The sequence below is a fragment of the Curtobacterium sp. ME12 genome, assembly GCF_903970855.1.
In the GTDB taxonomy this organism is placed as follows: Bacteria; Actinomycetota; Actinomycetes; order Actinomycetales; family Microbacteriaceae; genus Curtobacterium; species Curtobacterium poinsettiae_A.
In genome coordinates this window covers 1-57292 of the sequence record NZ_CAJCKD010000010.1, presented here as the reverse complement: position 1 = coordinate 57292, position 57292 = coordinate 1, and the positions used below count along the sequence as shown (strand labels likewise).

The 57292-nt window shown below is 71.4% G+C and carries 54 protein-coding genes and 1 tRNA gene (1 of these 55 cut by a window edge); 37 read left to right on the top strand and 18 right to left on the bottom strand.

Translation table 11 applies throughout. The annotated features are described in order from the left end of the window. Together nadE and H7A73_RS07155 are read left to right on the top strand one after the other, a co-directional pair. Positions 1-722: the 3' portion of an ammonia-dependent NAD(+) synthetase gene (gene nadE / locus H7A73_RS07160; protein WP_182065309.1), read on the top strand. The gene continues 106 nt to the left of window position 1, outside the view; the window shows 722 of its 828 coding nt (coding positions 107-828); its start codon lies off the left edge, out of view; it ends in the stop codon at positions 720-722. A 178-nt stretch (positions 723-900) separates the two neighbouring features. Next, the gene (locus H7A73_RS07155) at positions 901-2358 is read left to right on the top strand and encodes an SPFH domain-containing protein (RefSeq protein ID WP_182065308.1); all 1458 of its coding nucleotides are present in this window, start codon (positions 901-903) and stop codon (positions 2356-2358) included. A gap of 34 nt (positions 2359-2392) precedes the next feature. Here the strand turns inward: H7A73_RS07155 and H7A73_RS07150 are convergent, their stop codons facing one another. Together H7A73_RS07150 and H7A73_RS07145 are read right to left on the bottom strand one after the other, a co-directional pair. Further along, positions 2393-2782, bottom strand: a complete 390-nt coding sequence (locus tag H7A73_RS07150) for a hypothetical protein (protein WP_182065307.1) — start codon at positions 2780-2782, stop codon at positions 2393-2395. Positions 2783-2853: 71 nt separating this feature from the next. Beyond that, positions 2854-3804, bottom strand: coding sequence for a phosphotransferase family protein (locus H7A73_RS07145; protein ID WP_182065306.1), 951 nt, complete (start codon positions 3802-3804; stop codon positions 2854-2856). A 168-nt stretch (positions 3805-3972) separates the two neighbouring features. Here H7A73_RS07145 and H7A73_RS07140 point away from each other — a divergent pair, with 168 nt between their 5' ends. Further along, positions 3973-6033 carry an MDR family MFS transporter gene (locus H7A73_RS07140; RefSeq protein ID WP_182065305.1) on the top strand — a complete coding sequence of 687 codons (2061 nt, stop codon included), beginning with the start codon at positions 3973-3975 and terminating at the stop codon, positions 6031-6033. 77 nt (positions 6034-6110) lie between these two features. After that, positions 6111-6704: a TetR/AcrR family transcriptional regulator gene (locus H7A73_RS07135; RefSeq protein WP_182065304.1), complete on the top strand. Its 594-nt coding sequence runs from the start codon at positions 6111-6113 to the stop codon at positions 6702-6704. A 242-nt stretch (positions 6705-6946) separates the two neighbouring features. Here H7A73_RS07135 and H7A73_RS07130 read toward each other — a convergent pair whose 3' ends face one another. Continuing rightward, positions 6947-7222, bottom strand: a complete 276-nt coding sequence (locus H7A73_RS07130) for a GlsB/YeaQ/YmgE family stress response membrane protein (protein ID WP_182065303.1) — start codon at positions 7220-7222, stop codon at positions 6947-6949. Between the two features lie 103 nt (positions 7223-7325). Beyond that, complete coding sequence (locus H7A73_RS07125; protein WP_182065302.1) at positions 7326-7595, bottom strand: glutaredoxin family protein; 270 nt, start codon at positions 7593-7595, stop codon at positions 7326-7328. Between the two features lie 74 nt (positions 7596-7669). Here H7A73_RS07125 and H7A73_RS07120 point away from each other — a divergent pair, with 74 nt between their 5' ends. The 7 genes from H7A73_RS07120 to H7A73_RS07090 all read left to right on the top strand — a co-directional run bounded on the left by H7A73_RS07120 (position 7670) and on the right by H7A73_RS07090 (position 14845). Further along, complete coding sequence (locus H7A73_RS07120; RefSeq protein WP_182065301.1) at positions 7670-8635, top strand: PrsW family intramembrane metalloprotease; 966 nt, start codon at positions 7670-7672, stop codon at positions 8633-8635. 42 nt (positions 8636-8677) lie between these two features. Beyond that, entirely contained in the window at positions 8678-10369 is a 1692-nt protein-coding gene (locus H7A73_RS07115; protein WP_182065300.1) for an adenosylhomocysteinase, read from the top strand. Further along, positions 10366-11769, top strand: a complete 1404-nt coding sequence (locus H7A73_RS07110; RefSeq protein ID WP_182065299.1) for an amidohydrolase family protein — start codon at positions 10366-10368, stop codon at positions 11767-11769. Before H7A73_RS07115 ends, H7A73_RS07110 begins: the two co-directional genes overlap by 4 nt. Continuing rightward, positions 11766-12284: a cupin domain-containing protein gene (locus H7A73_RS07105; RefSeq protein WP_259362762.1), complete on the top strand. Its 519-nt coding sequence runs from the start codon at positions 11766-11768 to the stop codon at positions 12282-12284. The genes H7A73_RS07110 and H7A73_RS07105 overlap by 4 nt, the downstream gene beginning before the upstream one ends. 83 nt (positions 12285-12367) lie before the next feature. Further along, entirely contained in the window at positions 12368-13189 is an 822-nt protein-coding gene (locus H7A73_RS07100; RefSeq protein ID WP_182065298.1) for an ABC transporter substrate-binding protein, read from the top strand. A 4-nt stretch (positions 13190-13193) separates the two neighbouring features. Continuing rightward, positions 13194-14072 carry an amino acid ABC transporter permease gene (locus H7A73_RS07095; RefSeq protein ID WP_182065297.1) on the top strand — a complete coding sequence of 293 codons (879 nt, stop codon included), beginning with the start codon at positions 13194-13196 and terminating at the stop codon, positions 14070-14072. Further along, a complete protein-coding gene (locus H7A73_RS07090) occupies positions 14069-14845 on the top strand; it encodes an amino acid ABC transporter ATP-binding protein (RefSeq protein WP_182065296.1) in 777 nt (258 codons plus the stop codon). Before H7A73_RS07095 ends, H7A73_RS07090 begins: the two co-directional genes overlap by 4 nt. Here H7A73_RS07090 and H7A73_RS07085 read toward each other — a convergent pair. Then, positions 14842-15807, bottom strand: coding sequence for an NAD(P)H-quinone oxidoreductase (locus tag H7A73_RS07085; protein WP_182065295.1), 966 nt, complete (start codon positions 15805-15807; stop codon positions 14842-14844). The genes H7A73_RS07090 and H7A73_RS07085 overlap by 4 nt on opposite strands. 148 nt (positions 15808-15955) lie before the next feature. Here H7A73_RS07085 and H7A73_RS07080 point away from each other — a divergent pair, with 148 nt between their 5' ends. Both H7A73_RS07080 and H7A73_RS07075 read left to right on the top strand, forming a co-directional pair. Next, on the top strand, positions 15956-16363 hold the full coding sequence (locus H7A73_RS07080; RefSeq protein WP_071404030.1) for a hypothetical protein: 408 nt from the start codon (positions 15956-15958) through the stop codon (positions 16361-16363). Beyond that, entirely contained in the window at positions 16363-16851 is a 489-nt protein-coding gene (locus H7A73_RS07075; protein WP_182065294.1) for a hypothetical protein, read from the top strand. Before H7A73_RS07080 ends, H7A73_RS07075 begins: the two co-directional genes overlap by 1 nt. 93 nt (positions 16852-16944) lie before the next feature. Here H7A73_RS07075 and H7A73_RS07070 read toward each other — a convergent pair whose 3' ends face one another. The 4 genes from H7A73_RS07070 to H7A73_RS07055 form a co-directional block, all read right to left on the bottom strand. Further along, the gene (locus H7A73_RS07070; protein WP_182065293.1) at positions 16945-17823 is read right to left on the bottom strand and encodes an aldo/keto reductase; all 879 of its coding nucleotides are present in this window, start codon (positions 17821-17823) and stop codon (positions 16945-16947) included. A gap of 67 nt (positions 17824-17890) precedes the next feature. Continuing rightward, positions 17891-19138 (bottom strand): FAD-dependent oxidoreductase, encoded by a 1248-nt coding sequence (locus H7A73_RS07065; RefSeq protein WP_182065292.1) that lies wholly within the window; start codon positions 19136-19138, stop codon positions 17891-17893. 141 nt (positions 19139-19279) lie between these two features. Next, the gene (locus tag H7A73_RS07060; RefSeq protein WP_182065291.1) at positions 19280-19747 is read right to left on the bottom strand and encodes a DUF6264 family protein; all 468 of its coding nucleotides are present in this window, start codon (positions 19745-19747) and stop codon (positions 19280-19282) included. A gap of 10 nt (positions 19748-19757) precedes the next feature. Next, positions 19758-20630: an HpcH/HpaI aldolase/citrate lyase family protein gene (locus tag H7A73_RS07055; protein WP_182065290.1), complete on the bottom strand. Its 873-nt coding sequence runs from the start codon at positions 20628-20630 to the stop codon at positions 19758-19760. Between the two features lie 206 nt (positions 20631-20836). Here H7A73_RS07055 and H7A73_RS07050 point away from each other — a divergent pair, with 206 nt between their 5' ends. Then, positions 20837-24661, top strand: a complete 3825-nt coding sequence (locus tag H7A73_RS07050; protein ID WP_182065289.1) for an ATP-binding protein — start codon at positions 20837-20839, stop codon at positions 24659-24661. A 302-nt stretch (positions 24662-24963) separates the two neighbouring features. Further along, positions 24964-25548, top strand: coding sequence for a CDP-alcohol phosphatidyltransferase family protein (locus tag H7A73_RS07045; RefSeq protein WP_051596961.1), 585 nt, complete (start codon positions 24964-24966; stop codon positions 25546-25548). A 94-nt stretch (positions 25549-25642) separates the two neighbouring features. Here H7A73_RS07045 and mscL read toward each other — a convergent pair whose 3' ends face one another. The 3 genes from mscL to H7A73_RS07030 form a co-directional block, all read right to left on the bottom strand. Continuing rightward, the gene (gene mscL, locus H7A73_RS07040; protein WP_182065288.1) at positions 25643-26137 is read right to left on the bottom strand and encodes a large conductance mechanosensitive channel protein MscL; all 495 of its coding nucleotides are present in this window, start codon (positions 26135-26137) and stop codon (positions 25643-25645) included. A gap of 76 nt (positions 26138-26213) precedes the next feature. Then, on the bottom strand, positions 26214-26504 hold the full coding sequence (locus tag H7A73_RS07035; RefSeq protein ID WP_182065287.1) for an FmdB family zinc ribbon protein: 291 nt from the start codon (positions 26502-26504) through the stop codon (positions 26214-26216). A gap of 1 nt (position 26505) precedes the next feature. Further along, positions 26506-27090 carry a 5-formyltetrahydrofolate cyclo-ligase gene (locus tag H7A73_RS07030; RefSeq protein WP_071244110.1) on the bottom strand — a complete coding sequence of 195 codons (585 nt, stop codon included), beginning with the start codon at positions 27088-27090 and terminating at the stop codon, positions 26506-26508. A 114-nt stretch (positions 27091-27204) separates the two neighbouring features. Between H7A73_RS07030 and galU the strand changes: the two genes are divergently transcribed. The 5 genes from galU to H7A73_RS07005 all read left to right on the top strand — a co-directional run bounded on the left by galU (position 27205) and on the right by H7A73_RS07005 (position 31276). After that, entirely contained in the window at positions 27205-28095 is an 891-nt protein-coding gene (galU, locus tag H7A73_RS07025; protein ID WP_182065286.1) for a UTP--glucose-1-phosphate uridylyltransferase GalU, read from the top strand. Positions 28096-28183: 88 nt separating this feature from the next. Next, positions 28184-28843, top strand: a complete 660-nt coding sequence (locus tag H7A73_RS07020; RefSeq protein WP_182065285.1) for a GNAT family N-acetyltransferase — start codon at positions 28184-28186, stop codon at positions 28841-28843. A 118-nt stretch (positions 28844-28961) separates the two neighbouring features. Beyond that, positions 28962-30089, top strand: coding sequence for a hypothetical protein (locus tag H7A73_RS07015; protein ID WP_182065284.1), 1128 nt, complete (start codon positions 28962-28964; stop codon positions 30087-30089). A gap of 73 nt (positions 30090-30162) precedes the next feature. Next, positions 30163-30238, top strand: a tRNA-Ala gene (locus H7A73_RS07010). Between the two features lie 210 nt (positions 30239-30448). Then, positions 30449-31276 (top strand): hypothetical protein, encoded by an 828-nt coding sequence (locus H7A73_RS07005; protein WP_182065283.1) that lies wholly within the window; start codon positions 30449-30451, stop codon positions 31274-31276. A gap of 105 nt (positions 31277-31381) precedes the next feature. Here H7A73_RS07005 and H7A73_RS07000 read toward each other — a convergent pair whose 3' ends face one another. Next, positions 31382-31765 (bottom strand): hypothetical protein, encoded by a 384-nt coding sequence (locus H7A73_RS07000; RefSeq protein WP_182065282.1) that lies wholly within the window; start codon positions 31763-31765, stop codon positions 31382-31384. Between the two features lie 105 nt (positions 31766-31870). On the opposite strand from H7A73_RS07000, the gene H7A73_RS06995 reads away from it, so the two are divergent. Beyond that, positions 31871-32935 carry an amidase domain-containing protein gene (locus H7A73_RS06995; RefSeq protein ID WP_182065281.1) on the top strand — a complete coding sequence of 355 codons (1065 nt, stop codon included), beginning with the start codon at positions 31871-31873 and terminating at the stop codon, positions 32933-32935. A gap of 99 nt (positions 32936-33034) precedes the next feature. On the opposite strand, the gene H7A73_RS06990 is transcribed toward H7A73_RS06995, so the two are convergent. From H7A73_RS06990 to H7A73_RS06975, 4 genes are all read right to left on the bottom strand, one after another. Beyond that, positions 33035-34255 carry a hypothetical protein gene (locus H7A73_RS06990; RefSeq protein ID WP_182065280.1) on the bottom strand — a complete coding sequence of 407 codons (1221 nt, stop codon included), beginning with the start codon at positions 34253-34255 and terminating at the stop codon, positions 33035-33037. Between the two features lie 150 nt (positions 34256-34405). Beyond that, positions 34406-36274: a glycoside hydrolase family 2 protein gene (locus H7A73_RS06985; RefSeq protein WP_182065279.1), complete on the bottom strand. Its 1869-nt coding sequence runs from the start codon at positions 36272-36274 to the stop codon at positions 34406-34408. Positions 36275-36363: 89 nt separating this feature from the next. Continuing rightward, a complete protein-coding gene (locus H7A73_RS06980; RefSeq protein WP_182065278.1) occupies positions 36364-36819 on the bottom strand; it encodes a MaoC/PaaZ C-terminal domain-containing protein in 456 nt (151 codons plus the stop codon). Between the two features lie 20 nt (positions 36820-36839). Further along, positions 36840-38312, bottom strand: a complete 1473-nt coding sequence (locus tag H7A73_RS06975) for a CHAD domain-containing protein (protein WP_182065277.1) — start codon at positions 38310-38312, stop codon at positions 36840-36842. Between the two features lie 128 nt (positions 38313-38440). Here H7A73_RS06975 and H7A73_RS06970 point away from each other — a divergent pair, with 128 nt between their 5' ends. Continuing rightward, on the top strand, positions 38441-39802 hold the full coding sequence (locus tag H7A73_RS06970; protein ID WP_182065276.1) for a phosphotransferase: 1362 nt from the start codon (positions 38441-38443) through the stop codon (positions 39800-39802). A 75-nt stretch (positions 39803-39877) separates the two neighbouring features. Here the strand turns inward: H7A73_RS06970 and H7A73_RS06965 are convergent, their stop codons facing one another. Then, a complete protein-coding gene (locus tag H7A73_RS06965; RefSeq protein WP_182065275.1) occupies positions 39878-40234 on the bottom strand; it encodes a DUF1844 domain-containing protein in 357 nt (118 codons plus the stop codon). 285 nt (positions 40235-40519) lie between these two features. On the opposite strand from H7A73_RS06965, the gene infC reads away from it, so the two are divergent. From infC to tyrS, 15 genes are all read left to right on the top strand, one after another. After that, positions 40520-41194, top strand: coding sequence for a translation initiation factor IF-3 (gene infC / locus H7A73_RS06960; RefSeq protein WP_182065274.1), 675 nt, complete (start codon positions 40520-40522; stop codon positions 41192-41194). A gap of 60 nt (positions 41195-41254) precedes the next feature. Next, positions 41255-41449, top strand: coding sequence for a 50S ribosomal protein L35 (rpmI, locus tag H7A73_RS06955; protein WP_056120818.1), 195 nt, complete (start codon positions 41255-41257; stop codon positions 41447-41449). A 27-nt stretch (positions 41450-41476) separates the two neighbouring features. After that, on the top strand, positions 41477-41860 hold the full coding sequence (gene rplT / locus H7A73_RS06950; protein WP_017887975.1) for a 50S ribosomal protein L20: 384 nt from the start codon (positions 41477-41479) through the stop codon (positions 41858-41860). Positions 41861-41925: 65 nt separating this feature from the next. Next, positions 41926-42777 (top strand): TrmH family RNA methyltransferase, encoded by an 852-nt coding sequence (locus H7A73_RS06945; RefSeq protein WP_182065273.1) that lies wholly within the window; start codon positions 41926-41928, stop codon positions 42775-42777. Positions 42778-42869: 92 nt separating this feature from the next. Beyond that, entirely contained in the window at positions 42870-43910 is a 1041-nt protein-coding gene (gene pheS / locus H7A73_RS06940) for a phenylalanine--tRNA ligase subunit alpha (RefSeq protein WP_182065272.1), read from the top strand. Continuing rightward, entirely contained in the window at positions 43910-46402 is a 2493-nt protein-coding gene (pheT, locus tag H7A73_RS06935) for a phenylalanine--tRNA ligase subunit beta (RefSeq protein ID WP_182065271.1), read from the top strand. The genes pheS and pheT overlap by 1 nt, the downstream gene beginning before the upstream one ends. Before the next feature lie 77 nt (positions 46403-46479). Continuing rightward, positions 46480-47577, top strand: a complete 1098-nt coding sequence (locus H7A73_RS06930) for an N-acetyl-gamma-glutamyl-phosphate reductase (RefSeq protein ID WP_182065270.1) — start codon at positions 46480-46482, stop codon at positions 47575-47577. Continuing rightward, positions 47574-48773 (top strand): bifunctional glutamate N-acetyltransferase/amino-acid acetyltransferase ArgJ, encoded by a 1200-nt coding sequence (gene argJ, locus H7A73_RS06925; RefSeq protein ID WP_182065269.1) that lies wholly within the window; start codon positions 47574-47576, stop codon positions 48771-48773. The genes H7A73_RS06930 and argJ overlap by 4 nt, the downstream gene beginning before the upstream one ends. Then, positions 48773-49825: an acetylglutamate kinase gene (argB, locus tag H7A73_RS06920; protein ID WP_182065268.1), complete on the top strand. Its 1053-nt coding sequence runs from the start codon at positions 48773-48775 to the stop codon at positions 49823-49825. Before argJ ends, argB begins: the two co-directional genes overlap by 1 nt. Continuing rightward, positions 49822-51045 (top strand): acetylornithine transaminase, encoded by a 1224-nt coding sequence (locus tag H7A73_RS06915; RefSeq protein WP_182065267.1) that lies wholly within the window; start codon positions 49822-49824, stop codon positions 51043-51045. The genes argB and H7A73_RS06915 overlap by 4 nt, the downstream gene beginning before the upstream one ends. After that, positions 51042-51965 carry an ornithine carbamoyltransferase gene (argF, locus tag H7A73_RS06910; protein WP_182065266.1) on the top strand — a complete coding sequence of 308 codons (924 nt, stop codon included), beginning with the start codon at positions 51042-51044 and terminating at the stop codon, positions 51963-51965. Before H7A73_RS06915 ends, argF begins: the two co-directional genes overlap by 4 nt. Positions 51966-51983: 18 nt before the next feature. Beyond that, positions 51984-53180, top strand: coding sequence for an argininosuccinate synthase (locus H7A73_RS06905; RefSeq protein WP_182065265.1), 1197 nt, complete (start codon positions 51984-51986; stop codon positions 53178-53180). A gap of 85 nt (positions 53181-53265) precedes the next feature. Next, positions 53266-54702 (top strand): argininosuccinate lyase, encoded by a 1437-nt coding sequence (gene argH, locus H7A73_RS06900; protein WP_182065264.1) that lies wholly within the window; start codon positions 53266-53268, stop codon positions 54700-54702. Then, complete coding sequence (locus tag H7A73_RS06895) at positions 54699-55397, top strand: DNA-3-methyladenine glycosylase (RefSeq protein WP_182065263.1); 699 nt, start codon at positions 54699-54701, stop codon at positions 55395-55397. The genes argH and H7A73_RS06895 overlap by 4 nt, the downstream gene beginning before the upstream one ends. Before the next feature lie 63 nt (positions 55398-55460). After that, a complete protein-coding gene (gene tyrS / locus H7A73_RS06890; RefSeq protein ID WP_259362759.1) occupies positions 55461-56774 on the top strand; it encodes a tyrosine--tRNA ligase in 1314 nt (437 codons plus the stop codon). Positions 56775-57292 lie beyond the last annotated feature (518 nt).

Here is a 57292-nt window from a genome sequence, read left to right as displayed (position 1 = left end):
TGACGACCGGGGCGAAGGGGTACCTCCTGGCCATCAGCGGCGGGCAGGACTCCACCCTGGCCGGCCGCCTGACCCAGCTCGCGGTCGAGTCGCTCCGCGCCGAGGGGCACCCGGCCGAGTTCACGACCGTCCGCATGCCCTACCGCGTGCAGGCCGACGAGGACGACGCCCAGCTCGCCCTGCAGTTCATCGCGGCCGACCCGGGCATCACCGTGAACATCGAGCACGGGGTCGACGGGGTCATGGAGGACACCGCGGCCTCGGGCGTCGAGCTGAGCGATTTCGTGAAGGGCAACGTCAAGGCGCGCATGCGCATGGTCGCCCAGTACGCGGTCGCCGGGCAGCGCGGCCTGCTGGTGGTCGGCACGGACCACGCGGCCGAAGCCGTCACGGGCTTCTTCACCAAGTACGGCGACGGCGGCGTCGACCTCACCCCGCTCACCGGGCTGTCGAAGAGCCAGGGGCGGCAGCTGCTCGAGCACCTCGGCGCACCGGCCCGCCTGTACGAGAAGGCGCCCACCGCTGACCTGCTCGACGAGCTGCCCGGGCAGACCGACGAGGCGAACCTCGGACTCACCTACGCCGAGATCGACGCGTACCTGCAGGGCCACGACGTGCCGGTCGAGGTCGCCGAGGCAATCGAGTCGCGCTACCGCGCGACCGAGCACAAGCGTCAGGTCCCGGCGACGCCCTTCGACGACTGGTGGCGTGCGGCTGCGTAGACGCTGACGCGACCCCGGACGGGAGGCGCGGTGCAGGAGGTCCTGCACCGCGCCTCCCGTCTGTTCTCCCCAACGCCTCCCCGCACGCTCCGGCTGTCGACGTTCGCTCCTAGGATGGGAGTCAACGGAAACAACAGATGCGGAATCCAGGCTGGCGCCTGGTCCTCAAGGGGGAGTCATGGAAGTCCTGTTCGCGCTCGGAGCCGTCCCGCTGATCATCGTGGGGCTCATCGTCCTCGCCGTGATCGCGCTGATCTACGCCAAGGTCGTGTACCGCAACGCCGGTGCCGACGAAGCGCTCATCATCACCGGCAAGCGCTCCCGCAAGGTCAAGAACGCCGACGGCACCGAGACGGTCGAGTCCGGCATCAAGGTCGTGCTCGGCGCCGGCGTGCTCGTCCGCCCCTTCTTCGAGAAGGTCGCGAAGCTGTCGCTCAGCTCGCGTGCGATCGACATCAACGTCAACGCGCAGGACTCCCGCGGTGTCACCATCGACGTCGAGGCCGTCGCGCTCGTCAAGGTCGGCGAGACCGATGCCTCGATCCGGGCGGCCGCACAGCGGTTCCTCGGGCAGGAGAAGAAGATCGACGACTTCGCGCGCGAGGTCCTGTCCGGTTCGCTCCGCGCCTCGATCGGTGCGACCGACGTGTCGACCATCATCCGCAAGCGCGACCAGCTCACCGTCGCCGTGCTCGACGTCGCGAAGGATGCCCTGCACAGCCAGGGGCTCGACGTCGACTCGTTCGAGATCAAGGGCATCTCGGACCGCAACGAGTACATCAGCGACCTCGGCCGTGCGGAGCGTGCACGCGTGCGACTCGAGGCCGAGAACGCCGAGGCCCAGGCCGATCGTGAGGCTCGAGAAGCCCGCGCGACCGCAGACCAGGCGATCGCCGAGGCCGAGAACACCCTCGCCATCCGTCGTGCCGCGCTGCAACTCGACGCCGACCGCGCCTCCGCAGAAGCCGCTGCCGCCGGCCCGCTCGCCCAGGCTCGTGCGGCGCAGGGCGTCGTCGAGCAGGAGCAGATCACCGCGCAGAAGCGTGCCGAACTGCGTCGTGCCGAGCTCGAGTCCGAGGTCTCCGCCGTTGCCGAGGCGCAAGCGCGCAAGACCCGCGTCGAGGCCGAAGCGGCCGCTGGAGCCCAGGTCGAGACCGCACGCGCCCAGGCCGAGGCCCGCCGGATCTCCGCCGAGGCCGTCGCGGCCGAGGCGAAGGCCGAGGCGGACGCCCGCAAGCTCGCGGCCGACGCGTCACGCGCCGAGGGTGAAGCCGCCGCCGACGCGATCCGTGCGAAGGGACAGGCCGAGGCCGATGCGACCAAGGCGCAGGCCGACGCGCTCGCGCAGCACTCCGAGGCCGTCCTGCGGGTCAAGGCCATCGAGACGCTGCCGAGCATCGCCCGCGAACTCGCCGCTCCGATGAGCAACATCGACACGCTCACCGTGGTGTCCTCCGACGGTGCCGGGGCGCTGTCGAAGAGTGTCGTCAGTCAGTTCAGCGAGGTCGATGCGTTGCTCGGTGCCACCGCCGGGTTCACCCTGAGCGACATCGTGAAGAGCACCGCGACGGGTCAGGCGGCTGCCCGTGCCGTCGTGCGCGAGCAGTCGGTGCCACAGGTCGAGCCGGCCGAGTAACCGAGCGGGTGCCTGCAGCGGGCGCGACGGGGGATCAGCCCTCGTCGCGCCCGTTGCCGTTCTGCGGGTCGCGCTGCGGAACGCCGGCGTCCTCACGCTCGTCCGCGAGTCGCTGCTGCCAGACGACGCTGCGGGCCGCGCCCTCGAGGACGTCGTCGACGCTGCGGCCGCTCTTGGCCGCGAGGGCGCCGCTGAGTCCGGCGGTCAGGGTGCCGCCTGCCGAGGCGAGGCGCTCGACGACCTCTTCCTGCCGCGGGGTCAGGGGCTCGTCGACCAGGTCGTCGATCGTGTCGCGGATGTTCTGCTCGCTCGCGTCCAGTGCCGCCTCGTCACCGGACTGCAGGGCTGCTGCCTCACCGACGACGACGAGACCGAGGCGCGCGGCGTCGTCTTCGGGACGCGGGGTGCGGTGCTCATCAGTCATGCGGTGGACCGTACGCTCCGGTGCGCTGCGCTCCCTGGACAGACGCGTCCCCCGCTCGGGCGGGCATGCTGTCAGTCGGCCCAGCGCCGGAGCAGCCACTCGGCGGCCGCCACACCCTCGCGCCGCTGGAAGTCGCGGATCGTGGGCATGTTCGGCGGCGCCGGCGGCAGGGCGTGCTCGAAGAACAGCCCGGCGAGCCCGGCCAGCACGGCGTCGATCGTGTCGGCCGGTACCTCGGCGAACACCGGGTGCGTGGCGAGGTGACGCTCGACGTCTGCGTCCTCGCCGCGGACGAGCGTGTCGAGCAGGTAGGTCAGCGGGTCGAGCCAGTGCGCGCCCACGCTCGCCCAGGGCCAGTCGACCACCCAGACGAGCCCCGCGTCGTCGATGAGCAGGTTGTCCGCTCGACAGTCGGCGTGCACGAGGTGGTCGCCGTCGACGAGCGCTGCTGCCCCGGAAGCCGCGCGCGCGATCGCGGTGCCGGCGTCGAGGACGTGGGGCGGGACGACCTCTGCGACGCGAGCGGCGTCCGCGTCGTCGGCCAGCATCCGGTCCCAGGCGCCGAACTCGCCGCGCAGGTCCTCGGCGATGCGGGGGAGCGTCACCAGCCCACCGGTCGCGGGTGGCAGCGTGTGGAGCGCGTCGAGCACGGCCGCCGTGTCCGATCCGTCGAGGTGCCGGCCCGGGTGCTGGCCCGCGACGTCGTCGAGCACGAGCGCGACCCAGTCGTCGCCGTCGACCGTGGTGTGCAGCGCGTCAAGCAGCTGCGGCGCCTGCACGGTCGTCGGCAGTTGTGCCATGACCGCGGCTTCGCGACGATGCAATTCGAGCGCGTCCTCGTTGCGCGAGCGCGACACCGTCTTCACGAAGGCTCGTCGTCCCGCCGCGGTCGTCACCCGGTCGGCGCTGCCGGGAGACCACCCGCTCGCCTGGGACTCGGCGGTCACGACCGGACCGCCCAGCACCCACGCCACCCGCTGCCGCAGCGACGTCGGTACGTCGGTCCAGGTGGTTCGCCCCATGCGCCGACGCTACCTGAGAACCCGTACACGAACATGCATGCTCAGCAACTTTGCGTTGGCGGCAAAGGTGCTTGCGGTGTAAAGTTGCAGAGCCTGCAAGGTTGACACCCGTTCGGGGTCCCGGCAGGCCGACGACCACCACGCCACATCCCCTGTGAGGAACCCCGCATGTCCACTGCCACCGCACCCGTCGAGGTGTCGCGCGGACGACAGGACTCCCCGGCGAGCACGCCGGGCAAGCCGATCATGTCGCACCGCCAGATCCTGCTCGTCATCTACGGCCTGATGGCGGGCATGTTCCTGTCGTCCCTCGACCAGACCATCGTCGGCACGGCGATCCGCACAATCGGTGACGACCTGCACGGCCTCGACCAGCAGGCCTGGGTCACGACGGCCTACCTGATCGCGTCGACCATCACCACGCCGATCTACGGCAAGCTCTCCGACGTCTTCGGCCGTCGCCCGCTCTACATCTTCGGCATCGCGGTCTTCATCCTCGGGTCGCTGCTCTCGACCCTGTCGACGTCGATGACCATGCTCGCTGCCTTCCGCGCGTTCCAGGGCATCGGTGCCGGTGCGCTGATGTCGCTGCCGCTCGCGATCATGGGCGACATCCTCGCGCCCCGCGAACGTGCGAAGTACCAGGGCTACTTCCTGGCGGTCTTCGGCATCTCGTCCGTGATCGGCCCGCTGATCGGCGGCCTGTTCGCCGGTGCGAGCTCGATCGTCGGCATCACCGGCTGGCGCTGGGTGTTCCTGATCAACGTGCCGATCGGCGTCGCCGCGCTCCTCATGGTGATCGCGTTCCTGCACCTGCCGAAGTTCGGCGAGGCCAAGGCCAAGCCGCGCATCGACTGGTGGGGCGCGACCTCGGTCATCGTCACGCTCGCGCCGCTGCTCCTCGTCGCGGAGCAGGGCCGCACGTGGGGCTGGGGGTCGGCCAGCGCGATCGCCTGCTACGTCATCGGTGCGCTCGGCCTCGTCGCCTTCCTGGTGATCGAGACCCGCATGCAGGACGACGCGATCATCCCGCTCAAGCTCTTCCGCTCGAGCACGTTCTCGATGGCGACCATCCTGGGCTTCCTGGTCGGCTTCGCGATGTTCGGCGCGATGCTCACCATCCCGCTGTACCTGCAGATCGTCACCGGCCTGACGCCGACCGAGTCCGGCTTCGCGACGCTGCCGATGATCGGTGGCCTGATGATCGCCTCGATCGCTTCGGGGCAGATCGTGGCCCGCACCGGCCGGTACCGGATCTTCCCGGTGATCGGCACGGCCCTGGTGTCGCTCGGTTACGTCGTCCTGACGTTCATGACGATCGACAAGCCGCTGTGGTTCCTGATGATCGGCATGTTCCTCATCGGCCTCGGGCTCGGCCAGCTCATGCAGAGCATCACCCTGGCCTCCCAGAACTCGGTGCAGCCGCGTGACATGGGCGTCGCCACGTCGTCCGCCACGTTCTTCCGCCAGATCGGTGGCACGCTCGGCACCGCTGTCCTGCTGTCCGTCCTGTTCTCGCTCATGCCGACGAACATCCTGCACGCCACGGCGGACGAGTCGAACCTCAAGCCCGCCCTCAGCGCAGCGCTCGACCCGGAGGTCGCCGGTGCGAAGGCGAACCAGGGCGTCATGGACCAGATCTGGGACCCGATCGTCACCCCGCTCCAGCAGCAGGTGCAGTCCGGTCTCGACACCGCCACCGACCAGGTGACCCAGGCCACCGCCGGGGCTCCCGACGCCGTGCGGCAGCAGGCGCTCACCGCCGCCGCCGACAAGGCGCACGCCAGCGTGCAGGACGGCCGGCTCGTCGTCGACTGGTCGGACTCGGGGCAGCGCAGGTACTGGGTGGACCAGCTCGCACCGGAGCTGTCGAAGCAGATCGACGAGGGCGCGAACGACCCGAGCGACTCGAACGCCGAGACGAGCGACACGTCGTACCTGAACGGTGCGGACGCCGCCCTGACCCGGCCGTTCATGTCCGGGTTCAACGCCTCGGCCGTGACCGTCTACTGGGTCGGCTTCGCGGTGATCCTGCTCGCGTTCGTCCTGAGCTTCTTCTTCAAGGCGCCGCCGCTCCGCAAGAGCTCGGCCCTGCAGGAGCAGGCGGACGACGCCGGCACCGCCGACGACCTCGAGGCGCAGGCCGTGCGGGCCGCGGACACGATGGGCTCGCCCACCGCCCCGGTCACCGGTTCGATCCCCGTCCAGGGCGGTCGGTCGCAGGTCTGAGTCACGCCGGGCCTCCCCGTCACACGACGCGGAGGCCCGGCGTCGCACGGACCCGAGAACAGGACGGAGCGCAGCACGTGCACCAGCCCACCACCGCCGAGGACCTCGTCGCGACCGACTGCGGACTGCGGGAACGCAAGAAGCAGCAGACCCGGTCCGCCATCCATCGGTCGGCACTCGCACTGGTCACCGACCGCGGGCTCGCCGGGGTGACGGTCGAGCAGATCTGCGCGGACGCCGGCGTCTCCCCGCGGACGTTCTTCAACTACTTCCCGTCGAAGGCCGAAGCGGCGCTCGGACTGCCGGCGACGACGGTCCCGGACACGGCGCGTGCAGCGTTCCTCGGATCCACCGCTCCGCTCGTGTCGGACCTCTGCGACCTCGTCGCGCAGACGGTCACCCCGCCGCAGGACCGGCGGCGCATGAAGGAGCTCGTCCAGGCCCGCCCCGAGATGGTCCCGGCGATGATGCAGTGGATGGCGCACGCGCGCCAGACCGTGCTGGCGGTCGCCGCCGAGCGCGTCGACGAGGACACCGCACGGACCGCGACCACTCTCGTGATGGCGGCTGTGATCGAGTCGGCCCACCGATCGGCGGACGGCTCCCGCGACGAGCTCGCGGCGCGGCTTCGTGCGGTCGTCGCCGAGATGGGGCGGCTCGCCACCGCCTGACCAGCGTGACCATCGCGTCGCCCCCGGCGCGGGGCGACCACGGCCTGGAGGCGCGGTGCGGGTCCGGCCCGCACCGCGCCTCCAGGCCGTTGCTGGCGACACGACCCGGTCGCAGCCCGCAGCCCGCAGCCCGCAGCCCGCAGCGCGCACTCGGCCCGCACACGCAAAGTCACCCCGGACCGCGTAGGAACGCGGTTCGGGGTGACTGTGGTCGTTCGCCGGTCAGACCGGCAGCGTCGTGCCTAGCGGCGCGAGCCGCGGCCCGCGACGCGGGTGTAGATGAACAGCACGATGATCGCGCCGATGATCGAACCGATGATGCCGGCCGGCTGGAAGAAGCCGTCGTTCCCGTCGTGGTTGAAGATCAGGTATCCGAGGAACCCGCCCACGAACGACCCGACGATGCCGAGGACGATGGTCATCAGGATGCCGATGTTCTGCTTGCCGGGGATGACCAGCCGGGCGAGAGCGCCGGCGATGAGTCCGATGATGATCAAGCTGATGATGAGACCGAGCACGGTGTCCTCCTCGTAGGTGCGGTTGCCGCGGCATGGTTGCCGGAGTCAGGGCCGACCTCCGAGGAAACTCCGGGCTTCCTGGGAAGACTGTCGGGTTCGCCGATCAGACGACGCCGGAGGCCTCGAGCTCGGCCCGCAGCTCGGCGTCCGACGGCTCGACGAAGTGCTTGCCGTTGGGCAGCACCACGACGGGGATGTTCTTCCGGCCGCTGATGGCCTCGGCACGGTCGGCCGCGGACAGGTCCTGCTCCACGTCGACGTACTCGTAGTCCACGCCGAGGGTGTCGAGCAGCGCCTTGGACCGACGGCAGTCGCGGCACCAGTCGGCGCCGAACATGGTCACGCGGTCGGGGGCATTCGTCGCATCGCTCATGTGCAGAGAGTACGTCGGAGCGCCCCGGGGCATTCCCGTGACACCCCTCGCCCTGCCCGGAGCACGATGAGCCCATGAGCCTGCCCTGGGACACGCCCGTCGCACACCCCCACCACCGCCACGGCTGGTGGTGGAAGACGCTGCTCGTCGGTTTCCTGCTGTGGGTCGTCACGATCATCGTCACGGTGTCGACGCAGAACACGAACCTCGTGCCGACGATCATCCTGCTCGGCAGCTTCCTCGTGCCGTTCACCGTCGTGCTGTTCGTGATCGAGCGGGTCACCGGCACGGTCAGCACCATGCAGCTCGTCACGGCGTTCTTCGTGGGCGGGATCCTCGGGGTGCTCGGGGCGTCACTGCTCGAGGCCGACCTGGAGCAGGGAGCGGGGCTGTACCTGGTCGTCGGGTTCGTCGAGGAGTTCGTGAAGGGCGTCCTGCTCGTCGTCGTGGGGTGGCGCGTCCGCCCGAAGACGGCGAGGCAGGGTGCGCTGCTCGGCGCGACGATCGGTGCCGGGTTCGCCGCGTTCGAGTCCGCCGGCTACGCCTTCAACGCGGCGATCACGGCCCGGGGGATCGACCTGGCGTCGCTCCTGCAGACCGAGGTGGTCCGCGCGGTGCTCGCGCCGGTCGGGCACGTGCTGTGGACCGCGATCCTCGGTGCGGTGCTGTTCGGCGCCGCCACCGGACGCGCTCGCTTCCGCTGGTCGTGGCCGCCGATCGTGGCGTACGTGGTCGTCTCGGTGCTGCACGGGCTGTGGGACGCGAACGGCACGATCGCCACGCTGATCGCGTTCGTCGTGTCCGGGGTCCCGTTCTCGGCCGCGCAGTCCGGCATGGTGCCGGCGGCGGTCGGCGGGATCGTGACGACCGTCTACGTGATCGGGCTCGCGATCGTGAGCGTCATCGGCGTCGCCGTGCTGGTCGGGGTGCTCCGGCACCACCGCGGACGCACGCAGGCCCTGTCGGCACCCGTCGGGTGGGACGGAACGCAGGCACCCGCCGGCTGGGACGGGACACCCGGACCCGACCGCCTGCGCTGACCCGCGCCGGAGCGCCGCTGCCGCTCGCCCTACGATTGGCACATGCCGCCAGCACCCGACCCCGCGACGCTGGCCTGGGCCTCGGCGGCCGTGCGGCGCTTCGCCACGGCGACGAACCTGCTCGTCGCCGCCCGCCGGTTCCGCATCGTCGGCGGTGACCCCCGGGACGCCGCGGCGCTGCGGCACCTGCTGACCGCACTCGGCGCGCACGAAGCCGAGCAGCCGTCCGACCTCGTCGACCAACTCTGGTGCCTCGGCACCCCCGACGAATCGACCCCTGCGGTCGAGCAGGCCGCCGACCGCCCGCGCGGTGCGACCCTGATCGTCATCGACGCCGGCCGACACCTGCCCGCCGTCGACGAGGACGCCTTCGGCCCCGTCGCACCCGCCCGCCCCGGCGTGCTCGCCGTCCCGATGCTGTCCGACGACGTCTTCCTGGTGTCCACCGGCCGCGACCCCGAGGACGACCCCGCAGCGGACGCCCGCCTGCGCTGGGCACGACGGTCGATGCCGGTCGCCCGGTCGGTCGCCGCGGAACTCCGCGACGGCGGGCTCCTGCGCGGCACACGCATCGGCGTCGCGATGTTCCTCGAGCCCAAGACGGCGGTGCTGAGCCTGCTGCTCCGTGACGCCGGTGCCGAGGTCGTCGTCTACGCCCACGCCGACGAGACCGACGACGCCGTCGCCGACGCACTGCGGTCCGCCGGACTGACGGTCTTCGCGAGCAGCACGGCGACGCTCCCCGAGCAGAAGCAGCTGGCCCTCGCGATGCTCGCCACCGCGCCGCACATCCTGCTCGACGACGGCTCGCACGTCATCCGGCTCGCCCACCAGGAGCGCCCCGACCTGCTGCCGACGATGCTCGGGGCCGCCGAGGAGACCACGAGCGGCCTGCGGCCCCTGCGTGTACTGGCAGCGCGCGGCGAGCTCGGCATCCCGGTGATCGCGGTGAACGACGCCCGCACCAAGACGTTCTTCGACAACCGGTACGGCACCGGGCAGTCGACGGTGTTCGCGGTGCTCGACCTGGTCGACGGGCTCGCGTCCGGCACACACCGCGTTGTCTCGGGAGGCGCGGCGGTCGTCGCCGGGTTCGGGCACGTCGGCGAGGGGGTCGCCCTGGTGCTCACCGCCCTCGGGTTCCGGGTGACGGTCGCCGAGACCGACCCGGTCCGCGCCCTGCAGGCGCGGTTCGCCGGGTACACCGTGGCCCCGCTCGTCGAGGCGGTGCGGGACGCCGACCTCGTCATGAGCGCCACCGGGGTGCCGGACACCATCGACCTCGACGTGCTCCGTGCCTGCCCGGACGGCGCGGTCCTCGCCGTCGCCGGCGGGGTCGACCAGGAGATCGCCATCGACGACGCCATCGCCGCCGGGGTCCGGCGGCGGGACGTGGGCCCGAAGGCCGAGCGGTTCGTGTTCCCCGGGGCCGACGGCGGGCCGATCGTGCTCGACGACGGCGGCTGCATCAACATCACCGCGGCCGAGGGCAACCCGGTCGAGATCATGGACCTGTCGTTCGCCGTGCAGCTCGGCGCCGTCCGGATGCTCCTGGAACGCGGCGACGAGCTGGAGCGTGCCGTCGTGCCGATCGACCCCGCGGTCGACGACGTCACCGCCCGCGCGGCGCTCGCCGCCTTCGGAACGCATGTCGGGCCTCCCATCCTTCCCCCTGAACACCCCGCGGACCGCGAGCCGGACGTCCGGACGCACCGTTTCGGAGACCCGGCGTGAGCGCCCGACCGCACCCGGTCACGGTGCACTCGGCGCGCGTCGTGGTCCCGATGACGGCGCCACCGATCGCCGACGGCGCGGTCGCCGTGCAGGACGGCCGGATCCTGCACGTCGGCGACCGGTCGTGGGTGATCGACCAGCTCACCGGGTCCGGCGCTGCCTTCACCGAGCGGCAGTGGCGTGGCGCGCTCCTGCCCGGACTCGTGAACGCGCACTCGCACCTGCAGTACACCGGGATGGCCGGTGTCGGCCGGCGCCAGTACGACGGGTTCGAGGACTGGGCCGCAGCGTTCAACGTCGACTACGCCGAGCCGCACGACTGGCGGGCCGAAGCCGCGGACGGTGCACGTGCGTCGATCCTGGCCGGCGTGACGAGCATCGCGGACATCGTCACCGACATCGAGGCCTCGACCGCGCTGCAGGACGCCGGGCTCGGCGGCATCGCGTACTGGGAGGTGATGGACTGGGAGAACGACGCCTGGCAGTCGCACGGTCGCGACCAGGTGCTGGACGAACTCGACCGGATCCCCACGACACCCGGTGCGGGCCTGTCGCCGCACGCGCCGTACTCGCTCGAGGTCGCCCCGCTGCTGGAGCTGCCCGACATCGTGCGGCAGCGCGGCCTGCGGCTGCACCTGCACCTCGGTGAAGCGGCGTTCGAGGGTGAGCGCACCGCCCTCGGTCCGGTCCCCGGGCTCGACGGGGTCGACGGCGTCGGCCACGGGAACGACTGGCACCTGGCGAACGTGCCGTCGTTCCGCGCGCTGCGAGCGCTGGGCTTCGGTGCGAGCGCGACCGCGTTCGTCGACCGCCTCGGCGTGCTCGGGCCGGACTGCCACATCGCCCACGGCGTGTACATGACCGCCGCCGACCGGGCGCTCCTGCGCGCCCGCGGCACGGCGGTGGCGCTGTGCCCGCGATCCAACGGCGTCATCGGCCTCGACCCGCCGCCCGTCGCCGACTACCTGCGCGAGGGGAGCCCGATCGCCATCGGCACCGACTCCCTGTCCTCGTCGCCGTCCCTCGACCTGATGGCCGACGTCACCGCGCTGCACCGGATCGCCCGCGCCCAGGGCTACGGGCACCGCGACCTGCACGAGCGACTGCTCGCCGCGGCGACCCTCGGTGGTGCGCACGCGATGGGGCTGGCCGTCGGACCGGACCGCATCGGGCACCTCGCCGTCGGGGCGCGCGCCGACCTGGCGGTGTTCGACGTCGACGCCCGCACGGTGCCGGACGCGCTCGCCGAGCTCGTCGAGGACGGCGCCGGGCGGGCGGCCGCCACCGTGATCCGCGGGGTCGTCCGCGCCGCGGCGGGCGTCGTCACCGAACCGGCCGCACCGGCAGCACCGTCCACGGCGGTCGCTCCGCCGCCAGTCCCTTCCCAGGAGGAACGATGACCGAGTCCGCACCCCACCCCGGCATGGCCGCACGCCGAACCGTCACCGGTGAGCTGATCGAGTGGCTCGACGTGCCGAAGCGCGCGATCGCCCTCGGCATGGAACCGCACCCCGAGGGCGGCTGGTACGTCCGCACCTGGACCTCGCCGGCGACGGTCACCACCCCCGCGGGGGAACGTCCCGCCGCCACCCTGATCCACTTCCTGCTGCCCCCGGGCGAGGCCTCCGCCTGGCACCGGGTCACGAGCGACGAGATCTGGATGTGGCACGGGCCGGACACCGTCGACCTGCAGCTCGGCGGCGACGGCGACGTCCCCGAAGCCGGTGCGACGATCACCCTCGGCCCGGACGCCGGCCGCGACCGCGTGAACGACGCGCAGGCGTTCGTGCGCGGCGGCGTGTGGCAGCGGACGATCCCGGGCGACGGCGAGGTGCTGCTGAGCTGCCTGGTGTCGCCGGGCTTCTCGTTCGACGACTTCACGATGGCCGACGACGGGGACGCTGCCGCCGAGTAGCACCGTGACACGGTTTCGCGTTGGTATCCCACCGCGAAGTACACTTCGACCTGCCCCCACACCCCTCGCACGAAGGCCCGACCGTGACCCGTCACCTCCGCTTCACCCTCGCCGTCGCCACCGCCGCGGTCGCCGCCCTCGCCCTCTCGGCCTGCTCCGCCGAGGGCAGCAGCAACGCCGACGGCACCGTGACCGACGGCAAGCTCACGATCGCCACCGGTGACCCGGCCTACTCGCCCTGGGTCGAGGACAACGAGCCGCAGTCCGGCAAGGGCTTCGAGTCCGCCGTGGCCTACGCGGTCGCGAAGGAGATGGGCTACGGCAAGTCCGACGTCGTCTGGAAGCGCAGCACCTTCGACAGCGCCATCGCCCCGGGCCCGAAGGACTGGGACCTCAACGTCCAGCAGTTCTCGATCGACGCGAAGCGCAAGAAGGCCGTCGACATGTCGAGCGCCTACTACACGACGACCCAGGCGGTCGTGACGACGTCCGGGTCGAAGGCCGCCGGTGACACCACGATCGCCGCGCTCAAGCAGGACGCCATCGGCGTCGCGACCGGTTCGACGAGCATCGCGAGCGTCAAGGACGTCCTCGGGGTCACGCCGCAGGTGTTCAACTCCAACGACGACGCCGTGCTCGCGCTGAAGTCCGGGCAGATCGACGCGATCGTCACCGACCTGCCGACGGCGTTCTACATGGCCTCGGCGCAGGTCGACGACGGCACCGTGTCCGCGCAGTTCCCGTCCGACGGCAAGGGTGACGAGTTCGGCTTCGTCCTGCCGAAGGACTCGGAGCTGACGAGCAAGGTCGACGAGGCCCTGAAGACCCTCGACGACGACGGCACCCTGCAGGACCTGCAGACCAAGTGGCTCTCGTCGGAGACCGGTACGCCGGTCCTGAAGTAACCGGATGACCCTGCCAGCAGGGGCCGGCACCCCGGTCGCCGCACCCGCGCCGAGCCAGGTCGAGCTCGAGCGTCGGCTCTACCGTCGCCAGCGTGGCCGTCGCTCCGTCGTGGTGTCGGTCGTCTCCACCCTGGTCGTGCTCGCCGTCGTGTACTTCGGCGTCGTGAACACCCCCGGGTGGGCGGCGGTGCAGCAGTCGTTCTTCGACCCGGAGACCGCGGTCGACACGTTCCCGGACATCCTGCTGGGCCTCTGGTTGAACGTCCGGATCCTGTTCTTCAGCGCCATCGGCGTCGCCGTCCTCGGCACGCTGCTCGCGGTCGTCCGCGGTCTGCGCAACCCGGTGTTCTTCCCGCTGCGGATGCTCGCGACCGGCTACACGGACCTGTTCCGCGGCCTGCCGCTCATCATCGTGCTCTACCTGGTCGGCTACGGCATCCCCGGGCTCGGGGTGTTCCCGCGGCTCCCCGCCGAGGTCTGGGGCACGATCGCGATCACCCTGACCTACTCGTCGTACATCGCCGAGGTGCTCCGCGCCGGCATGGAGGCCGTGCACCCCTCGCAGCGCCTGGCCGCCCGGTCGCTCGGACTCTCGCACGCCAAGACCCTGCGGCTCGTGGTGCTGCCGCAGGCGATCCGCAAGGTCACCCCGGCGCTCATGAACGACTTCGTGTCGATGCAGAAGGACGTCGGTCTGGTGTCGATCCTCGGGGCCGTCGACGCGGTCCGCTCCGCCCAGATCGCACAGGCCGAGACCTACAACTTCACGCCGTACTTCGTCGCCGGGCTGCTGTTCGTGGTGATCAGCCTGCCGCTGATCCGCGTCACGGACGCGATCGCGCGTCGCCAGCAGCGGCGCGAGCAGATCGGAGGGACCGTATGAGCGAGGCCGGCCTGGAGGCCCGTGGTGCGTCCGGTACGGACGCCGCGGTCCTCGAACTGCGCGGGTTGCGCAAGGCCTTCGGCGAGCACGAGGTCCTGCGCGGGATCGACCTGACGGTCCACCGCCACCAGGTCATCTGCGTCATCGGGGCCTCGGGCTCCGGCAAGTCGACGCTGCTCAAGACGGTCAACCTGCTCGAGGGCATCGACGACGGCGAGATCCTGCTGCAGGGCACGGACATCGCGGACCCGCGCATCGCCGTCGACGCCGTGCGGGCGCGCATCGGCGTGGTGTTCCAGCAGTTCAATCTGTTCCCCCACATGAGCGTGCTCGACAACGTCACGCTCGCCTCCCGCCAGGTGCACGGCATCGGACGGGCCCGGGCCGAGGAGACCGCGCGCCGGCTGCTCGACCGGATCGGACTCGCCTCGTTCGCCGATGCGTACCCCGACCGCCTGTCCGGCGGGCAGCAGCAGCGCGTCGCCATCGTCCGGGCGATCGCGTCGGACCCGGAACTCCTGCTGCTCGACGAGGTCACGAGCGCCCTCGACCCGCAGCTCGTCGGTGAGGTGCTCGACCTGGTCACGGAGCTGAAGCGACAGGGTTCGACGATCCTGATGACGACGCACGAGATGCACTTCGCGCGGAACGTCGCCGACCGGATCGTGTTCCTGCACCGCGGCGAGGTCGTCGAGCAGGGTTCCCCCGCCGACGTCCTCGACCACCCGCAGCACCCGGCGCTCGTCGAGTTCCTCGCCCGCGTGCACGCCTAGGGCGTCAGCAACACCTTGCCGATGACCTCGCCGTCGCGCACACGGCGGTGGGCCTCCTCGACCTCGGCCAGGGGCAGCACCGAGTCGATGACCGGGCGCACCCGGCCGTCGGCGACCAGTGGCCAGACGTTGTAGCGGACCGCCTCGACGATGGCGGCCTTCTCGGCGAGCGGCCGTGCGCGCAGGGTCGTGCCGCTGATCGTCGCGCGCTTCCGCATGAGCACCCCGAAGTCGAGCTCGGCGGTGCGGCCGCTGCCCGAGGCGATGACCGCGACGTGCCCGTTCGGGGCGAGGGCCTGCAGGTTCCGCTCCAGGTAGGACGGTCCGACGACGTCCAGCACGACGTCGACGCCGACACCGTCGGTGAACGCCATGACGCGTTCCACGAAGTCCTCCGTGCGGTGGTCGATGACCAGGTCGGCGCCGAGGTCACGGGACGCGGCGACCTTGCGGTCGCCGCCGCTCGTCGCGATCACCGTCGCACCGAGGGCCTTCGCCCACAGCACCGCGTGCGACCCCATGCCGCCAGTACCCCCGTGCACCAGGAGTGTCTGCCCGGGGCGGAGTCCGGCGAGCATGCCGATGTTGGAATAGACCGTGCACGCGGCTTCGGGCAGTCCGGCCGCCTCGACCAGGTCGACGCCCTCGGGGACCGGCAGCACCTGGGTGACCGGCGCGACCACGAGTGCCGCGTACCCGCCGCCGGAGAGCAACGCGCACACCCGGTCGCCCACCGCCACGGTCGTGACGCCCGCGCCGACGGCCCGCACGGTGCCGGAGACCTCGAGCCCGAGGATCTCCGACGCCCCGGGCGGCGGCGGGTAGTTCCCGGCGCGCTGCTGCAGGTCGGCGTTGTTGACGCCGGCCGCGGCGACCTCGATCAGGACCTCGTCCGTGCCGGGTTCGGGGTCGGGCAGGTCGGTGACGGACATGGAAGCGTCGTCGAACGTGATGGCTCGCATGCCCTCGACGGTACGCGCCACCCGCCTCCGGCCGGCTGCCGGTCGCCCACAACCGCCGCCGGTGTCCCTGTGGAGGTTCCCTGTACGCTCGACGACGGATCTGCACCTCATCCGGGGGAGTGCGGACAGATCGAGGGGACTCTCCACCATGCCCAAGAAGCTCATCGCGCTGGCCACCGCCGGCCTCGCACTCACGCTGCTCGCCGGTTGCTCGACCGGGCCGTCCAAGGCCGAGCAGTGCACGCAGTTCGAGAAGACCGTCAAGTCCGCCGCCCAGGGCGTGCAGTCCGAGGCCGCGAACCTGCAGTCCGACCCGGACGCCGCCGTCACGAAGCTCAAGGAGCTCGACGAGAAGATCTCCGACGGCGTCGACGACCTGTCGGACGACGACCTGAAGGCCAAGGGCGACGCCTTCGAAGAGGCGTACGGCGACCTGGTCGACGACATCGAGGACATCGCCGACGACCCGCAGTCGGCCGACGTCTCGGCCCTGACGAAGTCCAGCACCAAGGTGCAGGACGCCGGCAACGCGTTCCAGAAGGAGTGCAACTCCTGATGCGTCGCACCCTCACCGCACTGGCCACCGCCGGCCTGGCACTCACGCTGCTCGCCGGCTGCTCGGGCGGCGACGGCGGTTCCTCCGACGGCGGCTCGTCCGGAGGCGACTCGGGCTCGTCCAGCGCACCGTCGGCCTCGAAGACCGCCGCCGCGGCACCCGCCCAGACCAAGGGGGAAGCCTGCTCCCTGCTCGAGAACGAACTCGCGTCGTTCCTCAAGGAGCAGGGTTCCAGCTCTGCCCCGGCCGACCCGAAGGCCCGTGCGGCGCTCGTCGACGAGTTCGTCCAGCGCATCGACTCGGCGCTGACGAAGGTCTCGAACGACCAGGTCCACGACACGTTCGAGGACTTCTCCGGCGCGGCGAAGGGCTACAGCTCCGCCATCCGCTCCGGCGCGGCCGAGGACAGCACCGAGGTCACGAAGGCCCAGTCCGAGGTGCAGACCACGCTCGACCAGGTCTCGGCGGTCTGTCCCGCCAAGAGCTGAGCGAGCGCCCGCCCAGCCACGCATGACGACGCCCCGCCGCTCCTGGACCCGGAGCGGCGGGGCGTCGTGCTTCCCCGTCCGGGGGAACGGGCGTCAGACGGCTGCGGGCTGCGAGGCGTCGAGGCGTGCGACGTCCTCCGGCCGGAGCCGCACGGTCGGCGCGGTGATCGAGTTCAGGATCGACTGCGGCCGGGACGCACCGGGGATCGGCACGACGACGTCGCTCTTCTGCAGCTCCCACGCCAGGGCGATGACCTGCGGGGTGACCCCACGGTCGCGAGCGATGTAGGCGAAGTCCTCGAACGCCGTGCCGAGGTCCGCCGCGCTCCCGATGCCACCGAGGGGGCTCCACGGCAGGAACGCGATGCCGAGCTCGTCGCACAGTTCGAGCTCCGGCTCGCTCGACCGGAACTTCGGCGAGTACTGGTTCTGCACCGACGCCAGGCGTCCGCCGAGCACCTCGTTCGCGGTGCGGATCTGGTCCGGGTCGGCGTTCGAGATGCCCGCCATCCGGATGACGCCCTCGTCGAGCAGCTCGGCGAGCGCCCCGATCGAGTCGGCGTACGGCACCGCCGGGTCGGGCCGGTGGAACTGGTACAGGCCGATCTGCTCGACGCCGAGCCGCTTCGCCGAGGCCTTCGCCGCCTCCTTCAGGTACTCCGGGTGCCCGTTCTGCGCCCAGTTGCCGGCTTCGGGACGCAGGTGTCCGCCCTTCGTCGCGATGAGCACGTCCGAGGTGTCGTCGTGGTACTCCCGGACGGCCCGCGCGATGAGCTCCTCGTTGTGCCCCACCTCGTCGTGGCCGCCCAGGTGGTATGCGTCGGCGGTGTCGATGAGCGTGACACCGTTCTCGAGCGCTGCGTGGATCGTGGCGATGGACTGACGCTCGTCCGGTCGGCCCTCGATCGACATGGGCATCCCGCCCAGACCGATGGCACTGACGGACACGTCTCCGATGACTCGTTGCTTCATCGGCCCAGCATGCGCCCAGCCCCGGTGCCGACGCCCAGTTCCCGCACCGACGCGCCACGGGCGTCCGTCACCGACGCGCCCACTCCGGCGCGTGTTCCGGCAGCGGGCCGAACGCGATGCCGCGGGCGTAGACGCCCCGGACCGGCGGGACCCAGCGCGCGAGGAGCACCGGCAGCAGCGGCGGTCCGTCCCGCAGGTGCCCGGCGAAGGCGCGCTCGAACACGACCCGGTGCAGCACCGCCTGCGCGGCCTGCACCAGGGCGGCTGGTGGGGTCCGGCGACGCTGGACGGCTGCGAGCACCCGGTCCAGGGCGCCACCGCGGAGCCCCCGCCGGAGCGCCGGCACCAGGATCGTCGCGGTCGCCACCGCGTCCTGCACCGCGAGGTTGATGCCGACGCCACCGGCAGGCGACATCGCGTGTGCGGCGTCACCGATGCAGAGCAGCCCCGGGCGCCACCACCGGCGCAGGCGGTCCATGCGGACGTCGAGCACGTGCACGTCGTCCATCGAGGCGATCGCGTCGACCCGGTCCGCGAAGTCCGGTCGGAGCCGCGCCACACGGGCCCGGAAGGCCGTCACCCCCGCGGCACGCAGGGCCGCGTCCGAACCCTTCGGCGCGAAGTACGCGACCTGGTGGTACTCCGGCCGCGGGAAGCTCAGCAGCACGTCCCGGTCCGAGAACGCGGGGGTGAGGGCGCTCGCCGCGTCCCCGGGGTGCCGGGGCAACCGGCACCACCAGGTGTCGAAGGGCACCCGGAACGCTCGCGGCACGAGCCCGGCGGCGCGACGCAGCACCGAGTTCCGCCCGTCGCAGGCGATCACGACGTCGGCGCGGAGTTCCTCGGGTTCGCCGGTCCCGTCCCGCGGCCGCAGGTGGACCCCGGTCACGACCCCGTTCTCCTCGATGAGCCCGGTCGCCGCCAGGCCCGTCGAGATGCGGAACGACGGCTCCTGACGGGCTGCGGTCACGAGCAGGTCGAGCAGGTCCCACTGCGGCACCATCGCCACGTGGTCGTACGGAGGTGCGAGACGCGAGAAGCCACCGAGCAGCAGCCGGGAGCCGTCCGGCATCGGCAGCGAGAAGTCGTCGAGACGTGACTGCGGCAGCGCCCGGAACGGTGCACCGAGTCCGAGTTCGTCGAGCAGACGGATGGTCGAGGCGTGCACCGTGTCGCCCCGGAAGTCCCGGTTGAAGTCGTCGTGCCGCTCGAGCACGCGCACCTCGACGCCGGCGCGGGCGAGCAGCAGCCCGAGGACGACCCCTGCGGGGCCGCCACCGACCACCGCGACCGTCGTCCGCGACACCGTCACCATGCCCGGGACGCTACCCCGGTCCGGACTGGAGGCGCGTGGCGGCCCCGCCCCGCGCCTCCAGTCCGGAACGCACGCACGTTCTCCACCCCGACACACGTCGGACGACGGTGTCCGGTCGGAAGGGTGGTGTCGGTGCGCCGGTCAGGCGCCGGCGGACACCGACGACGAAGCGGAACCGCTGTCGACGGCGTCCACGAACACGGCCCCGCCCCAGGCGATGACGACGATCGCGAGCACGAAGCCGATCGCCGCGATCCACCACGACGGCTTCCGCCGGATCCACGCGCCGATCGACAGCACGATCGTGGCGACCCCGATGACGAAGGCGCCACCGACCGCGATGGCCGCGCCACCGAAGTACCCGCCGGGCGTGCAGCCCGACGAGGCGTCGCACTCGGCCGTGGCCGAGGCGATCGCGACGATGCCGACGACCGCCGTGATCGCGGTCATGACGGCACCGAACACCAGGAGCAGCACCGTCGAGATCCGGTCGGCGAGCTTCGCCGGCGGGAACAGCGTGGTGCCACCGCGCTCCCACGCCGCGCGCTGCGCGTCCGTGGGGCCGGAGGAGGACTGCGGCGGAGGGCCGGGGACGTTGGACCAGGTCATGCGTGCAGTCCTACCGCGCCTCGACCCCGAACGCCTGTGCGAGCCGCTGGATCTTCTGCGCCCGACCGAGCCGCGGCAGGTCGGAACCGTCGCGGATGACCCGGCCGCGGGCCTCGAAGTCGTCGAGGAAGTCCTGCGCCCAGGCGACGTCGGTCGGCGTGGGGGAGATGACCTCGTTGATGACGGGGAGCTGCTCGGTGTCCAGGCAGAGCTTGCCGGTGAGGCCGAGCGACACGGCCACCTGCGACTGCTCGCGGAGGATCGGGTGCGACGACCCGACCGTGGGGCCGTCGATCGGACCCGGCAGGTCGCCGACGCGCGAGGCGACGACCAGCTTCGACCGCGGGTACGCCATCGCGAGCGTGTCGGCGCTGGTCCCGGTGTCGCGGCGGTAGTCGCCGGAACCGAAGGCCAGGCGGAACGCGCCCTGCGCCCTGGCGATCGACACGGACTCCTCGATGCCCAGGGCCGACTCGACGAGGGCGATCACCGGCGTCTGGCCGCCCAGGCGGTGCCAGGTGTCGGTGACCTGGGCGGGGGACTCGGTCTTGGCGAGCATGACGCCCTGCAGCCCGGGCAGGCCCCGGAGCTCCTCGACGTCGTCCGCCCAGAAGTCCGTGGTGACGTCGTTGATCCGCACCCAGGCCTCGCCACCGCCGGCGAGCCAGGCGGCGACGCCCTGCCGGGCCGAGGGCTTCGCGGCGGGGTCGACGGCGTCCTCGATGTCCAGGATGATCTGGTCGGCGCGGGAGCGCTGGGACTTGTCGAACCGGTCGGTGGCGGTGCCGGACACCAGCAGCCACGACCGTGAGATCTCGGCGGGGACCGATCGACGCCGGTTCGGCGTGGGGGCGGACGGAGTGGTGCGGTCGTCGATGGCCATGCCCCGTTGGTACCACACCGGACCGGGCTGCCGTCGGATCGGGCGCGCCGCACGTCGGGTCGGACGGTGGCGCACGTCCGGCCGGACGGCGGTCGCGTCCCGCCGGACGGCGGTCAGGTCCGTGCGGAAACCCCGAAACCTCGGTTCATTGCCAGAGAGGCCGTCCGGTTCCGCCTACAGTGTCGGATGTGTGGCGAGCGGACAGGGTGACCGACGGTGAGGACGACGTGAACGACGACGTCCCCGTCGAGGGTGCCCGCGCGCGCCCCGACGACGACCGAGACGAGCAGCAGGACGTGGACCAGGAACGGACCGACGAGCCGGACCGCACGCTCCGCCCGGAGCTGCAGATGACGAGCCCGCAGGCGATCAGCCTCGGCGACCCGCGGCTGCAGGCCGGCAACGCGGCCGAACCGACGTGGGACGGCTGGCGCACCCAGCTGACCGGCGTCGGCGGCACGAGCCCGCTCACGCACTTCAGCGACCACCCGCGCGCCCGCATCGAGCTCTCGACCACCCACCCGGGCGGTCTCGCGCAGTTCATCACCGGCAAGACGACCCTGCTGTCGAGCCTGATCCGCGACGAGGTGGCGCTCCGTGCCGCCCGCGTGGCTGCCGGACACGTCGAGGCGAAGGGCACCGAGCTCGCCACCGTGCGCGGCATCGACGCCGTGAAGCTCGGCATCGGCATGGCCGACTGGCAGCACGGCGACGAGCAGTTCCGCGGCCCGGTGCTCCTGCGTCCCCTGGCGATCCGCCGGCACGGACGCGACTTCGAGGTGCGCCTGCTCGGCGAACCGGTGCTCAACCCGGGCCTCGCCGACGCCCTGCACGAGCAGTTCGGGGTCATCCTCGACGCGCAGTCCTTCGTGGCCCTCGCGCAGCAGGACGGCTCGTTCACGCCGAACCCCGTCATCGACCGCCTGCGTGGCCTGACCGCGCACATCCCCGGCTTCTCGGTGCACGCCCGCCTCGTGGTGTCCACCTTCGCCGAGGTCGCCACCGGCATGGTCGAGGACACCGGCGACCTGTCGCACCCCGTGCTCGACGCCCTCGCCGGCAACCCGAGCGCGAAGTGGCAGGTCGAGCAGTCCTACCACCCGGTCGAGCAGACCCCGTCGGACGAGCGCAGCCCGGAGACCGACACGCTCCTGCTCGACGCCGACGACGAGCAGGAGAACGTGATCGCGCAGATCACGGCCGGCAACTCCATCGTCGTGAAGACCCTGCCCGGCACCGGTGGCACCCAGACCATCGTGAACGCCCTGGGCGGCCTGGTCGCCGCGAACAAGCGCGTGCTCGTCGTGAGCCCGCGCCGCGCGACCCTGCGGGGCATCGCCGCCCGCTTCGGCGAGGTCCAGCTGCCCGGGGTCGCGGTCACGCCGTCGACCCTGCGCCGCGACGTCGTCCGTGCCATCGCCCGGAACGAGAAGGCCGCGCGTCCGAACCTCCGCGAGGTCGACGACGCCCTGGTCCGCCTGCGCAAGGTGCTGAAGGACTACCGCGGATCGCTCACCCGCAAGGACCCCGACTTCGGCGTCTCGGTGCTCGACTGCCTGGTGGAGCTGTCGCGCCTGTCGCTGCTGCCCGTCGCCCCGTCGACCACCGCGCGCCTGTCGAAGCAGTCCGTCGCCTCGATGGTCGAGGGTCGCTCGCGCGTCGCCGAGACGATGGTCAGCGCCGCGAACCTCGGCGAGTTCCGCTACGGCCCCGACGACTCGCCCTGGTACGGCGCGAAGTTCGGTTCGAGCGACGGTGCCCAGCGTGCGCACCGCATCGCGAAGGACCTCGACGCCGACGGCCTGCCGACCCTGCTCCGCCGCGCCCACGACCTGGTGAGCTCGACGCACATGCGCCAGTTCACGACGATCAACGAGCTCGGCATCTACCTGCGCCTGCTCACCGAGATCCGTGACACGCTCGACCGCTTCCTGCCGGTGGTCTTCGACCGCTCGGTGTCCGAGCTCGTGGCCGCCACCGCCCCGCGCGGCGAGGGCGCCCCGATGTCGTCGACCAACCGTCGTCGGCTCAAGAAGCTCGCCCGCGAGTACGTCCGCCCGGGCGTGCACGTGTCCGACCTGCACGAAGCCCTGACCCGCGTCCAGCAGCAGCGGGTGCTCTGGCAGCGCTACGTCGCCGCCGGCGTGAACCCCGAGGTGCCCACGGGCATCGCCGACGTCCAGGTGCTGTTCTCGAACGTCGCCGAGGACCTCGCGCGCCTCGACGAGCCGCTGGGCCGCACCGAGCGTGACCGCCAGCTCGCGAACACCCCGGTCGACCAGCTCGTCCCGACCATCGCCGAGCTCGCCGCCGAGTCCGACGTCCTGCACAACCTGCAGGAGCGCACCGAGCTCATGCAGACCCTGCGCGACCTGCAGCTCGAGCCGCTCATCACCGACCTGGCGAACCGGCACGTGCCGGACGTGCAGGTGCCCGCCGAGCTCGAGCTCGCCTGGTGGCAGTCCGCCCTCGAGACCATGCTCGAGTCCGACCGGGCGCTGCTCGGCGCGAACACCGACATGCTCGACCGGGTCGAGGCCGACTTCCGCCTGGTGGACGACGCCCACGCGGCCGGGGTCTCCCAGGGCCTGGCGTGGCAGCTCGCCGAGAACTGGAAGGTCGGTCTCGTCGACTGGCCCGAAGAAGCGACCGCGCTCAAGACCCAGCTCCGCGACGGCGCGATCACCTCGCGCCTGCTGCAGGACTCCGCACCGCACCTGTCCCGGTCGATCGCACCGGTCTGGCTCGCCAGCCCGTACGAGGTGCCGCAGATCGCCGACACGATGCCCTTCGACACCGTGATCCTGGTCGACGCCGGTGCCGTGACGATCGCCGAGACCGTCGGCGCCGTCCGTCGCGCCCGCCAGACCGTCGTGTTCGGCGACCCGGTGACCCAGACGCCGTCGCCCTTCCGCATCGCCGTGGACCCCGAGCACCGGGCGCTGCAGGTCGACGAAGGCACGCTCGACGCGTTCCACGCCGACTCCGCCCTGGCGAAGCTGTCCACCCTGCTGCCGACCCTGTCGCTGTCGCGGTCGTACCGCGCCGGCGGCGAGGACCTGGCCGAGCTCGTGAACCGTCGCTTCTACGGCGGCAAGATCGAGTCCCTGCCCTGGGCCGGCTCGTTCCTCGGGCACGGCTCGATCGCGCTCGACTACGTCAGCGACGGCAAGGCCGTGCCCGACCCCGAGTCCGGTGCCGTCGAGAGCGTCGACGCCGAGGTCGACCGCGTGGTCCGGCTCGTCATCGACCACGCGCGCACCCGTCCGACCGAGTCGCTCATGGTCATCACCGCGTCGGCGAAGCACGCCGTGCGCGTCGAGCAGGCCGTGCTGACCGCCGCCCAGGGCCACAAGGACCTGACCGAGTTCGTCATCGGTGACCGAGCCGAGCCGTTCATCGTGGCGACGCTCGAGCAGTCGGTGGCGCAGAGCCGCGACCGCGTCGTGTTCTCCATCGGCTACGGCCGTACCCCGCACGGCCGTGTGCTGCGCGACTTCGGTCCGCTCGGCAAGCCCGGCGGCGAGCGGCTGCTGGCGGTCGCGATGACCCGCGCGCGTCGCTCGATGGTCATCGTCACCTGCTTCCAGCCGTCGGACATCGAGGCCGAGCGCATGGGCCACGGCACCGTCGCCCTCGCCGAGATCCTGGCCGAGGTGCGTGCCCGTACCACCGCCGAGTACGTGCCGGACGACTCCGACCCGCTGCTCGTCGACCTGGCCCGGCGCCTCGAGATGCGCGGCATCCCGGTGGCGCTCGGACACCGCGGCAAGCTCGGCCTCGTCGCCGCGCACGGCGGGGTGTGCGTCACGATCGAGACCGATGCGTCGCTGGTCAAGGGATCGCTGCGCGAGTCCCTGCGCCTCCGGCCCGAGGTCCTCCGTCGACTCGGCTGGCACTACGTACGCGTGCACGCGTTCCAGCTGTTCTCCGACCCGGACCGCGTCGCGAACACCGTCGCCGCGGTGCTCGGTGTCGACCGCGGCGCCACGCAGGAGATCTCCATCCCACCGATCCCCGCCCGCCGGTGAGCCGCCGGGCCTCGCGGCCCGCCGGTCCGGTGACGCCGGAGACGGACCAGCTGGTGGGCACGTGGACGCGGGCCGATGACGCGTCGTCAGCCGCGCCTCCCGTCCGTCCCACCGCTGACGGAGGCGAGACGGACGAGCCGCCTGGAGGCCCGGTGCGGCGCCGCAGACGCGTCACCACCCAGCCGGTGGCGGGCTACGACCCGACGCCGCCGCCGGAACCGGCGCGCCACCGCGACGGTGAGAACGACGACCAGCTCCGGCGCGACGTCCCCCCGCACTGGTAACCGGTAGCCTGGCCCGTGATGACTGACACCGCGCGGCAGCGCCCCGACTGGCAGACCTGGCCGAACCTGATCACGCTGTTCCGCCTCGTGCTGATCCCGGTGTTCATCGGCCTCGTCGTCGCCGGCCACCCGGGGTGGGCGCTCGTCGCCCTCGTCGTGATCGGCGTGAGCGACTGGGCCGACGGCTTCATCGCCCGGAAGTTCGACCAGGGTTCCAAGCTCGGCAAGGCGATCGACCCCGTCGCCGACCGGCTGGCTATCATCGCGATCGTGCTGTCCCTGGTGCTCGTCGGCCTGCTGCCCTGGTGGGTGGTGGCCGTCGTCGTGCTCGTCGACCTGGTGCTCGTCGTCCTGTCGAGCGTGCTGTTCCACGGCAACCCGGACCTCGACGTCACGTGGACGGGCAAGATCCGGTCGGCCCTGTTGTTCGTCGGGCTGCCGGTGCTGCTGTTCTCCGCGGTGCACACCGTCGACGAGAACGCGCCGTGGGTCCGGGTGGTCGCCCTGGTGTTCGTCTACCTCGGCACCGCGGGCCACGTGCTCGCCGGCGCCCAGTACGCCGTCGCGATGTTCGCGAAGCGCCGCGCGGTCCCCGCCGCCTGACGAGGCCCCTCTCCGCAGAACACCGGTGTCGACGCTGCGCACCGCGGTTCACGGGTGTGCAGCGCGCGAACACCGGTGTCTCGCGGCGCCGGGGCTAGAACTTCGTCGACCCGCCGATGCCGGGGCCCTCGGGAGCGTTCGACGGGGCGATGTGCGCCCCGGTGCTCGTGGCGCCGCCGGTCTGCGGGCGGAGCAGGTCGCGGATCTCGAGCAGCACCTCGACGTCGGTCGGGGGGACGTCCTGCGGGGTCTGCTGCTCGTCGTTCTTGACGCGCTCGAACGCCACCTTCTTCAGGTGGTTGACGGGCACGACGAGCGCGAAGTAGACGACCGCGGCGACGATGACGAAGTTGAGCACTGCGCCGATGATCGCGCCGAACTTCAGTTCCGCGTCACCGCCGGAGACTGTGGGGATCGCCACGACCAGTGCCTTGTCCAGGCTCGACGCGTTGAACACCGCACCGATCAGCGGGTTGATCAGGGCGCTGACGATCGTGGTGACGATCGCGGTGAACGCCGCACCGATGACGACTGCGACGGCCAGGTCGATGACGTTGCCGCGGAGCAGGAACTCCTTGAAGCCCTTCATGCGAGGGTCTCCTTCCGGGTCGAGGACGGCCGCCGGGTGGCGACGCGCCCAACCTATCCGGGGAGCGCAGTCCGCGTCAGGACGATGCGGGCTTCGGCGTGCTCGGCTTCGACTCGGCCTTCTTCGCCGGCTCGGCCGTCTTCGGTTCGGACTTCGCGGGGGTGCTCGACGAGCTCTCGGATCCCGGGGCCGGGCGCGAGTCGGTGCGGTAGAAGCCGCCGCCGTTGAAGGTCACGCCGACGGGGGAGAACACCTTGCGCAGGACGCCGCCGCAGACCGGGCACTCCGTCAGGGTGGCGTCGGAGAAGGACTGCTTGATGTCGAACGCGTTGTCGCACTCGGTGCAACGGTACGAGTAGGTGGGCACGTCAGCTCCGGAACGTGATGATGCGCGACGGCGTGATGATGCCGTCGACGGGTTCGTCGTGGGGTTCGCGCGGGACCTCGTCGAGGTACTCCGCGTCGAAGATCACAGCATAGACGGGCGGGCGGTTCGCCATGGACCCGAGGGTCTTGTCGTAGTAGCCGCGCCCCCAGCCCATGCGGACACCGTCGTGCCCGACCGCCGCCGCTGGGGCGAGGATCGCGTCGACGTCGTTGATCGCGAGCGGGGACAGGACCTCGCCGACGACCTCGGGCAGGCCGAGCAGGCTCTCGGTCTCGCTCTCGCCGTCGCCCACGGCCCAGTCGAGCAGGCCGTCCTCGCGGGTGACCGGCAGCAGCACGCGGATGCCCTGCCCGAACGCCCAGTTCAGGAACGGCCGGACGTTCGGCTCGTCCGGGGCGGACAGGTACAGGGCGAGGGACGTCACCTGGCGCTCCTCGACGAAGCGCTGCAGGGTCGCGGTCAGGGTCTGGGTGTCCGCGTCGCGTTCGGTCGTGGTCCGGGTGCGCCGCCGCTGCCGGAGTTCGGCTCGCAGGGCGCGCTTCTCGTTCCCGAGATCGGCGATCATGCGCAGGAGTCTACCGAGGGGTACGCTTGCGGCTTCCCGCCGGGAACCCGCGGGGTGCCGTGTCCCCCGGAGCGACGACATGCCCTCGAAAGGGGGATCGGATACGGTCTGACCATGGGCTTCCAGATTTCGAAGGCGGTGATCCCGGCCGCAGGGCTGGGCACCCGCTTCCTCCCCGCGACCAAGGCGATGCCGAAGGAGATGCTCCCCGTCGTCGACAAGCCGGCCATCCAGTACGTGGTGGAAGAGGCTGTCGGCGCCGGGCTGACCGACGTGCTGATGATCACCGGGCGCAACAAGAACGCGCTCGAGAACCACTTCGACCACGTGTCGGAGCTCGAGGAGACCCTCCGCAAGAAGGGCGACCACGAGAAGCTGCAGAAGGTGAACCAGTCGACGGACCTCGCCGACATGCACTACGTGCGACAGGGCGACCCGCTCGGCCTCGGCCACGCGGTGCTCCGTGCCAAGATGCACGTTGGCCGCGAGCCGTTCGCCGTGCTCCTCGGTGACGACATCATCGACGCCCGCGACCCGCTCCTCAAGCGCATGATCGAGGTCCAGGGCGAGAAGAACGCCACCATCGTGGCCCTGCTCGAGGTCCCCGAGTCGCAGACCCACCTGTACGGCATCGCCACGGTCGAGCCGACCGACACCGACGACGTGGTGAAGATCACCGGGCTCGTCGAGAAGCCCCCGCAGGGCGAGGCACCCTCGAACCTGGCCATCATCGGCCGCTACGTCATCCGTCCCGAGGTCTTCGACGTCCTCGAGAAGCAGGAGCCGGGCAAGGGCGGCGAGATCCAGCTGACCGACGCGCTCATGAAGATGGCGAGCGCCGAGGAGTGGACCGGCGGCGTGTACGGCGTCGTCTTCCGTGGACGCCGGTACGACACCGGTGACAAACTCGACTACATCAAGGCGATCGTGCAGCTCGCCTCGGACCGCGATGACCTCGGCCCCGACCTCAAGTCGTGGCTGAAGGAGTTCAACGCGGGCGAATAGTCGGCCATCCCGCCCGGGTCCGTCACATCACGGACCCGGGCGGGACACCCCGTCCCGCACAGCGGCGGGACCCCGGAGGAACCCAGCGATGACGACGATCCCGACCCTGTCCCACGGGCGGGTCACCATCCGGCCCCTCCGGCTCCGCGACACCCGCGACCTCGACGCGGCACTCGCGACGAACCGCTCGTGGCTCCGCACCTGGGAGGCCACGAACCCCTCCGGACACGTCTCCACCGACGTCCGGGGCAGCATCCGCGCGCTCCAGGCCAACGCCCGCGCGGGACTCGGACTCCCGTTCGCGATGGAGCTCGACGGCCGCTTCGTCGGGCAGCTCAACGTCTCCGGCATCTCCTACGGCTCGCTCGCGAGTGCCTCCATCGGCTACTGGGTCGTCGAGGACGCCGCCGGCCACAACGTGACGCCGATCTCGGTCGCCCTCGCCGTCGACCACTGCTTCCGCTCGCTCGGCGTGCACCGGATCGAGATCTGCATCCGGCCGGAGAACGCCCCGAGCCTGCGCGTCGTCGAGAAGCTCGGCTTCCGGTACGAGGGACTCCGTCGCCGGTACATCCACATCAACGGGGACTGGCGCGACCACTTCTGCTTCGCGCTGGTGGCGGAGGAGGTCCGCGGGGGCGTCCTCGAGCGCTGGGTCCAGGGGCGGGTGCCGCCCGGCGCGGGGACCGTTCCGCTCGCCGCACGCGACGAGGCGGCACTGCCGCTGGACACGACGCCCCGCATCTGACGTCCCGGGTCCGACGGGCCTGGAGGCGCGGCTCGCCTCCCACGGATTCCGCCCCGACACGCGCAACACGCGTCCGGCAATGACGCGGCGCGGGAACCGCCGCCCCTACCGTGTTCGCATGGCAGGAATCGGCTCGTGGGGTGGCGGCATCGTCCTGCTCGTCGCGGCCGTCCTCTGGCTCGTCTACCTGATGCCGTCGTGGGCCGCCCGTCGCCAGTACCTGGCCACCGAGCGGAACGCCATCCGGCTGCAGCAGACCCTCCGGATCCTCGCGCAGACCGCCGAGCTGCCGGACGAGGTCCGCATCGAGATGAACGCGAAGTCCCTCGCTCAGGCGCAGCGCGTCGCCCGGTCCGAAGAGGCCAAGCGCACCGCCATCGTCCGGGCCCACGAGGCCGCGCGGCAGCGTGAGATCACCCGCCGCCTGGCCGAGCAGGCCCCCGTGCTCGAGCGGGCGTCCGCCGTGCCGGCCCTGACCGCGATGCGCATGCGCCGTTCCCGGCTCGGGGCGACCCTGTTCGGCGCGCTCGGCATCGTCGTGGCCCTCGTGGTCTTCGTCGCTGCACCGTCGCTCTGGCTCGTCGGTGTCGCCGGACTCGTCGCCGCCGGTGGGTCCGCAGCGGTCCTGGCTCAGCTGCACCAGGTGGCGACGGCGCGGAAGCAGCGTCTCGCGGCCGCCGAGACGGGCGCGACCCGCGCCTCCCGGCCGTCCACCGCATGGACGGACCCGGCACCGCCCCTGTCGACCGAGCAGCCTGCCGAGCCCGCAGCAGACCGCTCGTGGACCCCGAACCACGTGCCCAAGCCCCTCTACGTGGAGCGGCCGACGGCACCGGCCGCGTCGCCCGAATCGTCGGCGGAACTCGCCGCCCGGCTGAAGGAGCGCGTCGCTGCGGCCAAGGCGGAAGCCGAGGCCGAAGCCTCGGCCATCCGCGCCGGGGAGTCCGACCCGTCACTGGCACGGGTGTCGCGGATGCGACCCGAACTCGAAGAGGCTGCGGCGTCGCTGTCCGCGCACGACCAGGGGCGTCTGGCCGAACGGCTCGGGCTCCGTGCTCCCGCAGCCCCGTCCGCGTCGGGCGGCGTTGCTGCGGGCGCTCCTGCTCCAGCAGCTCCTGCTCCCGCTCACGAGCCCGACGAGCCCGCCGGGCCGCCGAGCAGGTGGGCCGGCATGGGTGTCCTCGACGATGACGCCTACCAGCAGGCCGACCTCGACGCGATCATGCGACGGCGCCGCGCGGTCTGACCCGCGGCACGCCCGAAGGGCCACCTGCGATTTCGGCTGGGCCGAACGAGGGTGCTAGTGTGGTCGAGCACTTGGGGCTATGGCGCAGTTGGTAGCGCGTCTCGTTCGCAATGAGAAGGTCAGGGGTTCGAATCCCCTTAGCTCCACCAGGTGGCAACCACGAGAACGGCCCGGAACCCAGGTTCCGGGCCGTTCTCGTTGCCGGCCGTTTCGGGGCGATCGTCCTCCACAGGCCCACTCGGGTGCACCGTTCGACACAGTTCACGGACAGGGGTGGTGTGTTGTCCGACGCACCGCCCTAGACTCCCCGTGCGCCGGTGGGGCGCGGCCGACCGGTTCGGCCCGATCAGGGGGAGAGCATGTTCCGTATCAGACGTCTCGTCGCGACCATCGCGACCACGGTGGTGGTGGCCGCCGGCATCGCCGTCGCCGGCCCGTCGTCGGGCGCGTCCGCAGCGGTCACGCCGCTGGGTGTCGACATCTCCTGGCCGCAGTGCGGCAGCCAGGTGCCGACCGACCAGGCGTTCGGCATCGTGGGCGTCAACGAGTCCCTCGGCAACACCACGAACCCGTGCCTCGCCGAACAGCTCGCCTGGTCGGCGAAGTCCGTCGGGGGTTCGGCCCAGCCGAAGACGCAGCTGTACGCGCTGTTCGCCAACCCGGGTCTCAAGGCGTCGGTCTGGCCCACGTCGAACCGCTACCAGGGCACGGTGCCCACCAACCCGTTCGGCAAGTGCGTGACCAAGGGCGGCAAGAAGCAGGTCACCCTGGCGTGCTCGTTCATGTACGGCTACGCCCGCGGGTACGACGACGTCCAGAGCCGTGGTGTCCCGAACCCGTCCGCCTACCGCTGGTGGATCGACGTCGAGACGGGTCTGTCGTACCAGCGTGACACCGCCCAGAACCGCGCGGCGATGCAGGGCATGATCGTCGGGCTCAAGACCGCCGGCATCAAGCGGATCGGCCTCTACTCGACCGGTTCGCAGTGGAAGACCATCGCCGGCACGGTCAAGTCGAACAGCCCGCTCTACGGTCGCTCGAACTGGATCGCGCTCGGCCGGAGCACGGTCACCAAGGCGCGGAAGGCCTGCTCCGGCACCCCGCTGCCCGGCGGCACCATCGCGATGGTCCAGGTCGAGGTGCCCTACGGCTCCGGCACCATCGACCGCAACGTCTCCTGCACCTGATCGACCTGACCTGACCTGACCGACGGACGGGAGGCCCGGTGCCAGCTGGCACCGGGCCTCCCGTCCGTCTGCGGGTCGCGTCGGCCCGTCCCCGAGGTCGACGTGTCAGCCGGCGATGCTCTCCGTCAGCACGCCGGACTGCGCGAAGGTGGTGTGGATCGCGTTCGCTGCCTGCTCGAAGGCACGGTTGCCGCGCGAGATGCCGAGCGCGCCGCCCTTGATCGCGGACTTGCCCGAGCCGCGCAGCAGTCGGGCGACGGTCCGGCCGTCCGGGGCGATCATGATCTGCACGTCCAGCCGGGTGTGGAACGTGCGGTCGTTCGCCATCCCACCGATGAGCAGCGTCAGGCCGAGGCTGCCGCGGGTCGCGCGGAGTGCACCCTGCTCGGCGTCGTCGACGGTGTAGCCCTCGCGGGCCAGGGCCTCGCGCACCTGTGCACGGGCGGTCTCGGGATCGGTGGCGACGAAGAAGTCGTGGCTCTCGGGCATGTGTGTTCCTTCCGAACGGGTCCGCTGGGACACGGAGGACGCTCGCCCCCGAACACGATCATGCCGTGTCGGAACGACGGAGGTGTCGCTTACGCTGGTCGTGTCATGACTGCCTCGATGAACCGCCGCGCACTCCTGTCCCTCGCCGGCGTCGCCGGGATCGGGCTCGCCGTCGCGGCGTGCTCCTCCGGCAGCGACAAGGGCGGCGACTCGGGCAACGGTGGGGGCGGCGGGCGCGGGAGCTCCGGTGGTGGGGACGCAGCGTCCACCCCGACGGCGAAGCCCGTCGCGAAGGCCGTCACTCCGGCTCAGGTCCCGCTCGTCGGCGGCGTCACGATCACCGTGACGGGGACCGGACTCGCCGCCGTCAAGGGCGTCACCGTCGGGGGTGTCGCTGCGCGCGACGTCACAGCGACCGCGTCGAAGGTGACCTTCACGGCCCCGCACCAGGCGATGTACACGGCCGGTGACGCCGACGTCGCACTCTTCACCGAGTCGATCGAGCCGAGCCCCTCGGTCAATCGGTCCTCTGACGGCAACGGCAGCGCCGCGAACGACGGGCAGAGCGGCGCCACCCAGGACACCGCGACCACCACGCCGACGCCGACCGCCGCAGCGACGCCCGCTGCGGGCAGCGCGGTTGCCTCGACCACCCTCGCCTACGCGGCACTGACCGACGTCGACCGGCAGCTCGCCTACGCGATGCGGTACTGGAAGGACTACAACCTCGCCGAGTACGGCACGATGAACCCCATCGGTGGCGACTGCGCGAACTACGTCAGCCAGACGCTCATCGCCCGCGGGTGGGAGCAGCGGTCCGACTGGTACAACCGTGCGGCCGGTGCCGAGCACAGTGCGACGTGGACCTACTGCCCGACGATGGACCCGTGGCTCGAGACCAACGCGGCGGAGTTCGGGCTCACCCGGCGGTCGTCCGACGAACGCGACAAGGTCAGGGTCGGCGACATCGTGTTCTTCGACTGGAACGCCAACGGGTCACCGGACCACACCACCATCGTGTCCGAGGTCTTCACCGAGCCCGACGGCACCATCCGCATCAAGTCGGCGAGCCACAACCAGGACGGCCCCTACCGCGACCTCGACGAGATGATCACGGTGCAGCACCCCGGTGGGTCGGCCTGGTTCCACACCTTCGACGCGGAGCGCTGACGCGGCCCGCAAGACACCGGTGTTCGCGCGTCGCACCGCGGTCTGCGCGTGTGCAACCGGTGAACACCGGTGTCTTGCACAGCCGACTGACCGCACCGCTCACGGGTAGCCGAGGAACCACAGCAGCACGATCGCGACCGGCTGCAGGCACACCCCGACGACCAGCCACGTCACCGCCCGCCGCCGGGTCCCCACGAAGACGTCCGAGCCGAGCAGCGGCGCCATCGGCATGAGCAACCGCGGCAACGACTGCTGCGGCAGGAACACCGCCACCAGGTACAGCCCGTAGGAGGCCGTGAACGCGAGCACGTCGGTGCCCAGCGCCCTGGTGCTCCTGCGCGCGAAGAACCACACGGCGCCGGCGAGCACCACCACGACGAGCACGATGCCGAGCGGCCCGAGCCACGTCGACGCCATCGTGAACCACGGCGTCAGCGGCGCGAAGTGCTGGCGGCCGACGAACCCCACCCACCACGACAGCTCGGTGTCCAGGTACGCGTTCGGCCGCCCCGTCACGGCCGTCGCGATGACGGGCCACGCCAGCCCCGCAGCCGCGACGACCAGGCCGGACACCACGATCGCGAACCGGTCGCGCCACGGGAACGCGTCCCGCTGTCGGCGCCACGCCACCCACCGCAGGACCAGGTGCACGGCCAACGCCAGCGCCAGCGCGAGGACCCCGGGCTTCGTGAACGCCGCCACGACACCGAGCGGCGCGATCAGCCAGTACCGACGCCGGACCAGGGCGAGCAGGGCGCCGAACAGCAGCACGAGCAGCAGGCTCTCCGCGTAGGCGACCTGCAGCAGGAACCCCGTCGGTGCGAACGCGAACAGTGCGGTCGCCCAGCGGGCCCGGTGCGAGCACGCGACGGCGAGCACCAGCCGGTACAGCAGCACGCAGGCACCCGCTCCGGCGATCGACGCCACCACGACCCCGGCGACCCAGAACGACGCTCCGGTCAGCGTCATCACGACCCGCACCACGGCGGGGAACACCGGCAGGAACGCCCACGCGTTCGGCAGGACGTGCCCGGAGTCATCGGTCGGCAGTGTCGCCGGGTACCCGTGCTCGGCGATGATCCGGTAGAACGAGGCGTCCCACGAGCCCGAGAACGTGAAGAACGAGGGATCCTGCCGGTACGAGGCGAACGGCCAGCCGTTCGCGGTCGCCAGCAGGTACACGGTCGCCAGCAGCACGGTGCTGACCACCCGCGAGCCCGCCCAGATCAGCAGCGGTGCGGTCCAGGCGCTGTGCCGTCCGGTCAGCAGGCTGCGGAACCCCTGCCTGGAGGCCCGGCTCGCTTCCGCCACGTTCGTCACCCGCCCGATCCTCCCAGACCGCGGGCCGCACCCCGCATCGCGAGCCGCCACCCGCCCGGCGCGAGGCGACCCGAGTGGATCGTGAGCAGCAGTGGTCTGGTCCGTCTGCCGGACCCGATCACTGCTGCTCACGAAGTGCGGGCCTCCCGGCTAGTGCCCCGTGACCGCGCGACGGATCTGCTCGATCGGCACCTTCGGGGACCGGTCTGCGTTGAGCAGGCCGTTCGTCTCCTGCATGGTGTCGGTGAGCTGCGTGTAGCAGGACCCGGCGAGGAACGAGCTCGCACGGATCGCGTCGTACAGCGCGGTGATCCGGGCCACCCAGTCGTCGCCGTCACTGGCCGACGTGTAGCCCCAGCCGTCCTCGCGCTGGACGCCCGGCTGGTAGTTCACACCCCCGAACTCGGTGAGCATGACCGGCTGGCCGAGGTCTTCGGCGCCGCCGACGAGGATGCGGCGATCCGCCGGACCGATGCCACCGAGGAGCCGGGTCCGTGCGGTCTCGTCCGCGTAGGTGGCCGCGAGCCGGGGTCCGTCGCCCTCGTAGTCGTGGATCGTGACGATGTCGGAGTTCGTGTGCTCCCACCCGTCGTTGGAGATCACCGGACGCGTCGGGTCCAACGCCCGCGTGACGTCGGCGAGGGCCCGGGCGTAGGCCTGCTGCGCCGGGTCGGTGGCGATGTGCTGCACGCCCCAGCTCTCGTTGGCGGGCACCCAGGTGACGATCGACGGGTGCGAGGCGTCACGCTCGACGGCGTCCATCCACTCGCGCACCAGACGCTGCACGGCGCGGGGGGAGAACGCGTACGCGCCGGGGGCCTCACCCCACACCATGAGTCCGAGTCGGTCGGCCCAGTACAGGAACCGCGGGTCCTCGATCTTCTGGTGGTTGCGGGCCGCGTTGAAGCCGAGATCCTTGATGAGTTCGACCTCGCGGCGGAGTGCTGGACGGGACGGGGCAGCGATGTGCGACTCGGGCCAGTAGCCCTGGTTGAGGACACTGCGGACGTCGTGGCGTCGGCCGTTGAGCAGGAACGCGCCGCCGTCGACCCCGACCGTCCGGATCCCGAAGTAGCTGGCGACGGCGTCGAGCGCGCCCGTGCTCGCCGTCGTGCGGGGCAGCAGCGAGACCGTGGCGTCGATCAGCCGGGGCGTGTCCGGCGTCCAGTGCAGCTCGTCCTCGGCCTGCCCGTTCGTCTGCCGTGCGATCGGCACGACCACGTCGAACTCGTCGCCGGTCTCGCCGACGGTGGTCTCGATCGTGGCGAGGTGCTCGTCGCGGTCGTCCCAGCGGGCCTCGACGCGCAGGCGCTCACCGCCCGTACGGTGTCCGTCGAGCCGGACCGTCAGCCGCATGGTCGCGTGGTCGACGTTCGTCCAGCGCAGGGACGCGATCGAGGCGGTCGGCACGGCCTCGAGCCAGACCGTCTGCCAGATCCCGGTGGTCCGGCGGTACCAGATCGCGTGCGGGTCCTCGTGCCAGTCCTGCTTGCCGCGCGGTTGGGTCAGGTCGTGCGGGTCGTCCTCGGCGCGGACCACCAGGGTGTGCACGGCGTCGGGGTCGGTGGCCAGCGCCTCGGTGACGTCGAAGGAGAACGGGGTGTGGCCGCCCTCGTGTCCGCCGATGAACTGCCCGTCGATCCAGACGCGCGCGCGGTGGTCGACGGCGCCGAAGTGCAGGACGAGCCGGGGCGCGCCGGTGCCGAACCCGGCGGCGTCGAGCTCCGAGCGGGTGATCGCGCGGGAGTACCAGACCACGGGCTGGAAGCCGGGTTCGTCGATGCCCGAGGCCGGGGACTCGGGCGGGAACGGGACCACGATGTCCCGGGCGTCGGTGAAGCCGGTGCGCCAGGCGTCGTCGTCGCCGTCGTTCCGGAACGACCACGTGCCGTCGAGGTCGGCCCAGGCGGTGCGGAGCATCTGCGGCCGGGGGTACGTGCCGTCCTGTCGCGAGGCGAGGGGGAGGCCGGGGGCGGAAGCGGAGTCAGGTGCGGCCACGATGCCGTCGAGCGTGCTCATGTGTCCATGCTCCCGTGCTGGTACATCGTTGTAAAGAGGGCGCCGGGATTGCGCGGAGCAGGTTCCGCTGGCGCTCGTCGAGCGGTCGCTCAGCCGATCGCGGCGTCGCGGGTGAGGACCATGACGTCCATCCGTCCCTGCTGGACGACCGTGCCGTGCTGGTTCCGCAGGGCCACCGCTCGTTCGACGATCCCGGTCGTGCCCGAACTCGTCAGCCGGGTGCCGAGGACCTCGACGGTGCAGGTCACGGTGTCCCCGATGAACACCGGCTCGGTGAAGCGCCACTGATCGATCCCGAGCAGTGCCACCGCGGACCCCTCGAACACGCCCGTGCGTGCGATGAGCCCGAGGCACAGCGAGGTGCCGAGCAACCCGTGCACGATCCGCTGCCCGTACCGGGTCCTCCCCGCGAACTCGACGTCCGTGTGCACCTGGTTGTTGTCGTTCGTCCACGAGGCGAACGACACCACGTCCGCCTCGGTGATGGTGCGCCCCGGCGTGGTGAAGGTCTGCCCGGCAGCGAGGTCCTCGAAGTAGTGCGGCACGGCCCGATTCTCGCACCCGGTCAGAGCCGCGCGAGCAGCTTCCGCGATCGGTGCAGCCCCTGCGTGCTGGCCGCTTGCTCGGTCGTCGCCAGGACGCCGTACCCGAACGTGTCCTCACCGCGCTGCGCCGCCACGGCTGCCAGCCGTCGGTACGCATCGGCCGCGTGCGCGGCGTCGAGCGTCTCGCCCAGGGTCTCCTGCACCCGTCGCAGTCGACCGAGCCGGCGTTTCCCGACGTCGGGAAGATCACCGGCCGCCTGCAGGGCGTAGCGCAACCGGCGCGCGGCCTTCCGGACCTCGTGCAGGGTGTCGAGGTCATCGCCGGGGTTACCGAGCAGCCGACCGACGCGTGCCCGCTCGTGCCGGATGCGCCGGGTGACGAACGTGGCCCCGTCGTCGTCCGCGTGCGGGCCGGCCGGCGCCCGCAGCAGCAGGTCGTCGAGGGCGTCGAGTGTCCGGAACCAGGCGTCGGAACGCAGCGCTCGCCGCAGCTCGGCCGCAGCGACGCCGCGGCGTTCCGCGGTCTCCGAACCGATGCGGTCGAGGGTCTCCGCGTCCACGTACCCGTCGGGGGCGCGTGCCGCCGACCGGGACAGGCCGGCGTGCAGCACCTCGGCGTCGCGAGCGGTCCCGGCGACCTGCCCGGTCTCGGCCAGGGCGGCACGGAGTTGCTCCGTCGCCTGACGGTCGAGCGCGCCGCGGAACGCCGCGAGCACACTCCGCAGGCGTCGCAGCACCTTCCGCAGGTCGTGCACGGCCTCGGGTTCGTCGGCTCGTACCCGGGGTTCCGCCGCCACGAGGTCACGCCGCAGGGCACCGAGCACCCGCAGGACGAACCCCGCGGCGGTGTCCGGCCGGAGGCGCTTCGCTCGGCCGCGTCGGCGCTCCGGGGCGGGCTCCGGGCCCCGGGGGAGCGGAGCCGACGCGACGTCCACCGGATCGGTCGCAGCGTCGTGCAACGCTCGTCCGGCCGCTCGTGCCGTGGCACCGTCGTGTCCGTCGTCCGTCAGGGCCCACCACCGCGACGACCGCAGCACGGTGGTGTCCGGGTCGCCGTCGTCCACGCGCACGTCGGCGACCTCGGCCCGCACCCGGCCGTCCCTGCCGCGGAGGGTCACGAGCGTCGTGGTGGTGTCACGGACCAGGACCACCCGCAGCGGACGACCACGCAGGAACACCTCGACGGCGTCCCGTGGGGGATCGTCGGAGGCGCCGTCGAGCGGTTCCGGGCCGACCCCGTCGGCACCCCGGTCGATCGTCCAGGTGCCGTCCGACAAGCGTGTGAGCACGACGCCCTCGGCGGCGAGCACCCGGTCGTCGGAGTCCCACACCGTCTCGCGCACCGTCACCGCTTCGTGGCGGCGCACGTCGGCGGCGAACGGCTCGAGTGCGGGGAGCCTGCGGTCGTCGAGGACCCGCCAGGTCCGGCGGGGGTCGGGGAGCGCACGTGCAGCGTCAGCGGCGGGGGGAGGAGCGGCAGCGGATCGGGGCATGCCGCAAGTGTCGTCCGATGCACCCGTGTCAGACCGGGGGCAGCGGGGTTCTGTGGACGGAGCGCTCCCCGTCCCGTCCTGTGGGGGACTCGGCACCTCGCCAGGGCACGGCGCGTAGGTTCCGCTGCATGACCGACGGAGCACCCAGCGCCCCCGACACCCGCGCAGACACCCGCGCAGACACCCGCGCAGACACCAGCGCAGTCACGAGCGCAGACGCCAGCGCAGTCACGAGCGCCCCCGACACCAGCACGCCGAGCGACCGCGACCTCGAGTCCTGGATCGCCGACCGCCGCTGGTACGCCTCGAAGGGGTCCGTGCCACACCTCCGGACGATCTCCACCGACGACGGGACGCGGCTGGTGCTCGACGAGGCCCCCGCGGTCCCCGTCCTCTACCAGTCACCGATCACCAGCGACCGCGACGGCGCGATCGTCGACGCCACCACCGACCTCGCGTGGGTGTCGGCACTCGCCGCACGCATCGACGCGGCACCGGACAGCCTCAGCCCGATCGGCCGGGTCACCGCGGCCCGCGTCCTGACGGGCGAGCAGTCCAACACGTCGGTCATCTGCGACACCGACTCCGGCGACCGCGTCATCATCAAGGTCTTCCGCGTGCTGCACCACGGCGACAACCCCGACGTGACCACGCAGCTCGCCCTCACCGCGGCGGGCAGCACGCGGGTGCCGCGGGTCTACGGTGCGCTCCGCGCCGACTGGCCCGACGTCGGACGCCCGGACGGCACGGCGACCGGACACCTCGCCTTCGCCCAGGAGTTCCTGCCCGGGCTCGACGACGCCTGGCGCGTCGCCCTGCAGGAGGCGCAGGTCGGCGCCCCGTTCGGTGACCGCGCCGAGCGGCTCGGTGCCGCGCTCGCCGACGTGCACCGCACCCTGGCCGGAGCGCTGCCGACGGAACCGGCAGACGCCCCCCGACGGGACGCCGCCGTCGCGACGATGCACGCCCGGCTCGACACCGCCGCCCGCGAGGCCCCGGCCGTCGCCGAACACGCCGACGCCGTCCGTGCGGTCTACGACCGTGCCGCCGATGCCGCGTGGCCGGACCTGCAGCGCATCCACGGTGACCTGCACCTCGGACAGGTCCTGTCGGCACCGGACCCCCGCGGGTGGGTCTTCCTGGACTTCGAGGGCGAACCGCTCCGCCCCCTCGACGAACGCTCGCTGCCGGACGTCGCCCTGCGCGACGTCGCGGGCATGCTCCGCTCGTTCGACTACGTCGCGGGTGCGCTGGCGCACGACGCCGAACCGGTCGACGCGGCCGCCTGGGCGGCCGAGGCACGGGCACGCTTCCTCGAGGGCTACCAGCAGGGCGCCGGCGCGGACCTCGCCGCCCACAGCGCACTGCTCGACGCCTTCGAGCTCGACAAGGCGGTCTACGAGGTCGTCTACGAGACCCGCAACCGACCCGACTGGGTCGGCATCCCGCTCGCGGCCGTCGCGCGCCTGGTCGGCGACAGCGGGTCCTGAGCGCGACCCACGGACGGACGGGAGGCCCGTGGCGACACCGCCACGGGCCTCCCGTCCGCCATCTGGTGACGTCGTCTAGTTGACGGGACCCGTGTACTTCTCGCCCGGTCCGGCGCCGATCGGGTCCGGGATCGCCGACGCCTCGCGGAAGGCGAGCTGCAGCGACCGCAGCCCGTCGCGGAGCGGGCGGGCGTGGTGGTCGCCGATCTCGGTCGCGGCGGCCGTGACCAGTCCGGCCAGCGCGGTGATGAGCTTCCGCGCCTCGTCCAGGTCGGTCTGCTCCTGTGGGTCGTCGGCCAGGCCGACCTTCACGGCCGCGGCACTGAGCAGGTGCACCGCAACGGTGTTGATGAGTTCGACCGCCGGCACCTCCGCGATGTCCCTGGCGGCGTCGATGCCGATGCTGTCCTCGTCGGTCGGGGTGTCGCTCACGGTGCTCCTCTGCTAGGCTTGCCCGCGGCAGATGCTGTCCGTGTGCCCCCAGGTATTCCTGAGAGCGTCCGGACGGTGTCACGAAAGAGGAGTCTCTCCCACCCGCGGCCGCGTTCCACCAGGCTACCGGGTCACTACCGCTCCGCGAGTGCACGAGTTGTGCTCGTCGGTCGGGTCCGACGGACCCGATGCAGGGCGGCTGCCGAACGGGTCGACATCCCGTGCGTCAGATCTCCTCTCTCGTGCTGTCGTCCAGGGCAAACGCCCCGGACGGCCACCACCTGATTGAAGGAGCTCCGCATCACCGATCCCCGTACCAACGACCGAATCCGCGTTCCCGAAGTCCGACTCGTCGGTCCGCAGGGTGAGCAGGTCGGCGTTGTCCCGATCGCCATGGCACTGCGTCTCGCGCAGGAAGCCGAACTGGATCTGGTCGAGGTCGCGCCGAACTCGAAGCCGCCCGTGGCCAAGATCATGGACTACGGCAAGTTCAAGTACGAAGCCGCTCAGAAGGCCAAGGAAGCCCGTCGCAACCAGGTGAACACGGACCTGAAAGAGGTCCGTTTCCGCCTGAAGATCGACGTGCACGACTACGAGACGAAGCGCAAGCGCGCCGAGGGGTTCCTCCTCGGTGGCGACAAGGTGAAGGCGATGATCCTCTTCCGTGGTCGCGAGCAGTCGCGTCCGGAGCAGGGTGTCCGTCTCCTCCAGAAGTTCGCGGAAGAGATCGCCGAGTTCGGTGTCGTCGAGTCCCGTCCGACCCAGGACGGCCGCAACATGACGATGATCATCGCTCCGCTCAAGAACAAGTCCGACGTCAAGGGCGAGCAGAACGCCAAGCGTGCTGCGCAGAAGGCCGAGCGTCGTGCCACCGAGCACGCCGCGAAGGGCAAGGACGAGGCCGAGGCCGGTTCCACGTCCGAGGCAGCCGCGAAGTCCACGGACGCCGCGGCCGAATAGGTCCCCGGACCGACCCCGCAACGACGCGGCCCCCCATCCATCCCACGGAAAGGCACCACCATGCCCAAGCAGAAGACCCACTCCGGGTCGAAGAAGCGCTTCAAGGTCACCGGTACCGGCAAGATCATGAAGCAGCAGGCCGGTATGCGTCACAACCTCGAGGTCAAGAGCGCCAAGCGCAAGGCCCGCCTGAACGAGGACCAGGTCCTCTCCAAGGCTGACGCGAAGAACGTCAAGAAGCTCCTCGGCCACTGAGCCCCCGGATCGTAAAGGAATAGTGCAATGGCACGAGTAAAGAGAGCGGTCAACGCCGCCAAGAAGCGCCGCGTCATCCTCGAACGCGCCGAGGGCTACCGCGGCCAGCGTTCGCGCCTGTACCGCAAGGCCAAGGAGCAGGTCACCCACTCCCTCGTCTACGCGTACCGCGACCGTCACGCGAAGAAGGGCGAGTTCCGTCGCCTCTGGATCCAGCGCATCAACGCTGCGTCCCGTGCGAACGGCCTGACCTACAACCGCCTCATCCAGGGTCTCAACCTGGCCGGCGTCGAGGTCGACCGTCGTATCCTCGCCGACCTCGCGGTGAACAACCCCGAGACCTTCACGGCGCTCGTCGAGACCGCGAAGAAGGCCCTCCCGGCCGACACCTCGGCCCCGAAGGCTGCGTAGTCAGTTCTTCTGCTCGCGAAACCCCCGCCGCACGGCGGGGGTTTCGTCGTTCCTAGACTTGGGTCGTGAGCGATCTCCTCGAGAACCCCCGTGCCGGACGCGTGAAGGCCGTCGCGGCCCTGGCCAAGAAGGACGTCCGGGCCGAGACCGGCCTGTTCCTGCTGGAAGGGCCCCAAGCGGTCCGCGAAGCGCTGGAGTACGCCCCGGAGCTCCTGCGCGAGCTGTACGTGACCCCGACCGCCGCTGCCCGCTACGGGCTCGACGATGCGCCCGTGGACACCTGGTTCGTGACCGAGCAGGTGCTCGACGCGATGGCCGACACGGTCACGCCGCAGGGCGTGGTGGCGGTGTGCCAGCAGTTCCCGACGTCGGTGAAGGACGTCTTCCCGGACCGCGCTGCGGCCGCCGCCGACCGGGAGGCCCGTGATGCGTCCGACGAGCAGGCCGCGTTGCCCGGACTGGTCGCCATCCTCGAAGAGGTGCGGGACCCGGGGAACGCCGGCACGATCATCCGGGCCGCCGACGCCGCCGGTGCCGACGCGGTGGTCCTGACCGGACGCTCGGTCGACCCGTACAACCCGAAGGTCGTCCGGTCGACGACCGGGTCCCTGTTCCACGTCCCGGTGTCCGTCGGCGTGACCCTGGCGGACACGATCGAGCGGGCGAAGGCCCTCGGGTACACGGTGCTCGCGGCGGACGTCTCCGGCGACGACCTGCCGGTGGTCCGTGCCGAGGGGATGCTCGACGGACCGACCGCGTGGGTCTTCGGCAACGAGGCCCGCGGGCTGACCGCCGAGGACCTCGCCCTCGTCGACCGGGCCGTCAAGGTGCCGATCTACGGACAGGCGGAGTCGATGAACCTCGCCACCGCCGCGTCGGTCTGCCTGTACGAGTCGGCCTTCGCGCTCCGGAACTGACGCTCCTCCACGGACCGGTCGTCGGCGTCGGCCATCCACCGTCCGCTCGGTGCAGGTGGGTGGTATCCCGACGGCCGGTAGGCTTGGGTCTCGTGTCAGAACCTCTCGAGATCAGTGAATCGGCCGTCGCCGACGCGGTGGACGCGGCCTTCGCCGCCGTCCGTGCCACGACGACGGTCGCCGAACTGAAGCAGGCCAGGGCCGAGCACACCGGTGAGCAGTCACCGTTGGCGCGGATGAACGCATCGATGCGCAGTGTGCCGCCGGAGCAGAAGGCCGCGGCGGGCAAGCTCGTCGGGCAGGCCCGTGGGCGGGTGAACGCGGCGATCGCCGAGCAGGAATCCGTGCTCGCGGTGGCCGAGGAGCGCGCACGGCTCGAAGCCGAGCGCGTCGACGTCACCGCGTTGCCGGTCCACCGCGCCGTCGGCTCCCGCCACCCGCTCTCGCTGCTGAACGAAGCCGTCGCCGACATCTTCGTCGGCATGGGGTGGGAAGTGGCGGAAGGCCCCGAGCTCGAGCACGAGTGGTTCAACTTCGACGCGCTCAACTTCGACCAGGACCACCCGGCCCGGGCCATGGCGGACACGATCTTCGTCGAGCCCGTCGACCGGCACCTGGTCATGCGCACCCACACCTCCCCGGTGCAGGTGCGGTCGCTGCTGTCGCGTGACCTCCCGCTGTACGTCATCGCGCCGGGCCGCGTCTACCGTGCCGACGAGCTCGATGCCACGCACCTGCCGGTCTTCACCCAGGTCGAGGGCATCGCGATCGACAAGGGCCTGACGATGGCGCACCTGCGCGGCACGCTCGAGCACTTCGCCCGGCAGATGTTCGGCGCCGAGGCACAGATCCGGCTCCGCCCGAACTACTTCCCGTTCACCGAGCCCAGCGCCGAGATGGACGTCTGGCAGCCGAACGCCAAGGGCGGCGCGCGGTGGGTCGAGTGGGGTGGCTGCGGCATGGTGAACCCCAACGTCCTGCGTGCCGCCGGGATCGACCCGGACGAGTACCAGGGCTTCGCGTTCGGCATGGGCATCGAGCGGACACTGCAGTTCCGCAACGGCCTGAACGACATGCGTGACTTCCTCGAGGGCGACATCCGCTTCTCGCAGCAGTTCGGAACGGTGGTCTGATGCGCGTCCCACTCCGTTGGCTCGGTGAGTCCGTCGACCTCCCCGAGGACGTCACCCTCGAGCACGTCCACGCGGCGCTCGTGTCGGTCGGCTTCGAGGAAGAGGACGTCCACACCTTCGACCTGACCGGTCCCATCGTGGTCGGCCGGGTCCTGGAGCGCGTCCCCGAACCGCAGAAGAACGGCAAGACCATCAACTGGTGCCAGGTGGACGTCGGTGAAGCCGAGCCGCGCGGCATCGTCTGCGGCGCGCACAACTTCGACGTCGGCGACCTCGTCGTCGTCACGCTGCCCGGCGCAGTCCTGCCCGGGCCGTTCCCGATCGCCGCCCGCAAGACCTACGGACACGTGTCAGACGGCATGATCGCCTCGGCCCGCGAGCTCGGGCTCGGTGACGAGCACGACGGCATCCTGCGGTTCGCAGACCTCGGCATGGACCCCACCGTCGGCGCCGACGCCATCGCGCTCCTCGGCCTCGACGACGCCGCGGTCGAGATCAACGTCACACCGGACCGCGGCTACGTGCTCAGCATGCGCGGGGTCGCCCGTGAGTACGCGCACGCCACCGGAGCCAGCTTCCACGACCCCGTCGACCGCGTCGCGCCGCGTGCGGCCGAGGGCTTCCGGGTCACGATCGACGACCGGGCCCCGATCCGGGGTCGCGTCGGAGCGTCGACGTTCGTCACGCGCGTCGTGCGCGGGATCGATCCGGCCGCGAAGACACCGGCCTGGATGGTTTCGCGCCTCTCGCTTGCCGGGGTGCGCTCCATCTCCCTGCCCGTCGACATCACGAACTACGTCATGTTCGAGCTCGGCCAGCCGCTCCACGGCTACGACCTGCAGACCGTCGCGGGCGGCCTCGGCGTGCGCCGGGCGATCGCCGGCGAGACGCTCGAGACCCTCGACGGCACGGTCCGGAAGCTCGACCCGGAAGACCTCGTCATCACCGACGACGACGGCCCCGTCGGCCTCGCCGGCGTCATGGGCGGAGCCCGCACCGAGATCTCGGCGAGCACGACCGACGTCCTGATCGAGGCCGCCGGGTTCGACCAGGTCTCCATCGCCCGCACCGCTCGTCGCCACAAGCTCCCCAGCGAGGCATCCCGTCGCTTCGAGCGTGGAGTCGACCCGCAGGTGGCCGAGGCCGCGGCGAACCGTGCCGTCGAGCTCCTCGTCGAGCTCGCCGGCGGCACCGCCGACGCCCTCGGGTCCACGCTCGTCGACACCGAGCCGCGGGCGACCGTGACGATGCGGCTCTCGCGTCCGGCCGACCTCGTCGGCGTCGACTACACCGACGCCGAGGTCATCGACACGCTCCGTGCGATCGGTGCCACGGTCGAGGCCGACGACGAGCAGCTCTCGGTCACCCCGCCCACCTGGCGTCCCGACCTGACCGACGACACCACCCTCGTCGAAGAGGTCGCGCGTATCGTCGGCTACGACCGGATCCCGAGCGTGCTGCCGGTCGCTCCGCCCGGTCGGGGCCTGACCCGGCACCAGCAGGCTCGTCGTCGGGTCGCCGCGGCGCTGGCCGCCGCGGGCCTGACCGAGGTCGTCACGGCACCGTTCGTGTCGGTGGCCACGCAGGACGCTTACCCGGGGATCGACCCGCAGGGCGGACCGAGCGTCGTGCTCGCCAACGCCCTGGACAGCGAGCAGAACCTCCTGCGCCGGAGCGGCGTCCCGGCCCTGGTCGACGCAGCCCGTCGCAACGTGTCGCGCGGGCTCGTCGACGTCGCGCTCTACGAGACGTCCCGGGTGTTCCTGCCGGTGACGGGCGTGACGCTCGGCACCGATGAGGTCCCGGCGGGTGCCGCCCGGCCCGATCGTGCGGCGCTCGAGGCGCTGGACGCCTCGCTGCCCGCCCAGCCCTTCCACGTCGCCGCACTGCTGACCGGCCACCGGGTCGTCAAGCAGCCCGGCACCACGGCGGAACCGTTCGGCATCGCCGACGCGATCGATGCGGCCCGCCAGGTCGCCTGGGCCGTCGGTGTCGAACTCACCGTCGCCCAGACGACCCACCCGTCCCTGCACCCGGGCCGTGCCGCGTCGCTGCTCGTCGACGGCACGGTCGTGGGCCTCGCCGGAGAGCTCCTGCCCGAACTGGCCGAGGCCGCCGTCCTGCCCCGCGTGGTGGCGGTCGTCGAGCTCGACCTCGACGCGCTGGTCGCCGCGGCCCCGGAACTCGTCGCGGTCGCGCCGATCGTCTCGTACCCGGCAGCCACGCAGGACCTCTCGCTCGTCGTCGACGCCGGTGTGCCGGCCGGTGACGTGCTGGATGCGGTGCGCTCTGGCGCCGGAGACCTGTTGGAGTATGCTCGGCTCGTGGATGACTACCGGGGCTCCGGCGTGGACGAGGGACAGAAGTCCCTGACGTTCGCCCTGCGCTTCCGTGCCACGGACCGCACGCTGACCGCTGCCGAGGCCACCGAGGCCCGTGACGGCGCTGTCCGACGTGCCGGCGAGCGATTCGGGGCGACCCTGCGCGACTGACCCACACGGGATCAGCACCGCCCGGGGTCGCCGCCTCCGACTCTCTCGACGACCAGTCCGACCAAAGGTGGAATCCCATGTCCGTATCCGTCGCCGTGGCGGGAGCCTCCGGCTACGCGGGTGGTGAGCTCCTGCGCGTGCTCTCCGCCCATCCCGAGTTCGAGGTCAGGACGGTGACGGCGTTCTCGAACGCCGGGCAGCCCCTGATCGCGACCCAGCCGCACCTCCGTTCGCTGTCGCACCTGACCCTGGCGGAGACGACGGCCGAGACGCTGCGCGGGCACGACGTGGTGTTCCTGGCGCTGCCGCACGGCCAGTCGGGTGCGATCACCGCGGAACTCGGCGATGATGCGCTCGTCGTCGACTGCGGCGCAGACCACCGTCTGACGGACCCGGCGGCGTGGGAGCGGTTCTACGGCGGCGACTACTTCGGTGCGTGGTCCTACGGGCTGCCCGAGCTCCTGCTCGCGGCGCCCACCCCGGGTTCGGCCGATGAATGGCGCGAGGTCGACGACATCGCGTCGCAGGGCAAGCAGCGTTCCGCCCTGGTCGGCACGAAGCGCATCGCGGTCCCCGGCTGCAACGTCACCGCGGTGACGCTCGGCATCCAGCCGGGCGTCCAGGCCGGCCTCGTCGAGTCCGACGACCTCGTCGCCGTGCTCAGCGTCGGTCCGAGTGGCGCCGGCAAGAAGCTCAGCACCACCTACCTGGCCTCCGAGATCATGGGGTCCGCCAGCGCCTACGCCGTCGGTGGCTCGCACCGGCACGTCCCCGAGATCCAGCAGAACCTGCAGGTCGCGGGGGCCGCCGACGTGACGATCTCGTTCACGCCGGTCCTGGTCCCGATGTCGCGGGGGATCCTGGCGACCACCACCGCGAAGCTCTCGCCCGGCGTGAGCGCACGCGACGTCCGGCTCGCGTGGGAACAGGCGTACGCCGACGAACCCTTCGTGCACCTGCTGCCCGAAGGCGAGTTCCCCCGGGTCGCGGACACCATCGGTGCGAACACCGCGCTCGTCGGCATCGCCGTCGACGAGGCCGCCGGCCGCGTCGTCGCGGTGACCGCGCTCGACAACCTCGCCAAGGGCACGGCCGGCGCCGCCGTCCAGTCGGCGAACATCGCCCTCGGTCTCCCCGAGACCACGGGCCTCAGCGTGGACGGAGTCGCACCGTGACCGACGCAGGCACGACCACCCAGACCGAGCCGGGCCTCCAGGGCGTCACCGCGGCAGCGGGCTTCCGCGCCGCCGGTGTCACCGCAGGCCTGAAGACGAGCGGCAAGCCGGACGTGGCCCTCGTCGTCAACGACGGGCCCGACGCAGCCGTGGCCGCCGTCTTCACCAGCAACCGAGCCCAGGCGCACCCCGTCATCTGGTCCCGCCAGGTCGTCGGGGACGGCGTCGCCCGTGCCGTCGTCCTGAACTCCGGCGGCGCGAACTGCTTCACCGGCCCGTTCGGCTTCCAGACCACGCACCTGACGGCCGAAGCCGTGGGCGATGCCCTCGGGATCGGAGCCGGCGACGTCGTCGTCTGCTCCACCGGGCTCATCGGTGTGGGCGACCAGACCTTCCGCGACAACGTGCTCCGCGGCGTCGAGCTGGCGAGTGCGGCACTCAGTGGCGACGGCGGTCCCGATGCGGCGACCGCGATCATGACGACGGACACGAAGGCCAAGCAGTCCGTCGTGACCGAGGACGGCTGGACCGTCGGCGGCATGGCCAAGGGTGCGGGGATGCTCGCCCCGGGTCTCGCAACGATGCTCGTCGTCATCACGACCGACGCCGTGCAGACTCCGGACCAGCTCGACCAGGCGCTCCGCGCCGCCACCCGCATCACGTTCGACCGGGTCGACTCCGACGGCTGCATGTCGACGAACGACACGGTCGTCCTGCTGTCGTCGGGTGCGAGCGGCGTGACGCCCGAGGTCGGTGACTTCCAGGAGGCCCTGACCGCGGTGTGTGCCGACCTGGCCCGCCAGCTGCAGCAGGACGCCGAGGGCGCGAGCCACGACATCGCGATCGAGGTCGTGCACGCCGCGACCGAGGACGACGCCGTGACCGTCGGTCGGAGCGTCGCCCGGAACAACCTGTTCAAGGCGGCCGTCTTCGGCAACGACCCGAACTGGGGCCGGGTGCTCGCAGCGATCGGCACCACCGACGCCGAGTTCGACCCGTACGCGGTGGACGTCAGCATGAACGGCGTCCGGGTCTGCCACGCGGGCGCACCCGACGAGCCGAGCGACTCCGTCGACCTGACCCCGCGTGACACCCACGTGCGCATCGACCTCGGTGTCGGCGCGCACTCGGCCACGATCCTGACCAACGACCTCACGCACGACTACGTGCACGAGAACAGCGCGTACTCCAGCTGATGGCGAACGACACCGAAGGGGCCGGGACGCCCCTCACGAAGGAAGAAGAACACGAGTTCGCCGCGGTCAAGGCCGCGACGCTCATCGAGTCGCTGCCCTGGCTGAAGCGCTTCTCGGGCAAGGTCGTCGTGGTCAAGTTCGGCGGCAACGCCATGGTGAACGAGGACCTGAAGCGCGCCTTCGCCGAGGACATGGTCTACCTGCGCTACGCCGGCCTGCACCCCGTCGTCGTGCACGGCGGAGGCCCGCAGATCTCCGCCGCCCTCAAGGAACAGGGCATCGAGTCCGAGTTCCGCGGCGGCTACCGTGTCACGACGACCGAGGCGATCACCGTCGTCCGCGACGTCCTGGCGGGGGAGGTCAACCGCGAGATCGTCGACTTGATGAACGAACACGGCGAGGGTCTGGCCGTCGGCGTGTTCGGCGACGGCGGCTCGCTGTTCACCGGCGAGAAGAAGGGCGTCGTCGTCGACGGCCAGGAGTACGACCTCGGCCACGTCGGGGACATCACCCACGTCGACCCGTCGGGTGTGCTCGCCGCGATCGAGGCCGGCCGGATCCCGGTCGTCTCGAGCATCGCGATCGACGACGCGCACCCCGACCAGGCCCTCAACGTGAACGCGGACGCGGCGGCCGGTGCCCTGGCGATCGCGCTCCGGGCCTCGAAGCTCATGATGCTCACCGACGTGCCCGGTCTGTACCGCAACTGGCCCGACCGTGACTCGATCGTCGACCTCATCGCGGTCGACGAGCTCCGTGCACTCCTGCCGAGTCTCGAGTCGGGGATGATCCCCAAGATGACCGCGTGCCTCGACGCCGTGGTCGGCGGGGTCGGCGGTGCGACCATCATCGACGGCCGGATCCCGCACTCGATCCTGCTCGAGGTCTTCACCCTGCGGGGTGCGGGAACCGAGGTGATCCCGGACCCGAGCCGACGAACCGAGAACCAGATGACCCACGCCGAGATCGGCCGTCGCGTGGCGTCGCCGTCGATCGACAGCAGTACCGGCCAGCACGTGGCGGGTACGGACGAGAAGGGACACCAGCAGTGAGTACCGAGACGCACACCGAGACCTGGAACGACCGGTTCGGGGCGTCGCTCATGCGATCCCTGACCCCGCCGAAGATCATGCTCGAGCGTGGCCAGGGCTGCCGCGTCTGGGACGTCGACGGCAACGAGTACCTCGACTTCCTCGCAGGCATCGCGGTGAACTCGCTCGGTCACGCGCACCCCGCGCTCGTCGAGGCGATCGCCGACCAGGCCGCGAAGCTCGTGCACGTGTCGAACTACTTCGCCACTCCGCCGCAGCTCGAACTCGCCGAGCGCCTCAAGCGCATCACCGGCGCGGGCGACGCGGGCCGTGTCTACTTCGGCAACTCCGGCGCCGAGGCGAACGAAGCCGCGTTCAAGCTGGCCCGCCTCAACAAGGGTGCGGATGGCACGAAGACCCGGATCATCGCGCTCAAGCAGGGCTTCCACGGCCGCACCATGGGTGCGCTCGCGCTCACCGGCAAGCCCGCGCTGCAGCAGGACTTCCTGCCGATGATCCCGGGCGTCGAGCACATCGACACCTCGATCGAGGCGCTCGAAGCGTCGATCGACGACTCCGTCGCCGCCCTGGTCCTCGAACCCATCAAGGGCGAGGCCGGCGTGGTCGACCTGCCCGAGGGCTTCCTGCTGGCGGCACGCCGACTGACCGCGGAGCACGGCGCACTGCTGATCCTCGACGAGATCCAGACGGGTGTCGGCCGGACCGGCAACTGGTTCGCGTTCCAGGGCCACGGTGTGACGCCGGACGCCATCACCATCGCCAAGGGGATCGCCGGCGGCTTCCCCATCGGCGCCCTCGTCACCTTCGGCTGGGCGTCCGACCTGTTCTCGGCCGGGCAGCACGGTTCGACCTTCGGCGGCAACCCGCTCGGCACCCGCGTCGCGAACGCGGTGCTCGAGGAGATCGAGCGCGCCGACCTGGTCGCCGGCGCAGTGGTCAAGGGCGAGCGGATCCGTGACGGCATCCGCGCCATCGGTTCCCCGCTGGTGGAAGAGGTCCGTGGCACCGGCCTGCTCATCGGCGTCGGTCTGACCGGTCCGATCGGCCCGGCCGTCAACGCCGCCGCCCTCGAGCGTGGCCTCATCATCAACGCCCCCAACGAGTCGAGCCTGCGCATCGCACCGCCGCTCATCGTGTCCGACGCCGAGATCGACGAGTTCCTGTCGATCCTCGCCCAGAGCCTCGCGGCCGTCGCCGCAGCGCAGGAGCCCACCGCATGACCCGCCACTTCCTCCGTGACGACGACCTGAGCCAGGCCGAGCAGTCCGCGATCCTCGACATCGCCGACCGCATGAAGGCCGACCGCTGGGCGGAGCAGCCGCTGGCCGGTCCGCAGAGCGTCGCGGTGATCTTCGACAAGTCGTCGACCCGCACCCGGGTGTCCTTCCACGTCGGCATCTCCGACCTCGGCGGCAGCCCACTGATCATCTCGACGGCGAACAGCCAGCTCGGCGGCAAGGAGACCCCGTCGGACACCGCCCGCGTGCTCGAGCGCATGGTGTCGGCGATCGTGTGGCGCACCTACGGTCAGGCCGGGCTCGAGGAGATGGCCGCCGGCACGACGGTCCCCGTCGTCAACGCGCTGTCCGACGACTTCCACCCCTGCCAGCTCCTCGCCGACCTGCTCACCATCCGTGAGCACCGCGGTGCCCTCGCCGGGCAGACCGTGGCGTTCATCGGCGACGGTGCGAGCAACATGGCGCAGTCGTACCTGCTCGCCGGGGCGACCGCGGGCATGCACATCCGTGTCGCAGCCCCCGCCGAGTTCTCCCCGTCGGCGCAGGTCGTCACCGACGCCGAGGAACGCGCCGCCGTCACGGGCGGCTCCGTCCTCGTGGTGACCGACCCGGTGGCCGCGGTGGCGGGCGCCGACGTGGTCGTCACCGACACCTGGGTGTCGATGGGCAAGGAGTCCGAGAAGCAGTCGCGTCTCGACACCTTCGCGGGGTACCGCGTCGACGACGCGCTCATGGCGCACGCCGCCGACGACGCAGTCTTCATGCACTGCCTGCCGGCCGACCGTGGGTTCGAGGTGACCGCCGACGTCATCGACGGCCCGCGCAGCATCATCTGGGACGAGGCGGAGAACCGTCTGCACGCCCAGAAGGCGCTGCTGGCCTGGCTGCTCGCCAACGACTAGCCGACGGATCGAACACCAGTGGCTGACCGCGTCGTCCTCGCGTACTCCGGCGGTCTCGACACCTCCGTCGGGATCGGCTGGCTGCGCGACGCCACCGGCAAGGACGTCGTCGCACTCGTGGTCGACGTCGGCCAGGGCGGAGAGGACCTCGGTGCGGTCCGGCAGCGTGCGCTCGACTGCGGCGCCGTCGAATCGCTCGTCGTCGACGCCAAGGACGAGTTCGCCGACGAGTACATCGTGCCGGCGCTCCGGGCCAACGCGCTCTACCAGAAGCGGTACCCGCTCGTCTCGGCGCTGAGCCGTCCGCTCATCGCGAAGCACCTCGCGCTGACGGCGAAGCAACTCGGTGCCGACAGCGTCGCGCACGGCTCCACCGGCAAGGGCAACGACCAGGTCCGCTTCGAAGCAGCGGTCGCGGCGATCGCACCGGACCTGCGAACCGTCGCCCCCGTTCGGGACCTCGCCCTGACCCGCGACCGCGCCCTCGCCTACGCCCAGGAGCACCGGCTGCCGATCCAGCACTCGGAGCGGGAGCCGTGGTCGGTCGACCAGAACGTGTGGGGGCGGGCCGTCGAGACCGGCCTCCTCGAGGACCCGTGGAACGCCCCCGCCGCCGACCTCTACGCGACCACGCAGGACCCGGCGCTCCCGCAGCCGCCCGACGAGGTCACGATCACCTTCGACCGCGGTGTCCCGGTCGCCCTCGACGGGCAGCGGTTCAGCGTGCTGCGCATGGTGCAGGAGCTCAACGCGGTCGCCGGCAAGCACGGGGTGGGACGGATCGACGTCGTCGAGGACCGGGTGGTCGGCATCAAGTCGCGCGAGGTCTACGAGGCGCCGGCCGCGATCGCGCTCATCGCTGCGCACGAGGAACTCGAGAGCCTCACCCTCGAGCGCGACGTCGCCCGGTTCAAACGCGGCGTCGAGTCCGAGTGGGCCGACCTGGTCTACGACGGACTGTGGTTCGGGGGACTCAAGCGCAGCCTCGACGCCTTCGTCGAGCACACCCAGCAGCACGTCTCCGGCGACGTCCGGTTGCGGCTGCAGGGTGGGCGTGCCACGGTGACGGGCCGTCGGTCGGAGCAGAGCCTCTACGACTTCGACCTGGCGACGTCGGACACCGGCGACGCGTTCGACCAGTCCGTGTCCAGGGGGTTCATCGAGCTCTGGTCACTGCCCAGCAAGATCTCCGCCCGCCGCGATGCGGCGAACTGACCGACAGCCGCACCGCACCGACCGACGGCCCGCGGCCCCAGCCGCCCGGCCCGCCCCCAGTACCGACGAAACGACGCAGGACGACATGACCGACGAGAAGACCGACGCCACCAACACCGGTGCCCTCTGGGGCGGCCGCTTCGCCGACGGCCCGAGTGCGGCCCTCGCCGCGCTCTCGAAGTCGACGCACTTCGACTGGCAGCTCGCGCCCTACGACATCGCGGGGTCCCGAGCCCACGCCCGAGCGCTCCACACCGCGGGCTACCTGACCGCCGACGAGCTCGAACGCATGCTCGCCGGCCTCGACCGGCTCGAAGCGGCGCACGCTGACGGCACACTGCAGCCGGGCGACTCCGACGAGGACGTCCACGGCGCCCTCGAGCGCCTGCTCATCGCCGACCTCGGTCCCGAACTCGGCGGCAAGCTCCGCGCGGGTCGCAGCCGCAACGACCAGATCGCCACCCTCGGCCGCATGCACATGCTCGACCACGGGCGTCGCATCGGCCGGCTCGTGATCGACCTCGTCGACGCGATCACCCAGCAGGCGACCGAGCACCCGGGCGCGATCATGCCGGGGCGCACGCACCTGCAGCACGCGCAGCCCGTGCTCCTGGCCCACCACCTGCTCGCGCACGCCTGGCCGCTGGTCCGCGACCTCGAGCGCCTCCGCGACTGGGCCGGCCGCGCGAGCGTCAGCCCGTACGGTGCCGGTGCGCTGGCGGGCAGTTCGCTCGGCCTCGACCCCGCCGCGATCGCCGCGGAGCTCGGCTTCGACCGCCCGGCGGACAACTCGATCGACGCCACGGCCGCCCGTGACGTCGTCGCCGAGTTCGCGTTCGTCCTCGCGCAGATCGGCATCGACGTCTCGCGGCTGTCGGAAGAGGTCATCCTCTGGAACACGAAGGAGTTCGGTTTCGTCCGACTCCACGACGCGTTCTCGACCGGCTCGAGCATCATGCCGCAGAAGAAGAACCCGGACATCGCGGAACTCGCCAGGGGCAAGTCGGGGCGTCTGATCGGCAACCTGACCGGGCTCCTCGCGACCCTCAAGGGGCTGCCCCTGGCCTACAACCGCGACCTGCAGGAGGACAAGGAGCCGGTCTTCGACTCCGTCGCCACGCTCGAGGTCCTGCTGCCCGCGTTCACCGGCATGATCGCGACCCTGACCTTCGACACCGACCGGATGGCCGAGCTCGCACCGCAGGGGTTCTCGCTCGCGACGGACGTCGCCGAGTGGCTGGTCCGCCAGGGCGTCCCGTTCCGGGACGCGCACGAGGTCTCCGGCGCGCTCGTCCGGTACTGCGAGGAGCGCGGCATCGAGCTCGACGAACCGACCGACGACGAGTACCGCGCGGTGTCCGAGCACCTCACGCCCGACGTCCGTTCCGTCCTGACCATCGAGGGCAGCGTCGCGTCGCGCTCCGGCGTCGGGGGCACCGCACCCGACCGCGTCGCCGAGCAGCTCGCGTCCGTCACCCGCCGCGTCCGCGACCTGGCCGAGGGCGCACCCTTCTCGCGATGACCGAGGGGATCGCCGCGCTGCTCGCCGAGCCCGCACCGATCGCCGCGCCGGCCCTGCTCGGTGCGACGATCGCCGGGCGCGGCGTGGCGCTCCGCATCACCGAGGTCGAGGCCTACTCCGGCCCCACCGATCCCGGATCACACGGTCATCGGGGGATGACGGAGCGCAACCGACACCTCTTCGGCCCGCCCGGCACGCTGTACGCCTACCGCTCGTACGGCATCCACACCTGCGTCAACGTGGTGAGCGGGCCGGCCGGCAGCTCGTCGGGCTCCCTGCTGCGCGGCGCGCAGGTCGTCGAGGGACTGGACGTCGTGCGAGCGCGTCGTGGGGCGGAGGTCGCGGACGTCGCGTTGGCACGCGGGCCCGGCAACCTCGGGGGTGCGCTCGGAGCGGTCCTCGGGCAGGACGACGGCACGTCGCTCCTCGACGGGTCCGGCCCGTTCGTGCTCACCCTGGCACCCGGCCTGGAGGCCCGGCTCGCCTCCGCCCGACCGGCCCGCGTGATCGACGAGCTCCTGTCCGAGACCCTGCCTGGTCCGCCCGCGGGCGCTGCGGTCACGCGCATCTCACGCGGCCCGCGCACCGGCGTCGGCGGCATCGCCGGCGGGGTGCGGTACCCCTGGCGCTTCTGGCTGACGGGTGACCCAACGGTCTCGACGTACCGACGGCACAAGGGCGCCCTCGACTCGTGAACCCGGCCCCGGGCCTCCCGGCTGCCGCGCCTGCCGGACGTCCGTCGCCGCTACGATGGCGGGGTGTCCAGTGATACCGCTCAAGACGTCCTGACGCGCCAGCAGAACGACCCGGCCTTCGACTCGGTGTGGGACGAACTGCAGTGGCGCGGTCTGGTGCAGGTCTCGACCGACGAGACCGCGCTGCAAGAGGCCCTCGACGGTGAGCCGATCACGTACTACTGCGGCTTCGACCCGACGGCGCCGTCGCTGCACTGCGGCAACCTCCTGCAGCTCCTGACCATGCGGCGGTTGCAGCTCGCCGGGCACAAGCCGCTCGCGTTGGTGGGCGGGTCGACCGGCCTCATCGGCGATCCCCGACCCACGGCCGAGCGCACGCTGAACACCCCGGAGACCGTGGCGGAGTGGGTGTCCCGGCTGCAGGCTCAGGTGTCCCGGTTCCTCAGCCCGGACGGCGACAACGGTGTCCGCCTGGTGAACAACCTCGACTGGACCGCCCCCCTGTCCGCGATCGACTTCCTTCGTGACGTCGGCAAGTACTTCCGCGTCAACTCGATGCTCAAGAAGGACGCGGTGGCCGCGCGGCTGAACTCCGATGCGGGGATCAGCTACACCGAGTTCAGCTACCAGATCCTGCAGGGGCTCGACTACCGCGAGCTCTGGCGCCAGTACGGGTGCACGCTGCAGACCGGCGGCTCGGACCAGTGGGGCAACCTGACCTCCGGCACCGAGCTCATCCGTCGCGCCGAAGGTGCGACGGTGCACGCCCTCGGTACCCCGCTCATCACGAACTCCGACGGCACGAAGTTCGGCAAGAGCGAGGGCAACGCGATCTGGCTCGATGCCGAGATGACCTCGCCGTACGCGCTCTACCAGTTCTGGCTCAACACGGCGGATGCCGACGTGATCGCCCGGCTGCGGCAGTTCACGTTCCTGACGCGTGCCGAGATCGAACGACTCGAGCAGGCCGTCGCCGACGAACCCTTCCGACGAGCGGCCCAGCGGACCCTGGCGTTCGAGGTCACCTCGATCGTGCACGGGGTGGCGGCGACCCAGGCGGCGATCGATGCCGCAGCCGCGTTGTTCGGCAACGGCGAGCTCGGCGCGCTCGACCCGGAGACCCTGCGGTCGGCGATCGCCGCGCTGCCGGGGTCGGTCACGCTCGACTCCGGAGCGGACGTCGCACGTGCACTCGTGGAGACCGAACTCGTGAAGTCCCTCGGTGAAGCCCGCCGCGCGATCGAACAGGGCGGTGTCTACGTGAACAACGTCCGGGCCGACGATCCGGCCGCCCCGCTGTCCGATCTCGCCCTGCCCGGGGGAGTGCTCGTGCTGCGCCGTGGCAAGAAGACCCTCGCCGGCGTGACACTCGCCTGATCCCGGTTGCTCGACCACCTGTGGTGCCCGGTTCCCCTGTGGAACCGGGCATCGCTGCGTCCGGGCGACGTGTGTTGCACAACGCGACACGCCCGGGATGGGAGCTGGCTTGGCGCACCCGCTCAGGGCTGCGTATAGTTCTTACTCGTCACCCCAAAGGTGCGGCGGAGCGGCTGGAGCGAAAGCCCAGAGCACGTCGGCCCTCAAGCGGGACCATCCTCCACTGAAGTTCAGATCAGGCCTTGCGCCGGATCGCTTCGACGCCTAGGATGACAAACCCACCGGTTCTCTCCCCTCGGGATGAGCCACTGGACCTCCGGGTCCGACGAACAACCGGTGGCAAGCCAAGAACACAAGCCTTGTGGCTGAAGCTCGAACTCGAGCCGAGGAGCAAGTGCGTCTGGTCCTTGAGAACTCAACAGCGTGCACATTGTCAATGCCAATTTATTGATTGACCTCGTGCCTGGTCGGTTTGTCCGGCTGGGTCATGAAGCAATTCCTTTTGGATTGAAGATTGT

Coding starts and splice junctions, on each gene's coding strand:
- H7A73_RS07155 (WP_182065308.1), top strand. CDS start 901: ATGGAAGTCCTGTTCGCGCTCGGAGCCGTCCCGCTGATCATCGTGGGG.
- H7A73_RS07150 (WP_182065307.1), bottom strand. CDS start 2,782: ATGACTGATGAGCACCGCACCCCGCGTCCCGAAGACGACGCCGCGCGC.
- H7A73_RS07145 (WP_182065306.1), bottom strand. CDS start 3,804: ATGGGGCGAACCACCTGGACCGACGTACCGACGTCGCTGCGGCAGCGG.
- H7A73_RS07140 (WP_182065305.1), top strand. CDS start 3,973: ATGTCCACTGCCACCGCACCCGTCGAGGTGTCGCGCGGACGACAGGAC.
- H7A73_RS07125 (WP_182065302.1), bottom strand. CDS start 7,595: ATGAGCGATGCGACGAATGCCCCCGACCGCGTGACCATGTTCGGCGCC.
- H7A73_RS07120 (WP_182065301.1), top strand. CDS start 7,670: ATGAGCCTGCCCTGGGACACGCCCGTCGCACACCCCCACCACCGCCAC.
- H7A73_RS07115 (WP_182065300.1), top strand. CDS start 8,678: ATGCCGCCAGCACCCGACCCCGCGACGCTGGCCTGGGCCTCGGCGGCC.
- H7A73_RS07105 (WP_259362762.1), top strand. CDS start 11,766: ATGACCGAGTCCGCACCCCACCCCGGCATGGCCGCACGCCGAACCGTC.
- H7A73_RS07095 (WP_182065297.1), top strand. CDS start 13,194: ATGACCCTGCCAGCAGGGGCCGGCACCCCGGTCGCCGCACCCGCGCCG.
- H7A73_RS07090 (WP_182065296.1), top strand. CDS start 14,069: ATGAGCGAGGCCGGCCTGGAGGCCCGTGGTGCGTCCGGTACGGACGCC.
- H7A73_RS07085 (WP_182065295.1), bottom strand. CDS start 15,807: ATGCGAGCCATCACGTTCGACGACGCTTCCATGTCCGTCACCGACCTG.
- H7A73_RS07080 (WP_071404030.1), top strand. CDS start 15,956: ATGCCCAAGAAGCTCATCGCGCTGGCCACCGCCGGCCTCGCACTCACG.
- H7A73_RS07075 (WP_182065294.1), top strand. CDS start 16,363: ATGCGTCGCACCCTCACCGCACTGGCCACCGCCGGCCTGGCACTCACG.
- H7A73_RS07070 (WP_182065293.1), bottom strand. CDS start 17,823: ATGAAGCAACGAGTCATCGGAGACGTGTCCGTCAGTGCCATCGGTCTG.
- H7A73_RS07065 (WP_182065292.1), bottom strand. CDS start 19,138: ATGGTGACGGTGTCGCGGACGACGGTCGCGGTGGTCGGTGGCGGCCCC.
- H7A73_RS07060 (WP_182065291.1), bottom strand. CDS start 19,747: ATGACCTGGTCCAACGTCCCCGGCCCTCCGCCGCAGTCCTCCTCCGGC.
- H7A73_RS07055 (WP_182065290.1), bottom strand. CDS start 20,630: ATGGCCATCGACGACCGCACCACTCCGTCCGCCCCCACGCCGAACCGG.
- H7A73_RS07045 (WP_051596961.1), top strand. CDS start 24,964: ATGACTGACACCGCGCGGCAGCGCCCCGACTGGCAGACCTGGCCGAAC.
- mscL (WP_182065288.1), bottom strand. CDS start 26,137: ATGAAGGGCTTCAAGGAGTTCCTGCTCCGCGGCAACGTCATCGACCTG.
- H7A73_RS07030 (WP_071244110.1), bottom strand. CDS start 27,090: ATGATCGCCGATCTCGGGAACGAGAAGCGCGCCCTGCGAGCCGAACTC.
- galU (WP_182065286.1), top strand. CDS start 27,205: ATGGGCTTCCAGATTTCGAAGGCGGTGATCCCGGCCGCAGGGCTGGGC.
- H7A73_RS07020 (WP_182065285.1), top strand. CDS start 28,184: ATGACGACGATCCCGACCCTGTCCCACGGGCGGGTCACCATCCGGCCC.
- H7A73_RS07015 (WP_182065284.1), top strand. CDS start 28,962: ATGGCAGGAATCGGCTCGTGGGGTGGCGGCATCGTCCTGCTCGTCGCG.
- H7A73_RS07005 (WP_182065283.1), top strand. CDS start 30,449: ATGTTCCGTATCAGACGTCTCGTCGCGACCATCGCGACCACGGTGGTG.
- H7A73_RS07000 (WP_182065282.1), bottom strand. CDS start 31,765: ATGCCCGAGAGCCACGACTTCTTCGTCGCCACCGATCCCGAGACCGCC.
- H7A73_RS06995 (WP_182065281.1), top strand. CDS start 31,871: ATGACTGCCTCGATGAACCGCCGCGCACTCCTGTCCCTCGCCGGCGTC.
- H7A73_RS06985 (WP_182065279.1), bottom strand. CDS start 36,274: ATGAGCACGCTCGACGGCATCGTGGCCGCACCTGACTCCGCTTCCGCC.
- H7A73_RS06975 (WP_182065277.1), bottom strand. CDS start 38,312: ATGCCCCGATCCGCTGCCGCTCCTCCCCCCGCCGCTGACGCTGCACGT.
- H7A73_RS06970 (WP_182065276.1), top strand. CDS start 38,441: ATGACCGACGGAGCACCCAGCGCCCCCGACACCCGCGCAGACACCCGC.
- rpmI (WP_056120818.1), top strand. CDS start 41,255: ATGCCCAAGCAGAAGACCCACTCCGGGTCGAAGAAGCGCTTCAAGGTC.
- rplT (WP_017887975.1), top strand. CDS start 41,477: ATGGCACGAGTAAAGAGAGCGGTCAACGCCGCCAAGAAGCGCCGCGTC.
- pheT (WP_182065271.1), top strand. CDS start 43,910: ATGCGCGTCCCACTCCGTTGGCTCGGTGAGTCCGTCGACCTCCCCGAG.
- H7A73_RS06930 (WP_182065270.1), top strand. CDS start 46,480: ATGTCCGTATCCGTCGCCGTGGCGGGAGCCTCCGGCTACGCGGGTGGT.
- argB (WP_182065268.1), top strand. CDS start 48,773: ATGGCGAACGACACCGAAGGGGCCGGGACGCCCCTCACGAAGGAAGAA.
- argF (WP_182065266.1), top strand. CDS start 51,042: ATGACCCGCCACTTCCTCCGTGACGACGACCTGAGCCAGGCCGAGCAG.
- argH (WP_182065264.1), top strand. CDS start 53,266: ATGACCGACGAGAAGACCGACGCCACCAACACCGGTGCCCTCTGGGGC.
- H7A73_RS06895 (WP_182065263.1), top strand. CDS start 54,699: ATGACCGAGGGGATCGCCGCGCTGCTCGCCGAGCCCGCACCGATCGCC.